Below are 42884 nucleotides of genomic sequence, written 5' to 3'. Positions count from 1 at the left end.
AAAGTAGTTGCATTAATGACAATAAATAACTCAATGGATGGCATTGCATTTGAATTATTTGTTGAGAAGTTTTTAGTGCCAAATTTATGGTCAGGAGCAGTGGTGGTGATGGATAATTTATCCGCACATAAACTAGATTCAATTGTGCCAATGATTGAAGCTGTAGGTGCGAAAGTTATCTGTTTATCCTCATATTCCCCCGATTTTAATCCAATTGAACTATGGTGGTCACAACTTAAATCTTTTTTGCGCAGTTTCGCTCCAACTACAACAGAAATGATTGATAAGCTAATCTCAGTTGCACTCGAATTAATAAATCCTCAACATTTAAGAAACTGGTTTGCTAGTTGCTGCTACTATACCTCATAACAGCCGTAGATGCTGTAACGGCGGCGGGGCGGCTACCCCTCCCACCCCTTGTTCGCCCAGCGTCTCGTAGAGAAGAAGTGGGCTTCCCGCCGCCTTGGTGAGAGAAAAGCCACAGTTAGAAGGACGTAAAGTTATCAATTTTGCTTATCTTCACAAGTTACTCAAATTCTTTGTCTAAGTTGAAAGTGAGGCAATTGCAAAAGAATTTTAGAAGCAATTATGGCAGTTTATTATCGGCAAAGAATCATTGCTCTTTGGACAGTATTTCTACTAGGAACACTGTTTCATACACAACTAAATTTAATACCGCTTTTTCACGGGTTACCTGTCGTCGAATCTCAACCAGCCACAACCATCAATGATATTTCTGGAATTATGTGGTTGATGTTAGGGTTTTTTGTACTACCAATGATAGCAATGATTGCCACCACTTTTACTGATTCAAAGCGTTATCGAATTATTCATTTTGGCTTAACTGTCTTTTACAGCATCATGAACTTACTGCATGTGATTTTAGATTTATTTGTTCAGCCACTTCTCTGGTATCAAATAGCTTTAATGGTCTTTTTATTCCTTGTGGGTTTATTATTAAATATTACTGCTTTTCAATGGATGCATCTGCAAAATAGGGCTAATCAATCACAAGAGCAGCTAGAAACAACACGTTTTTAGCTGTTAATTAAAATTCGGATAAAAATTGTTTTTGGTAATTTATCGAGTGTAGTCAATCAAATACATTCGATCCATTGCTCGTTTCAATACAAAAACTTATTCAAAATATTAATATACATGCTAAATATTTGAAAAAAATCAGTTCTCAACTTGAAGATTATTAAAGTTATTAAAGCCCTATTGCATCAGCTTCATTAAACATTTGGAGAGCATTATGTTGAAAGCATCTGACATTATGACTAAAGATGTTGCTACGATTCGCAGTTCAGCAACGGTGGCTGAAGCAGTCAGACTCTTAAGGGCAAGGGATTGGAAAGCGCTGGTTGTAGATCGTCACTATGAACAGGATGCCTACGGCATGATTACCGAAAAGGATATTGTCTATAAAGTAATTGCTTATGGCAAAGATCCCTGTAAAGTGCGTGTTTATGAAGTCATGACCAAGCCTTGTATTGCCGTCAATCCTGACCTGGGCTTAGAATACGTAGCACGATTATTTGCTGACCATAATTTGCAGAGAGCGCCTGTTATTCAGGGCAAACTACTGGGTATCATTTCTCTGGCTGACATTCTCGCTAATAGTAACTTTCTTGAGCAACCCCATACTATCCTGCTAGAACAACAGCTTCAGGACGAAATTAAAAAAGCTCGTGCCGTTTGCGATCAAAAAGGCATCCGCTCAGAAGAATGTGCTGCTGTTTGGGACGCGATCGAAGAATTACAAGCCGAGATAGCACATCAACGAGCAGAGAAAATCGTGAAAACAGCCCTTGAAGAATACTGCGATGAATATCCAGAAGCAAAGGAAATTTATGACACCTGGTGTAGTGGGTAAGCTCCTCAATTTCCTTAATCAATCCACAGCGATACAAACTTAAAATCCTTACCGCTAAACAAGCCTCGATCGCTCAATTTTAAATCGGGAATTACCAACAGTGCCATAAATGAAAGCGTCATAAATGGTGCTGAAAGTGTAGAACCAACGTGTTTTGCCCAAGCATCCAAGCGAGAATGTTGTTGTGCTACTTCGTAACCATTTTCTGCACTCATCAGTCCAGCTACAGGTTTAGCGGGCTTTATGGTTTAATCAAACATCAATATTTATCTGTTCTATCTGTCTAGCAGCTTTCTCCCAAAGCTTTGCTGAAGCCTCATCTTGCCAATGATTTCTCAGATTTTCAGCTTTTTTGTGACATATTCGCTCTAACATTTCTAAGATTGTAGATAATGTCAATTTATCAATTAATGCTTCTAAAATCTCCATATATTCTTTTTGCATGATAGTTCCCTCCTTAATTAATTCGTGTTATAAGAGCAATATTTTCTAAGAGTTTCTCCGAGCTTTTCAAAATACTTGTTAATCTTCCTCCTTAATCTCTCTGGCTCAGATAACACTCAAAGAGAAAATCCTCTATGTTATAAATCATCTGGAATCTGATACTTTACATAACTTTTCAGGCAAAAAACCTACCCGTAATATTAACTAATCCCAGAATGACAGGTAGGTTATAAACAACTATAAAAATGCATAGATGCAATCCTTAACTAACTGGAACAGGTTGACTACTAGACAAAACTAAAGGAAAATGATGAACATTAGGAGCGTGCATTGCACTTATACCAAGATTGGCACGGTTCAGTATATCAGCATTGGTTCTAATTACTTCACCCTGACTATCTAAGATGGAATGATTAAAGTTCAAGCCATTAATATTAAATGCCATCGAACATACACCCATTGCTGCAAACCAAATACCTACCGTTGGCAATGCTGCTAATAATAAATGAAAAGCACGATGATTTTTGCTAGCAAAGGTAGGAATCAATAAACGTCCCAAGAAGCCATAATGTCCTGCCAAGTAATTGTAGGTAACTTTCGGCTGACCCAGCTTATATCCGGCATTAATTGATTCATTTTCATTGGTATTCCGAACTAGCGTTGAAGTCACCAAAGAACCATGCAAAGAACTCAACAGTGCGCCGCCAAATATACCTGCTACACCCAACATATGGAACGGGTGCATAAGGATATTGTGATCCCCTTGGAAAGCCAACATAAAGTGGAAAGTCCCAGCAATTCCCAAAGGCAAACCATCAGCAAAACTACCTTGACCAATGGGATAAACTAGCAAAACCGAAGTAGCGGCGATGACTGGTGCAGAATAGGCAATTGCTATCCAGGGGCGCATTCCCAAACGATAGCTCAATTCCCAAAGTCGCCCTAAGAAGCACCAAATACCAATCAGAAAATGCAGCACAATCAACTGATATGGCCCACCATTGTAGAGCCATTCATCAATTGATGCAGCTTCCCAAATCGGATAAAAGTGCAAACCAATAGCAGCGGAGGTAGGCACAACTGCGGCTGTAATTAAGTTATTACCATCCATCAGTGAACCCATGATTGGCTCACGGATGCCATCCATATCTACGCTGGGAGCGGCAATAAAAGCCAAAATAAAACAGGTGGTGGCAACCAGCAAGCTGGGGATCATCAACACACCAAACCAGCCGATGTAAATTCGATTTTCTGTGCTAGTAATCCAGCTACAAAAACTATCCCATAAATCAAAAAAATCAAATTCTCTTTGAGGTTGAATAATGGTACTCATGGTTTGTACCTCCTAAGCAATTCCAAACTCCAAATTTCTCAACTACTTTTAACAGATGTCTATCTATTTTGCTTGACCAGTTGAGCATCTTTATCTTGAAGTTAGAAAAAGAATTTGAGGAACTTGTGAAGAAATACGGTGCTTATTAAAACTTAAATTTTGTCAGGATTCAGATTGGAGAAGGGCAAATGCATCTGAAAGTACTAAACAGCTTGGGAAATTCCTGAACTCAGTTGAGGAGAATGGCACGGGCGAACCCTTAATTATGTACCGATGGCTACCAATGCTCCTTTAATCAAATCCAAGAGTTGAACCACATTCGCAGCTTATAACCATCAGGGGAAAGGGGTAAACCTAAATAAACGGGCATCCAGAAAATAAAAGCAAGCAGAATAATAAAAGTAATGGTGATACCTAGCGCCCGGAGTTGTTGATAATAACTGCGAAGACATTGATCTACAAACCAAGCGATCGCTAAAAATATAAATACCACTGCACACATATAGTGGTAGATAAAAACGCACCTTGTTACCTTCACCCAAGGTAATAAGTTAGCAGCATAATTTATAACTAAATATAAGGCAATCCAAGTATCAACACTAAGAGTTGCAGGCATAGAAAAACGCTTTTCTTTCACCCAAGGAATTACGGCTTGTGATACCAGCATTCCTACTAAAAACCACATGGCCGCGACACCAAACCACCACAAAAATGGATTGCCCATTGCATGGACATCATAAATAACTTGTCCAACACCCGCAGGTAAAGGCGGGCCCATCACAGGTAACGGTTCGGTGATGCTTTCAGCCGTTTGATAATAATATGCCATTGGTCGAGTCATCAACGGCCATTTATACCAGGCAGCACAGTAAGGATGCACGTTAGGACTATTGCCACCTAACTGTAAGTGAAACTTCAAAATTTGCTGATGTACTGCAATAAATCCGTATGTTTTATCTAGCTGAAGGTGAGGAATCCAGATGATGCTGTAAATCAAAGCTGGGATAATTCCTAGATAAAACAGCATGTGAAAAATATTTAGCTGAGTTAAGTTTTGTAGTGGTGTCTGAGATGAGGAAGATAAGGGGGATAAGGAAGAATAAGTACTAACTCCTGACTCCTGACTCCTACCTTCTGCCTCCTGCCTCATGCCTTCTGCCTCCTCCTGCCTCATGCCTTCTGCCTCCTCCTGACTCCTGCCTTCTGCCTCCTTTAATAAAGGGGATGTAAAAAAGAGTTTGGAGTTAGAAAAAGAATGGATTGAATGAATTACCCAAGCTGCTATCCAAATGAGATAAGCACCTGACAGGAACCATAAACCATTCCACTTAGTACCAACTGACGCACCAAAACTAATGCCAGCAAAAACTAACCAAAAAGAACGTCGCCGATTTTGGTTATCTAATGCCAATAATAAAAACCAGTGCCCTAACAAACCAAAGATGACGATATAAATATTACTTAAAGCATAGCGAGACTCAACTAAAAATATGCCATCACAAGCTGTGAACAAACCTGCTAGGATTGCAAAGCTACGACGATAACTTAATTGATAAGCGATCGCAGCCACAACTAAAGGGATAAATGAGCCAGTAAGGGCATTGAACCACCGATAAGTCCAAGGCGATCGCAATGAACCTGTCAATCCATTTACCGTATCGTGCCAAAAAGGAATATGACTGCCAATCCAAATGCCGATGCCGACCATATACTGACTCAGCGGCGGATGAGCATTAAAAAATGGCGTATGCGTGAGATAATTATTACCGAATTTTGCAAAGTAAACTTCATCAAATACCAGAGTGTTGAATCGCTCCAGTCCCCAAAACCGTAAGGCAAGTGAGAGAACAAATACACTCACCATCCCAATTCGGAACCACTTTTTATTCATTAGTCAAGAGTTATTAGTCATTAGGCATTGGGCATTAGTCAAGAGTTATTCTCCCCTATTCTCTGCCGCTCTGATCCCTTGTTTTCCCTACACTTTTCAGGTGAATCTAGTTGAAACAGGAGTAGTTCAATACCGTAATACTTGTTTGTTCGCCCTATTGGTTTCATACCCAGTCTTTGAGTTACACGGATTGAAGCATGATTTTCTGGCTTCACTACGGCATAAATCAGTGGCAAGTTCAAAACACTAAAGCCGTAGTTGAGCATAACTTGTCCTGCTTCTGTTGCATACCCTTTACCCCAAGAAGCTCGCCTCAAGTGCCAGCCTACCTCATAATCTTGAGTGGGTAAACCATCTTTGTCGGGCAATTGTTTGAGAAGGATAGTTCCCACAATTGTTGTAGTTTCCTTTTCGACAATTGCCCAAGATCCAGTACCATTGTTGCGTCGGTGGGATCGCTCAATGTTTTCAATCAAGCGCTGACGCTGTGACTCAACACTTATAACCAGAGAAGCTTTACCAAGAAAGTGCGTAACTTTGGGGTCACTGTAAATTACGAAGGCTTGCTCGGCATCGCGTTCGGGTATCCAACTGCGAATAATCAAGCGTTCTGTTTCCAACAGATTTGTCATCTTGCTTTTGGCTAAACTAAATCGCCATTCTGCAAAATACTAAGATACTTATGGTTGAGGAGTCAAAAGTTTTGTAGACAATAACACAAAGAAAATATGGCGATCGCTATGCTATGGGCAGTTATCCAGAAGTTCAACTACCGTTGGTTATGCGATGCCTGCGGCGGTAAACTACGCAAATTCTGAATCTTTCCGCAGTTCCTCAGACCGGAAACCTAACACAATCCGATCTTTTAATATACCTGCCCTCACCAATTCTGTTGCTACCCCCTCTTCAGCACCATCAAGTTGAATCCAAATTTTCCCATCAATAATATCAATTACGAATTACGAATTACAAATTACGAATTACGAATTAGTACCCTCGACTTTTGCAACTTCTAGCATCGTCTTTAAAACCGAATCTGGATTGAGACTAATCGAGTCAATTCCTTGTTCAACCAAAAACTGAGCAAATTCTGGGTAATCACTGGGTGCTTGTCCACAAATGCCGATTTTGCGATCGCATTTTTTCGCCGCTTCTATCGCCATTTTTACCATTCGCTTTACACCTTGACTGCGTTCATCAAATAACTGTGCCACTAATGCCGAATCCCTGTCTAACCCCAGTGTCAACTGAGTTAGGTCATTAGAACCAATGGAGAAGCCATCAAATACCTCAGCAAACTCCTCAGCCATAATCACATTATTAGGCAACTCGCACATTACATAAACCTGCAAGTCGTTAACACCTTGCTTTAAACCATTTTTTGCCATCTCTGCTAAAACTAAACGTCCCTCATCGGGAGTACGGCAAAAGGGAATCATCGGGATAACATTCGTTAAACCCATTTCTTCCCGTACCCGCTTGATAGCATGACATTCTAGGGCAAAAGCTTCTCTGTAGCCTTCATCATAGTAACGTGCCGCCCCCCGCCAACCCAGCATTGGGTTTTCTTCATGGGGTTCAAACTGTCGCCCACCTAACAAGTTGGCATATTCATTACTTTTAAAATCTGATGTTCGGACAATCACTGGTTTGGGATAAAATGCTGCTGCAATTCTACCTATGCCTTGGGCTAATTTATCTACAAAATACTGGGGTTTATCGTCGTAAAGTGCGGTAATGTCAGCAATTTTAGCTTTGACAAATTCATCTTTTAATAAGTCATAGTGAATCAGCGCCATTGGATGAATTTGAATTTGGTTAGCGATGATAAATTCTGTCCGCGCTAAACCTACTCCATCATTGGGAATTGCAGATAAACTCAATGCTTCTTGAGGATTGCCCACATTCATTAAAATTTGAGTGCGGGTGCGGGGTAAATTATCTAAAGGAACTTCTTTCACTTCAAAAGGTAATAAGCCTGCATAAACTTTTCCTTCTTCGCCTTCAGCGCAAGAAATCGTCACTTCTTGACCAGGTTTCAGGATTTCTGTAGCATTGCCGCATCCGACGATCGCAGGTACACCCAATTCTCGCGCAATAATTGCTGCATGGCATGTTCTTCCACCAGAATTGGTAACAATTGCACTGGCGCGTTTCATAATCGGTTCCCAATCTGGGTCAGTTCTCTCTGTTACCAAAACTTCCCCGGCTTGGAACTGTTCGAGTTTTTGAACATCTAAAATTAGGCGGGCTTTCCCTTGACTAATCGCTTCCCCAATCGCACGTCCCGTAATAAGTGGGAGTGGGGAGTGGGAAGATTTTTCCTTATTCCCCAATAGCAATCGATAACTCCGCAACACATTTCCCGTCTTCTGCGACTGGACGGTTTCGGGACGCGCTTGCACAATAAAAAGTTGGTTAGTAATTCCATCTTTTGCCCACTCAATATCCATTGGAGTGAAAATACCGTGGACTTGTGAATAATGGTCTTCAATTAAACATGCCCAATTTGCTAGTTGTAAAATCTCTTCATCATTCAGGGCAAATTTGTTTCTTTCACTGGACGAAACAGAAACATTTTTCGTAAATTTTGAGCCGTCATCATAAATCATTTTCAGTTCTTTACTACCCAATTTTTTATCGATAATTGGGCGAAAGCCTGCTTTTAAAGTTGGTTTAAAAACATAATATTCATCGGGATTTACAGACCCCTGAACAACATTTTCTCCTAAACCGTAGGCGGCTGTAATCAGTGCAGCATCCTTAAATCCGGTTTCTGTGTCAATAGAGAACATCACCCCAGAGGTTGCTAAATCAGAACGCACCATTTTTTGCACGCCCACAGCCAGAGCAATGCTAAAGTGATCAAATCCCTTGGCGTGACGATAAGAAATAGCGCGATCGGTAAATATGGAAGCAAAGCATTTATGACAAGCTGCTAAAACTCCTTCAGCGCCGACAACGTTGAGGTAAGTTTCTTGCTGTCCAGCAAAACTAGCATCGGGAAGGTCTTCGGCGGTGGCGCTGGAACGGACTGCAACATCTGTCTCTGCGTTGTATCGTTCACACAAGCTCTGGTAAGCTTTAGCGATCGCCTCTCGCAATTCTAAAGGAAATGGGGTGTGGATTAATAGCGATCGCGCTTTTTTTCCCCGTTCTCGTAAATTTTTGACATCCTCAACATCCAAGTCAGCAAAGAGTTTGCGTAGCTTTGCTTCTAAGCCGGCTGATTGAATGAAATAACGATAAGCATAAGCAGTGGTGGCAAATCCAGTGGGAACGTTAATCCCTTTGGGCGTTAGCTGTTGAATCATTTCCCCCAGTGAGGCATTTTTACCACCAACTACGGGGATATCAGCAATGCCAACTTCATCAAACCACAAGATGAGCGATCGCTCTTGAGAAGATTGAGATAATGTGCTTTTAGATACTGTAGTCATAAATATTACCTTTTAACTTTATACTCAGTTTGACAGTGGGTAACCGCTAGTATATTTTTCCCATATTCAATTTTAGATATTACAGTTAGTGGCGTGATTTTAGATTGTGCAATTAAATACAAAACCATAGTCCATAAATAACAATTATTCGGGATAATGGCTGTATCGTAATACCGGATGCAATGCACAATGGCACAACTAGAACGACTTCTGAAAATGGCAGAAGATGAGCTAACTGAGTACAGCACTGATGCCCGCAAAATTGAAAAACTACGGCGCAAAATAGGTTTATCAGTATCGGCAGCCGAACAGCGGCAAGTAAAAGAGGCATTACTTGCCACTAAGCAATCTTCTAATATGATTGCTCAAATTGTGGAAGAACAAAGACAAACAGCTGCCTTACCATTTTGGGGAATTGCTGGATTGGGTTTGTTATTCGGAATTTCTTTAAACCAACCCATAGGTTTGTTAGCAGCTATAGTTGGAACTGTATTAGCTTTTAGAATTCAGAAATGGGGTTGGCAATTGCAGGCAAGTCGTCTATTGTTACAAACATTGGAAGATATTGAAGCGCGTATTGCCCAACCGAATAAGTAACAAAACAGATCCACTTTATAGAGAAAACATCTCTATGTACTTGTATTTTAATATACAAAGTAATCGACTAGTCACTTGATTGACACCTCATAAGTACTTAACAATTCCTTTGGGATCACCATAGCAAAAAAAATTAGATATTGGATTTGATTCAAGTATTTATTCACATGGATTGCGTGCAATGAATGATACATGACCCTTTGACAATAGGTATTTACCATAACTACTGGTTGTTTCAACTCCAAAACCAAGGCGCTGGAGTATAACCGCAAGTAGGGGCACGGCAGTGCCCCTACACCTCGTGATGTAATGTTGTACCACATCTGAATGGGAACCGCTATATCCTTATTGCCTCCTCACAGCAATTGTGTAACTAGGTATATGTGAAGCATCTGTTTGAGTTTTCACAAGTCGCCAGTCATTATCTATATATAAATGTTCAAACACTTGAGAAGTTGCTAAGGATGTTTTTTGAAATCCATTAGCATGATTTATGTCTATATTTTCTAATTTGAGAGCTTTAGGCGAAACTCCTTTTGACGCATTCAGTTTGACTTTAGTGTTAACTACATGAGTAAACCACTTGTAGACTGACTCTAAAGTTAGAGGAATTTCTCTATTTGTAAAAGCCTGAAATCTATCAATATTTTGAAGATACCATTTACCATTTTGAACTCCATATTTTTGGATCACCATGAAATCATAAGCTGGTAAATTTGATTGAAAATTCTGAGATTGAGATAAAGACGGTTCTTTTCCCATTATATAGCGAGCTACACTGGCACAGTAACCATCATGCTGGAAGATTTGGAAGGACTGCTCTTGTATTCTTTTGGGTAAACTTTCATGAAACGATATGGTAGACCAGATTGGTGTCCAAACACCCACTAAAAGCCGTAATTGCTCTGTAACGCTAAAAACAGGATTGTGTTGGCTCAACTTGATAAAATAGGGAAGCAATTCAGTTTTATAAAAATTTATTTCGTCATTTAAAGGTTCTGCATTTCGACCTTCAACTCGTGCCAAAATTTCATTTTTAAATTTTACTTTTTTGGGAGCACTTAATTGATTTCTCAGCAATAGGTCGAACATTACTATTTACCTTTTTCTCATTTTTTTAGATTAGATGACTTAGTAAGTATTAAAAACTGGTGAGTTTAGCACTCACAAAGGTATCATCTATTCTTTTATCCTGTAAAAGTTAGAGCCTTTTTGCCCTCTTTTTAACAGTTATTAGATGTCTATCGGCTTGATATTACTTATTTTTATTCCCAAAATGGTGTGATCCAGATCACCATAAACTAAAATATATTGAAGAAGCATTTACAAATCAGAGGATTGCATACATAGATAGATGTGTTGACCGCAGGTTACGAGAAGCGCTATTAATTCACAAAAAATAAAGTGCAAAGGATGAAAATTTTGCTCCTTTGCACTTTATTGTTTATCTGAAATTTCTACGATTCTCTTCCCGATGCCCAAGTATCACGCCATTTGACAGTACCTTCTTTGGCAATTACCCAGCGGCGATTTACCAAGTTTTCGCGCAGAGGCGATCGCCCTTCCCGCCACATGGCATATTTATAAGCAATCAGCTTACCAGTACTCTCGTCAAAAGGAATCTCAGCAGACCAGGTATTCGAGTTGATGTACTCTAAAGGATATGCTTTGCTGATATCCCAGTTACCCAACTCTGGGCAATCTCCTGTTACCACAATGGTTTCGCCGGGTTGGGTATCTACGCCATTGAGTTGCACGCGCACAATTGTCTGCGCTTTGATCCGTTCGCCAACGTGGCTGAAAACGAGCACTCCCCGTTCTTCTAATACTAGGTCATAAATCTTGCCGTCTTTAACTTCATACTTGTTGCGAGTCACTACGCAAGTATGTTCTCCATCGGGCAATTCTGTTTCTACTTCTGGGAGAGTAACTTCTCCTCCCCGGTTTAAAGCTACAAAACACACAGAGTCACGATAGCGGCGTACATAACAGTAAATATCTGGTGTTAAGTATTTTTGCCAGTGGCTACCCATTGACACAGCTGGATTTAGTCGCCGTAAGCCAGACAGTAGCCGGATGCAACGATAAATCTCACTTTCACTATCCCAATTTTCCATCATTGGGCGGTTATACGGGTCGTTACCGCCATCGGTATCGTCATGCAGATATTGTTCTGTACCGTAATAGATGCAGGGAATGCCGCGACAGGTCATAATTAAGGCGATCGCAACCTTCAACATCGCTGGATCGGGGTTCAGCGATTGAAAGCGGGACATATCATGATTATCAATGAAGGTAACTAGTTCTGTTGCCCCGTTGTAGCGATAATCCTGGTCAAAAATGTATTGAATTGTCTGGAATCCCATTTCTGAACCTTGCGCCAGTGCGGCTCGAATTGCCACGCACAACCCAAAGTCTAGAAGTGTCATGCCTGAGTGGTTAACAAATTCCACCGAGCGATCGTCACTAGGATTACTGTAGATCCATTCACCAAAAATAAATACATCTGGTTTGTGATTGGTCATCTCGCCAGTGAATTCTTGCCAAAACCAGATAGGCATGTGCTTGACAGTATCTACCCGTAGTGCGTCCACACCCCGGTCTAGCCATTGTTTAATTGCTGATTTGATATACTGACGATATTCAGTATTGTTTTCATTAAAGGTTGCTAGACCAGCTAACTCACAGTTCTGTACTTGCCAGTCGTCTTCCCAGTTTTGCACTTCGCCATAGTGGTGATACCAATGATTGACATCATCATTAAAATCAGCAATTTTGACTCCATCATCATACAATTCGCCTTTGCTACCGCTGGTGTCAGGGCTGCTATGGTTGCAGACAATATCCAGCACCAGCTTCATATTCCGCTTGTGCAGTTCTGTAATTAACCGATCAAAAGTCGTATTTTTTTCTTCTTGGGTAGCGTTTAATGAAGGGTTCTCTCCATCAGCAATATAGCGAGGATTAATCCGCTTAAAGTCTTTTGTCCAATAGCCATGTAACGCAGCATTACCAACAAATAACTCTTCAACCTGCTCAAACAGTGGAGTTAGCCAAATAGCTGTCACTCCCATGTTTTTGAGATAGTCCAGTTTATCGATGACACCTTGCAAGTCGCCACCCCAGTACTTACCCCAATCTTGTCTAGTTGGATCGTACAGTTCTGAGTTTGCACCTTCACTATTATCTGGATCGCCATCATAAAAGCGATCAACAACAAGAAAATAAATGGTTTCCTGACGAAATTCAATATCTCTGGTGTAAAGAAACTCTAAGTCAATCTCCGTATCTGATGGTGGTGTTTCTATTAGAGCTTCTACTTTTTCTTGTGCAGAATCAACTTTGTATTGATCTGGTGAAAACTGGGATGGAGGGGTTTTTACCATAAAAAAAACTCAAAATTTTATGTAATTCACACTTGTAGAACCAACAGTACAACGTTTCGAGTATTGTGTGTCACTACAGATAACGTCGGTATTGTGACATCCTGCCCACGGTGTAGGTATCTATCGCTAGCTAGTTTATAATTATGCCGATAGATATAATTCATTTGCTAGAGGATAAAAATCAAGAAATATAGTAGTGATTAACGGTAAGTAGCTAGGTGTAAATAAATTAAAGTATGGAGTAAGGACTTTAGTGCTGATAATTTTTGTTTTAAGCGATTAATCGCTGACTACGAACTAGGATTTTATTTTATGTTTAATTATGTCTACTTGTATTAATTGCCTCATCACAAAAATTTACATTACATAGTAAATTTGATCTACGGCAAATACTGAGTTCATCTCGTGTTTAAACGTATATTCGACAACATATTTTATAAAACCTTAACTCCTGCTGTGTGAAACTAGAATTTGCATTGCAAAGTCAATAGCTAGTTAATAACCCAATGGGATGGAAACTCGATCAAATTTGTTGGGTTAATTACTACCATCTGAAAGACTCGAATAGAGGTCATTTGAATTACTATAAAAACCTGGACAACATTGAAATGAAATATCAGGCATCCTGGGAAGACCAAGGACACGAAATTTACTGGTTAGATTCAAGTTTTTACGAAAATATCGCCATCGCTTCGGAGTATGTATCAAATCATGATATGTAAAGTCAGCAGTTTGTAAAGTCGGATTACAGCAAGACTGAATTAGCGCTGGAGATTAGCTGTCAAAAAGGTTTGGTTACACCTGAGAAATACTGAGTAAACCACGTATTAGCCAACTTTTTCTCTAGAAGATTCGCTCCATTGGTAAACTGACCATTGTCACTTTCAATCTGTTATTACTATAAAGCAATTAATTGAGGTAGCATTTATGACCAAGTATGACAAGGTTTTTAACTCACCAAAGACATCAGAGGAATCGTTAAGTCCAGAGGAAGCGGTGGCGGCGATCGCAACTGTCACTGCGATCGCTGATTCATCCATTGAAGATGTTGATGCAGAAAGTTTAGCGGGTATCCTTTGGGAATTCGAGGTTTTTGAGGAATACTCAGAAGATGAAATCGCCGAAATAGTTGATAGACTCATAGGCATTGTAGAAGAAGAGGGAATTGGGCCCCTATTTAATGTCGCCAAAGTATCTCTCTCAGATGAATTAGTGCTGGATGGTTTTGCCGCTGGGGTGATAGTGCTTTTAGACGATGAACTCGCCATCCCCAAATCGAAACAAGCCTACCTCAAAAAGCTACAAGCAGCCTTAGAACTGGAGGATGAAGAGGCAGAGGAAATCATCAAGGAGGTTATTGCAGCCTTTAAAGAAGCAGAAGAAGAATATACAGACGACGAAGATGAGACAGTAGTCATAGAAGATTTTAGTCAACAGACCTATGAATCCCCTTTAGGTAATTTTACCGTGCCGATTCCGGTTGATCCGCAGCAGGGCGGTAGAATTCAAAGCCAGGAAGGAGTAGTTGGCTTTTCCGATGACATCGGTACTTTGCTGAGAATCGATTATTATCCTTTCCCTCTAGAACAGTTAGAGGAACTTGAGTCTGTTGGACAAGAAGAATATTTACAAACAATCTTAGTAGACAAGTATGTACCCCAAGCGATTTTTGTCAATGTACCAGATGCTTCTGTGGAGTATACCGAATATCTGGAAGATACTTTGCGAGGCGCTTACTACGTGTTAATTGATATGCCCAAAGGTTCAACGATTTCTAAGCAAGAAAATAATGGAACTGCTATCAGATTAGACGCTTACCGGGGGCTGCTCACCTTTATCAGTGGTGAATTTTTGTATATAGTTAGTAGTCAGCACAGCTTTATCAACGGCGAAACTCCCGATTCCCTTGAAGAAGAAGCCGAAGACATCAAGGAGAATATTTTAGAGTTTGTTGAGACTATAGAGTTTACTTAGTACAGTCAAAAGAGGCAGGGGAGCGGGGAGCAGGGAGCAGGGGAGGTAGTAACGGATCTTGTACTCCGACCAATCGAGAACGCTCGCTTTTGGGCGGGGCTTGATACCCATGTTCCGCTCCGCTTCACGGCAACTCTTGGAGACGCTGCGCGAACGGGACAGGAATTGCTCTCCCTGCCCCTCCGCCTCTTCGCATAACTCATGAACTTATCTGATGTACATTTGGAAAGGGCGATGTCTGACGACAAGCCCAGAGGCTGAATGTCTCCGGTGTCTACGCTTGTAATTTTTCATGACAATAACCCTGCTAAACAATCGCTATCAAGTTATCCAGGTAATCGGTGCTGGTGGGTTTGGCGAAACCTTTCTGGCAGAAGATGTCCATATGCCTTCTCGCCGCCGCTGTGTAATCAAGCAGCTAAAACCGATAACCAATAATGACCCGCAAAATTACCAACTTATCCAACAAAGGTTTGAACGGGAAGCCGCAACCTTGGAGTATTTGGGTGAAAGTAGTAACCAAATTCCTAAACTCTACGCCTACTTTTCTGAGAATGGGCAATTTTACCTCGTCCAAGAATGGATTCACGGCCAAACCCTGACCAAAATTGTCGAATCTAAAGGATTTGAGAGTGAAACTGCTGTTCGGCAAATTCTCTTGAGTCTGCTTTCAGTTTTAGATTATGTCCATAGCAAAGGCATTATTCACCGGGATATCAAGCCTGAAAACATTATTCTCCGTTCTGTTGATGGCAAACCAGTTTTGATTGATTTTGGCGCAGTCAAAGAAACAATCCGTTCAGTGGTTAATCCTCCAGGATACCCCACGCGATCGCTCGTCATTGGTACACCGGGGTATATGCCTAGTGAACAAGCCGTTGGCCGCCCAGTTTACGGCACTGATATCTACAGCTTAGGTTTAACGGCGATTTATCTGCTGACTGGCAAACACCCGCAAGAACTACTAACTGATCTCAAAACTGGTGAAATACTTTGGCAGCAGCACGCCCCTAATGTCTCTTCCCAATTTGCGGCGATACTCAATCAAGCAATTAAGCCTCATGCTGGCGATCGCTACAGCACTGCCAGTAAAATGCTACATGCCTTGCAATCTTCTAACAATATACCTCCTGAGTTAGGTGCAAATAATTCCACAGTCAGTTTTTCTGCCACTGCTGCATCAACTCGACAAACCCAGCCATTATATTCTCCGCAAAAGAATTCTGCGATTGCATCTCCTGGAAACTGGCAAAAACCTGCTGTGATTGTTGGTAGTTTGCTGATAGGCGGCTTGCTTGGTGCAGTTGCAATTTCTGGCATCACTCGTCAAGAACAACCAGAAACAAACATTGCCACAAGTCCCACGCCATCGCCAGAATTTTCTCCGACTCCTACATCTACCAAACCGCCCATTTCTTCCCAGACTTCTCCAGTTCCAGTTATATCGACCTCACGACGACGACAGCCAGTAATTCCCGATCCTCTGCCAACCTCTAATCCCCCAGTTGTATCCATACCACAGCCAGAAAAAGAGCCTGTAATTTCAGATACTCCACCACCAGTAGCAGTATCCATACCACAGCCAGAACCAGAAAATATTGCATCTCCTGCATCTCCTACACCAGAAGCGCCTTCAGCACCACAAAACAACGATCAGCCTCCTAGTAGCCAAAACGTTCCCGCTTTTCCTACAGGTACACCAAGAAGCGCTGTAGAAGCTACCCTCGGCAAACCAAATCGAGATTTAAGAGGTGCATGGGGCAATACCCGTGCTGTCGTTTACAAACTAGTGCCAAACAAAATTGACCTTGGCTACTTATTTGATCGTAATTCTAAAGTGCTGCGTCAAACTGAAGTATCTTTTGCCCAATCGGTAGACCCACAGGTAATGGAAACTACCTTGAATGGATTGTTAGATGGACAAGCCACTGAAGATATTAAGCAGGGACTCAAACAGGTACAACAGCGCCAATCTGATAATTTTAGTTTTAAGAATGGCTCAGTTAAGGGTCAGATTATCCGCCAAGAATGTAATTTTATTTACATTAGTATTTGGGATGCAAACTTACATGATTTTGTGAGTCCATCTACAGGTAAAAGGTGTTAATTTCCTGTTCAACATTGGTCTCGAAAGTGAAATTTTTTGTATCCTATAAGACAAATGGAGGGTTCAATATAGTCATTAAAAAACTGACTTTATTGGGCTACAATCAAGACAATTTCGGTCTTAACAAGCACAAAAAGCCAGTTTTTAGAATTAGTGGATTTATTTTCTAGGTTTTGCAACTAAACGAATGAAAATATATCCTTCCCATGCCCTGCCCCATGCCGAATACCCATTTTTTAAACTAAGTTTTAAATTCTTAATCTTCATAAAGTTATAAATACCATTATTAAGTTTTTAATAATACTTGTCTCAGCTTCTACATTCATATCGTAAAGTGCGATCGTAATTGTGTAATCTGAAGACAGCGAAGCTAATTATTCAATTGAGGTCTGATGACTCCTACAATCATGCGTCAGCTTTGGTCAGTGGTTGAAACTGCCCAAGCCAAGCTCCTCTTACAACTGGATGATGCTAGCTTGGTGCAGTGGTTAGTAAAACAAACCGAAACGCAAGTGTTGTTAGATTCTAACGAAACTGATTTTCTCTGCCACTACATTCAATCTCGGCTAGCCCTTATACGTGATATGGCTCATGAACGTCAGTGTTTATGAGCAATATCACGATGAATTGATTGATAGTCAAGTGTTATTACTATTGACTATTTGCTTTTTGGGGGAAATAACCTTCCACTAAGCAGTCAGAGCCTACTACACGCCAACGAACCCGTTCTAGAGACAACGCCTCAGTCATGGTAGTAAAACCTAAATCGCCCACCGGTGTGGGAGCAATGCTACCACCAATGATTTTCGGGGCAATAAATGCTAAAACTTTTTGCACTGCTCCTTGAGCGATCGCACTAGCAGCTAAGGTACCACCACATTCCCACAAGACGCTACAAAAACCCCGCTCATACAAGTACGCCATTGCCTTATCTGGTGTAAGTAATGTTAATTCCACCACTTCCACCCCCTGCTTGAGCAACAGTTCTTGGAAGTCGGGATTAGCACCCTTCTCTGTTAACACCAAAGTGGGAGCATCCGCAGTTTGCCAGAGATGGGCACTTTCCGGTAAGTTGAGATGGCGGCTCATCACCACCCGCAGGGGATTATGTGCCTCCACCTGACGGGTGGTTAAGTAAGGATTATCTTGTCGAACTGTATTACCGCCGACAATTATTGCATCGCAAGCCGCCCGCAACTGATGTACTTCATTGCGGGCTTCTTGGCTTGTCACCCAGGCGCTGTGACCGGAGGTGGTAGCAATTTTGCCGTCTAAAGTCATGGCATACTTTAAAATTCCCAAAGGTCGCTTGTAGAGAATGCGATGCACAAAAGCTTCATTTAGCTGATGACAAGCTGCTTCTTCTACTCCGACCAACACCTCGATCCCCGCCGCACGTAAACGGGCAATACCACCTCCAGCTACCAGTGGATTGGGGTCAACCATACCCACTACCACTTTTGCCACTCCTGCTTGGATCAATCCTTCTGAACATGGGGGAGTCCGTCCGTAGTGATTGCAAGGTTCTAGGCTGACATAAATTGTTGCACCACGGGCGCGATTCTCCTGGGGAGAGGCTGCGCCAACGCCTGCTGCCCTCAAGGCAAACACTTCTGCATGAGGCTCACCTGCACGAGGATGAAACCCTTCGCCGACAATCTCGCCATCCTTGACAATCACTGCTCCCACTAGCGGATTTGGCGAAGTACGTCCTAAAGCGCGGCGAGCAAGTTCCAAACACCGCAGCATCATGCGAGAGTCAAAGTCACTTCCTATTTTTTCCTTCGGTGGTGAATTCAATCCAACTGCTGACTCCACTAGATGTATACTTTCCTGAGTGTAATTTGCTAAGGATGCATCTGCTTGAGCGACCACTGGGGAATTATCCATAATTTTAGGCAACACTTGTAAATATTCTGCACGCGATCGCGCAGCCTTTCCACAGGAGAATCGCGCTTTGCTCCTGATAATTAAACAGAGTCAAATCCAGGCGCTATTATTGGCTATCTCAGCTTATGTGATATTATTTCACTCAACTGTAGCGTTAACTATCCCACTTATAGCCAGGAGATATCAACATTCCTGCCTGTGCCGCTTGCTCCACTACCCACCCATTTACAGCTTTGCTACAAGTTTCTGTAAGCGATCGCTTCCATTGCGGAAGACGGTACAATCATCCGCTTTGAAAGCTAACGTTTTTTCACAGACAGAATTAAGCGAACTGAGTGATCGCTAAATAAGTAAGTGTGAAGCCAAGTAAGTAAGACTAGGAAACGACTGCGATCGCCAGGAAGATATACTAAATGAACTCCTAGCCACATCAGCCAAGCAACGTTATTTTGCCAGACCTCTCTCTGCCTTGAACTAAAGTTCAAGTCTGTCCCTCTCCGACTCGGAGAGGGACAGGTTTTGCGTAGTAAAACCAGGGAGAGGTCTTTTGGGTGGACATGATATGACCAATCGCCCCACCCATTTAAAGCGTCGCTACAAGTTCTTGCAAGCGATCGCGTCCATCACGGAAAACAGGCCAACCATCCCCTACCAGCACTGCTTCTACCCGACTTAATTGAGCCAACCTCTGCACAGAAGCAACAGCCTCTTCTCGATTCAGCAGCTTGTCATCTGGTAAAATCGTTAAGCTACCTGCTTTGCGTGCCCTGACTAAATCTCCTGTAATTAAAGTTGTCTCCTCCAGTAACAGAGCTAATTCACCGGGAGTTTTAGAACCGTGGAGTTCAATCACCTCTAGTCCTGGCACAAATTCTTCACCGTCAGACAGCCAGCGATCGCAATGTATAGGAAAATTGTCTTTTTCTGCCAGAGGGCCGGCTATCTTAGCATAGGTTTGATCGGCAATTTCTTTACTTGCCCTGACATGCTCAGAATTTGTCAGCACAATCCAAACCACACCACCGAGGGATTTCAGATGATTCCAATCATGGTTTGATAGGGCTACTGGGTCAATCAAGATGTTGCCATCTGGGCGAATCCAGGCAATCCCATTGAAATCAATATTTCTTGCCGGATTGAAATTAGACCAGCTATACAGATCGGGACGGTGCAAAGATTTCATGATGATTCTGGATCAGTACCTTCAATAATTGACTATTAATCTCAATAATTCAGTATATAGATAATAAGGTTCTATTCCCTCTGGATCTGGAATTTGAGTATACTACGATAAGTCTATCGATATTATGGATTGTATTGGGTTTACAGAAATTTCCGCATAACCGCAATACGGAGGTATAGGGGTGAGTGAGATTGTGCGCCAAAAAATATCAGCGAAGGCAGACCAGTTTACAGAGTCGGTGATTCGAGAAATGACGCGGGTTGCACTGCAATACAGTGCGGTGAATTTGGCGCAGGGGTTCCCTGATTTTCCCTGTCCCTTGGAGTTGAAACAGGCTGCTTATGAGGCAATAGAGGCAGATGTTAATCAGTATGCCATTACTTGGGGCGATGTCTGGCGGGCGACAAGCCGCTTCTCTACGAGAGGCTTCGCCAACGCGTCTACGCCTATTTCGTCATGTGATCGCCAAAAAAGTCCGCTGGTATCTCGGCTTAGATATAGACCCCGAAACCCAAATCACCGTTACCTCTGGTTCCACAGAAGCAATGGCATCTGTGATGCTAGCAACAGTCGATGATCAGGTTTTGTTTTAGCAAAAGACCTGAGACATTACAAACAGCGAGCGATCGCTTACTCAAACTGCAATCAACTCTACAACCAACATTTTAAGATTCATTTATTTTCTTATCTTCCCAAAGAGTAGAACGTGAAGAGAATAAAAAAATTGTTTTAAAAATCATTTAGGACTTCTATATGGCTACTTATGAAAACATTTTGCAAGCAATTGGTAGAACTCCATTAGTCAGACTAAACAAAATTACCGAAGGTATTCACTCAAGTATTTATGCCAAAGTAGAATATCTCAATCCTGGCGGGAGTACCAAAGATAGAATTGCCCTCACGATGATTGAAGCCGCAGAAAAAACAGGTCAACTGCAACCCGGCGGCACAATTATTGAAGCCACCGCAGGTAATACTGGTGTGGGACTAGCATTAATTGCAGCAGTAAAAAAATATCGCTGTATTTTTGTCATGCCTGATAAAATGAGCCAGGATAAAATCAACCTACTTAAAGCTTATGGTGCGGAAGTAGTTGTTACTCCCACATCTGTACCGCCTGACTCGCCAGAAAGTTATAACGGTGTAGCGGAAAGACTTGCCAAAGAAATACCAGGAGCCTATAGACCAAATCAATTTGAAAACCCAAATAATCCGTTAGCTCATTATTTAACTACAGGCCCAGAAATCTGGTCAGATAGTAATGGTAAAGTTGATGTTTTTGTTGCAGGTATGGGCACAGGTGGTACAATTTCAGGAGTTGCCAAATATCTGAAAGAGCAAAATCCAAATATAATAATTGTTGGTGCAGATCCAGAGGGTTCAATTCTTTCTGGTGACACCCCCAAATCTTACAAAGTTGAAGGGATTGGTGAAGACTTTATTCCCAAGACATTTAATCGTCAATTAGTCGATGAAATGGTTCGGGTTAGCGATAAAGAATCTTTTAATATAGCTCGTCGTTTAGCACGAGAAGAAGGTTTATTAGTAGGAGGTTCTTGTGGTACAGCAGTATCCGCAGCGCTCAAGTATGCAGCCAGATTAACAGAGCCGAAGTATATTGTAACCCTATTACCAGATACGGGAAGAAACTACATTAATAAAATCTACTCCGATGCCTGGATGCAGGAAAATGGTTTTTGGGAAGGTACAACAGTAAAAAGTATCAAAGTTGGTGAAATTCTTGCTCAAAAAAAAGATTTTCCTTCTCTAGTTGCTGTCAGTCCCCGTGATACCTTGAGTAAAGCCACAAACTACCTACAAAAGCTGAATATTTCACAGCTTCCTGTGATTGATAATAATCATGTAGTAGGAAGCGTCAATGAAGCCTCTTTAATGAAATTTCTCCATGATGGCATCAACTTTTCTAATCAGGAAGTTTCGGTAGTTATGGGGAAACCACTGCCGATTCTCGATGAAGAAGTAGATATTTCTGAAGCTTATCGAGTGCTGTTATCAGGAAGCACTGGGATTATTATTAAGCGGCATGATGTTCCTATTGGCTTAATTACCAGAGCCGATTTAATCAGATATTGGATTAGCCAAAACCAAGAATAATCAAGGAAAAATTATGGAATTTGAGACTAGAGCAATTCATGAAGGTCAGCAATCAGACCCACAAACGGGTGCTGTTATTGTCCCCATTTATTTGACTTCTACTTATGAACAAGAAGCCATAGGTAAACACAAAGGATATGAATATTCTCGCACGGGAAATCCCACCCGCACAGCTTTAGAAGAGGCTTTAGCTTCTATTGAAAATGGGAAATTTGGTTTGGCATTTGCCTCTGGTTTAGCTGCAACTACAACAGTATTAAGTCTACTCAAAAATGGTGATCATATTGTTGCTGGTGATGATTTATATGGTGGAACTTATCGGTTGCTAGAAAAAGTTGTAAAAAATTGGGGTGTTACAACTAGCTATGTAGATATTGATAACATCGCTGATTTTGAAACTGCCATTCAACCAAATACTAAGCTGATTTGGATTGAAACCCCTACTAACCCTCTGTTAAAAATTATTGATATTGCCGCATTAGCAAATATTGCCCGTAGAAATAATATCATCTTAGTAGTTGATAATACTTTTGCTAGTCCTTATTTTCAAACGCCGTTAGATTTAGGTGCTGACATTGTGGTTCACAGCACTACCAAATATCTAGGGGGACACAGCGATATTATTGGTGGCGCAGTTATCACATCTAACGAGCAACTATACACCGAACTGAAGTTTTATCAAAATGCGATCGGGGCGATTCCTAGTCCTTTTGATAGCTGGTTGGTGCTGCGAGGAATTAAAACTCTGGCTGTGAGAATGCGAGAACATGAAAAAAACGCTTTATTTTTAGCTGAATTTTTAGAAAAGCATCCCAAAATCGAGCGCATTTATTATCCAGGGTTATCCAGTCATGAACAGCATCAATTAGCAAAAGAGCAAATGTCTGGCTTTGGGGGGATGATTAGTTTGGAATTAAAAGGCGGTTTTGCTGAGGTTGAAAGATTCGCTTCCCGACTCAAGTTATTTTTGCTGGCTGAAAGTTTGGGTGGTGTGGAATCGCTGCTTTGCTATCCTACCAAAATGACCCACGGTTCTCTACCAGAAGCGGAACGACTTCAGCGGGGAATAAAGGATAATTTAGTCCGTCTTTCGGTAGGAATTGAACATCAACAAGATTTGCAAGCTGATTTAGAAAATGCTCTAGCTTGAAAATTGGTATTGGTTATTGGGTATGGAGAAAACCGATTTTTATTCCGCGTTGTAAGCTTGATTTCTCTTAATTAAGTATAGGGTTTTTTATCCCTACCTTCAGACATAGCTTTGTAGATGGAGTCTAAATCTTATTAGGAATTACGAATTTTAAGTGTGCCTATCTTCCATTAACATAAGTTAATAAACCCTGGATTAATATAAATTTACAAATGCTTTGTTTAGGCGTTTGTTAAAAAAAATGACATTATTTTTGATCCAGATTTAACTATAACTTTTGATCCCCAATGGAAAGTTGACTTATTTAAGAAAACCCCAGTTTGAAATGGGTGTTTCTAATCCTTAATGCATAGCAATACTCAAAAAAACAACACTAAACTAGTGTAGATTCAGTTTGATTTTCCGGTAATTATATCGGGATAGTAGGCTTATAAAACCTGAATTAAAAACCCCATTGACTCTTTAAAAAAGTAAGACTAATGTTATGAGTAGTCCTTCCAAGGACACTATCTATGCATCAAAAAATCAAGAGGTATTTCCTATGATGATGATGATGATGACTGAAACCATGACTACCGAAATGCAAGCTTGTATGGATGCTTGTATGGACTGTCACAAAATGTGCATGGAAACCATGACTTACTGCATGAGCAAAGGTGGTAAGCAGATGGACAAAAGCATGATGAGCATGATGAGCATGATGCGCGATTGCTCTGAAATGTGCATGATGTGCATGAATATGATGATGAGCGGTTCTGAGTTCATGGAACGCACTTGTATGCTGTGTGCGGAAATGTGCGATCGCACTGCTATGGCCTGTGAGATGATGAGGGATGACGCGAAAATGATGGAATGTGCTGCTGCTTGTCGCAAGTGTGCAGAGTCTTGCAGAAGTATGCAAATGATGGCCGCATAATTCCCCGAACTAGCAGAAGTTTCTCTGCAACCTAATATTCAAGCGCTCAGACTCTTTGGGTCTGGGCGCTTGAAGTAATATTCTTTAAAAAAATTTCCCGCGTCCCATATATCTCTGCGTTCACTCTAGTAATTTAGCTCTTGCAGCCTTTGGTATTCCTCGCTAGTAAGAATCCCCAAATCCTCGCACATCCAGAGATATCTAAGTTCTTCGGTGGCTTCCTCGATCCAACCATCTCCCAGGCAAAAGTCACACTTGACTTCGTTCAGCAGTCCTCTGCCATTACACTTGGGGCAACTAGTTGTATTCGGCTGACTGGTCAAAATCTCCATTTCGTCACTTCAAGCCTTTAACTAATTCTCTAAACAGTAACCTTGCTCCTTTGGCTGCAATCCGATTCCTGACCAGCTTCACAGGACGACCCGCAGCTTTTTCAGTATCTAACTGTTCACCCAAAGCTTTACCAATATCATTCTTGAGCCGCGATCGCTTCGGTTCAATGCGAGTAAAAACCCACTGCCACAAAGACTTGCGACATAAGTCAGATCCGCCAACTACTTTGGCTTTACGGCTATCGCCAGAAGCTTCCATTGAGGGAGCAGCGCCCAAAGCTTTTTGGAATCTTCTCAGTGAAAGGTGGCGTTTGGTAGGCTTTTTAGAGTTTCGCCCCATTCTGATTTTCACCTCTGGTTTACCATCAGCATCCAGGAATCCCTCAATGGGGTAAATCTGGGAAATAATCACCGACGAAAGGCGATCGCCAAATCCAAACATTTTAAAAACTGTGCGGTAATATTCAAATCGTGAATCAGCAAGCAAGTCTCTTAACTCTCCCTCGATGACGTGTTCCTCGCGCTGAAGGTCACAGATCCGTTTTGCGTGTTCTCGCACTGTGTCAGTGATGCCCAACCCCACGGTTTGAGAGTAAAGGCGATCATAGCGGTTGCTTTTGCGAACTCCTGCAAGCCAGCCCCAAAGTAAAGGTGCTTCACCAGCTACACCGCGAAGTGAGCGAACTAGCGCCACTTCTGGAAACTGCCACGCTAAATCTTGCCGCGCACGATTCATGATCGGCGATTGAACGCGGTTGAGATGTGCCAGCCGCAAAACTAATTCTCGAATTCTGACAATAGTGCGATCGCGAATTTGGACAAATCGCCGGGGGTCTTGTTGGTAATCGAAGTAGTAGCAAGCCAACGCGAGAGCATCAGCATCATCATCCTTGTCAGGCAGTGCCAGGTGATTGGCTCGATAATTTCGTAATTCCTTGTGACCGACTAGCCGAACTTCTACCCCGGCGCGGGCTAAGTGAGTGCCCCAAAGTTTGCTGTAATTATTGCCGGTTGGTTCTAGTAGTGCAATGTCCGCATTGAGCGCGAGTAAATCTTGTATGCCTTTTGCATCAGCACTCAATTGAAAAAACGGACATTCATAATAAAATTGACGTGGATCTTCGGGCTTCTCCGTAAGCAAGCAAGCCGAAACTGAGGACTTGCTAACATCAAGTCCTAAAATTCTAATCATTCAGTTCTCCTCTGGGTGGTTTCGTCTTGTCCCTGATGCCATGCCTGCGAATCACCCGAAGGCCAGTAGCCTAGTTCACTCTCAAGGCAAAACCAGAAGTTACCGCTTCTGGTGACATAGGGAGGGAACAGCGCAACCACAGCAGCCGAGCTTACGAACGCAGGAAAGCCAAAAGCTTGATTCACTCCAAAAGCCCTAAGCTGCTGTGTGTATGTGCTGCACGTCGGATTTGGAGTCCGTCCGCGACGTGAGATAAACTCACGTTTCGGCTACTGATCAGGTAGCCCACGCAGTAAGCGCGATCGCAATTGCGATTCATCAGGCGGTTCTAGAATTATCCAGAGTCTCAACTATTTCTTGAATTTTTTCAGCAGATAATTCACGGTATTGTTCGCCAGCTTTTGCCCCTACATATTCTTTCCAATCTTCTATACTTTCCCCAGTTACTTTGGCAAGAATTTGTATAGCTACTCCCATAGCTAAACTGTTTAGTACATACAACTCTTTTGTTAAAGTCACGAAGTCATTATTTGGTTGTTTAGTTATTAAATTTCCATCACTCATAAACTTCATCGTCCTCAAATTCGTCATCATCACGTGGATCGTAGTAGGGGGGCATTTCGCCCCAGGATTTGCGCCAAAAATCATCACCATGCAAATATTCGCGTCCACATAATTCCGGTGGTGTACCTGGCATTAAAATCATTGCGATACCTTGAGCAAATAGTGGGGGATATCCTTGCTCAGGGTCTTTTAAATCAGTCCAGCAATGACAATTATTGATGTATTTTGTGCCTTGATAAATCCATTCCAGCTTGAAAAATTCATAATGCCAGCGGTCTTTATTTCCCCAATCTTGAGGTCGTGAAAGTTGCATGAATCCTGTTTCGGCAATAGAACCGTCTTCCTCTAGTCCATAAACAGTTACGACGTTGTGAACTTCAATTATTTGTATTTGGTCTGAATTGGTTTCAACCATGCTCTTGGTTAGTGATTAAAAATTTTTGTTATGCTCATCAAGTTGAGTTTGAGTCATTTGGTCAAAAGGGATGTCATCCGGGTCAGGCTCCTCCCCAGTCGATACAGTTTCTAGTGCTGATTTAACAGCTTCATATTCCTTGTTGAGTTCACGCAACTCTTTTCTACGCTGTCTAATTTCCTCCTCAACTTTTGTGAAAGTATCTTCTCTAACTTTTCGCTCTACCATTTCCATCAGGCGAGAGATTGCCTCTTCCTCACCTTCTCCCTCCAGAATTTCAGCAGACAGTTCTAGACGCTTGGATTCGTAATTCCCCAGGTTGATTACCCGTTGGTAAGTAATATTTTTGATTGCCATGATTGTGTGATATTTTTTTTACTTGGTAGATGAAATTGCGATCGCACTCCTCACGAAAGCGCGATCGCCTAACTTACCCCCCGAACTGTTTCCGCAACCGCTCCAGGAGCGCTGCACCCTCCCCATAGCGCTTGCCAGTGAAGCCAAGCACCTCAGTCACGATCGCACTATCACTTTTTCCACCTCCCAGGCGTTGAATTACCCGCCAAAGTACCCGGTCGTTATCCGAACAATTTTCCTCTAAATCCGCTCCTAGAGCGGGTTTGAGGTCATTTTCAGGTGATTTTTTGGGGTTGATCGCGTTGTCATAGTAAGGTTGGACTATGGTTGAACCACTGCGACTTATAACAGATTTCATCTCCCTGTATGGCGGGAGTTTTAAAGGCTGATCGTCAAGTAAACAGTGTGACTGGTCTTGTTTCAACCAGTTGATAAGCTGTTCATTTTTCAAGGATTTGGCGTGAGCTAGAGCCTTTTTACCCAAGCGAATGCGGTAGAAAGCATCGGCTAAATCGCTCTTACCTTCCAGTCCCCAGGCGGCTACGCGGTCATACTGCGAGAGTAAGACTGTGAATCGCCGCCCTTTGCGTCCCCTCCTGGCGTGACGTTCTAACCATTCGCCAGAACTAGACACCTTAGAAACCAGTTCCGGGTACTCTTCCGCGATCATGACTCGTTCTGTACCATCCAAAGCAGCATCACCGCGTTCAGTTCTGGTTTGCAACTGGTTGGTTAAATCCTCCAGATCCTCAGCCATGCCGCGTTCAATGGCAGCCCAATTTTCACCCTTACCAATCACCTCAAGCCCTTGCCAGTCTGTGGGTGTGCCCTCGCACTCGTAGACGCGAACCCGTCCGCCCACGGTGTAGGCGAGGTATTGGGCTAGGGTGCTTTTCCCAGTACCCATCTCGCCGATGATCATCACCTGTTTGCCTTCAATAGCGGCGATGATGTCGGTGATGATTTCCAGTGGTTCCTCAACCACGGCAGCGCTAGCTTCAATGACTTGAGACATGGGAACTCCTGCGTATGGCAAAGCATCGTAAACTTTCAACAGTTTTTTAACGGCGTTTTCTGTTGCTTGACAGATGGTAATGCCCAGCTTCAAAGCAGCTGTCACACCGTAAAGGCTGAAAAGCCCAAGGGAAAAGACTACACGACCCAGACCCCAGGCACAATAACGCCCAAGGGTTTTGGCATTGGGTAAATGCATTTCAACCCAGGTGTGGGCATTGGCAGTTTTAGGAGGGGCCGCGACTTTGATATCTATGAGGTCATTTCCCATACTGCACCTCTATTTTCAAGTAAAAAGGGTGTTGGCTTTGCTCTTTACAAAGTGCAATGATGCCGATGATCAGCGCTGCTAAAGTCAGGATGAGAATGAAAATTTGGTTTATCATTTCACCTCAACTTCAGGAATTTCAGGAACTGTTGCAGACGGATCGACTACCCAAGAAAGGTACACCAGCGCGGTACAAGCATCTGCAATATTTAAATCCGGGCTGTACCCCTCATCTACTAAAGCTTGGTAGTCTGGATGATCGCTGATTTGGGTCAACAGTAATGAGGCTTCAGTTATTAGTTCTGAAAGTGTTTTCATCCGCCGATCCTCTTATACATGAAGCTGTTGGTCGCTGAACCCTCACGGGCTACCAACTCTTCTTCTGGAGTGTCGGCGATGATTTCAGCCCAGCCGGTTTTGTCGTTGTTGCGGATGTTGCTTTCTGCGATCGCACCCAGACCAGGGCGGGCCTTTTCAAATTCCTCGACTACTTTTTGTTCTTTGGGTGTTAGTGGTTGGTTGTTAATCATGGTAAGTTTTGGTTAAGCAAGTAGGTATGGTCTTAATCCTTGAAACAAGCTCTAGGGCGAACTAGGGCTTGTTTTAGCTTTTGGATGATTGGACAAGGAAACTCGAAAGCAGCGGCCGCCGCCAACCATCATCGCCTCACGATCTGCAAGGCGAACGGCTTTGCTACGACTGACTTTCATCATGGGAAATGAACCATCCGGCGAAAGGCTGAACATTTCGTAATTCTTCAAAGAAACCCATTCGATTGCTGTTCTGTCAGCTAGTGCCGAATACTCAACTTGATTCATGTCTGCGGCTGAGGCTGCACTAGGCAAAGATGGTAAGGGTCGTCTTGCCACTCTGTCTTTCTTGGGCTTTTCTTCGGTCTTATCCTCAGCCTTTGCTACTGCTTTAGTGCCATTACTAGTGGCTTCTAGTGCTTCCATAGTCATTGCATACTAGGGTCATAGTGGGTCTTAAGTGCCTACATACTGGGGTTATAGCCACGCTTAAGCGGCACTTAAATAGGTCTTAAGTGGCACTTGAAGCTATGTATATAGGTGTTTAACTACTGCGATCGCAGTACAGTCATTTTTGTTAAATGCTTGCTATCAATGGGTTTTAGCGTTTTTTAGTCGGGGTTTCTCTCCGTTACTCTTGGGTTTTAAGTCAGTTTTAGGGTGTTTCCGCGCCGGGGCACTGTGGCAATGGTGCGGGTGCTTGCTCCGGTTGCAACGCGAACGGTCAGGCGTTGGGGAGCACAATAAAAGGATTTCTGGATATCCATTAGTTTATAATATTGCATATCTGGATATTCTAGTCAATAATGGATTTCTAGATATGCAATAATCTAGAGGTCGAGAATGGAAAGCAAAAATGGCAAGAACGGGTCGTCCAAGTTCAGGCAGGGAAGTGAAGGGAGTCAGCTTGAAGGTGAATCCCGAAGCGTGGGAGCTTTTTCAGCAGCTAGCTCAGAGCATGGGTCTTACCAGATCGCAACTCTTGGAGCAGATAGCTACAAATCAGATACCTTTGTCACAGGACAACAGTCAATTGGTGAATTCTCTGGGAAACTCGTCAGCCAGCTAATAGATGAGACTGAAAAACAGCTGGCTTATTATGAACAACAGGCTGAAGTTTTAAGAGACAGACTCAAAGAGCTAAAGCAAATTCCTGAAAGTCTTACAGATGTAAATCACACCGAATAAAACCGTCCTGCCTGCAAAGGTTAGGGCGGTTTTGTTTTGTGAAGAGGGTATGAAGTTTACAAATGCGGGATTTCCCGATGTCTCAATCAGGTTATTTCCCGCATCGTGGAATTGAACATCTACTTTCAATTCCTGTGTACATTCTAATCAGCCTTCTGCTCAACCTTTGGATTATCTATTACTGCATAGTCGCCTTAATAGCACTGTTTAAGTATGTTCGTTGCGAGTTGCAAGCTTTTACATCCAAATTCACCAGCCAACCACGGGGTAAAGTATCCAACTCATACCGCAACGACCCCAAAAACAGATACCTGCAAAGTGATTTACTCATCCTGGTCAAGGGTGACGTGGCAACCGCCAAAAGACTTTTGGTACAGCAGCGGCGAAAAAACCCAGGTCAGTCAGATAACTGGTATTTAGAGAAAGTTATTTATGACCTAGAGCGCGATCGCCGATGACATAAAAAATCAAAAAGCCACCCAGATTTAGAAGTTCGGTGGTGGCTTTCCGAAAACAAACTAACAATATTATGCCAGAAAACTCATCAAAAAACGCACTTCCCTGGACGGAAGAACACGAAGCATTTTGTTATCAACATCATATTTGCCCTGCTGCTAAATCACTTTGGCAATGGCTAATGAGGCAGGGTGTAATTGCTGAAGAAGTCGAGCCAGATTTATCAGAATTTAACGCCACAGTAGCCAAGGCAAGAGGTAAAGGATACTCACATAATTACCTCAAAAAGATATTTGACCAGCTAGTAGAACATAGAGTTATCCAAGTCGTTAAACAGTACTCTTGGAAGATATTTAAGTTACTTGTAAGACCCCTCGAATGGTTGAAGCCACCGAGAAAGAAGCGAGAAAAAAACTTACAAAACCATAATTTAAGTTACACTTCAGACCCCTCAAATGATAAATCTGCCGTGCCGGGTGATATACAGCAGCAGCATTCTAATTCTGATATCAACTTAGAGACTCTGGCAGAAGCGGGTATACATTATGACTCTTCTGAAAAAGAAGTCCTTGAACGTCCAACTAATGAAATTAAGTTGGCACTTTTAATGTTTAATCTCCGTGGTGGTTTAGATAAAATTCTTAACCCTGAAGGATTTATACGCCGATGTTTACGTGAGCGTTGGTGGGAGTTTCCGCGCAACCATAATCTTTTACTTTCCATGTTTGGGAACTCTACAGAGTGGGATGAATTATTCCCCTCTGGTTAATTCATCTGTATAAAAAAAGGCCGCTGTTACGGCCATCAATTTTCTTACTTCAAAAACATTATGAAACATACTTCATCTGAGGTGAGTGAACAATTAACACTGTTCACCATTGCACCAACAAGTTTTAGTAAAGTTGCCGTTCATGATCCTTACTGGGATGAAATCGAAACTGCCCCCCAACATCCCGAACCAGAAAGCAGATGGAATCCTGCACACTTTGGTGAGGTAGCACGCATTGTTGACGATAGCGGACAAGTTTCTATTTTTTACGATGACAGTGACGAGCCACCAGACCCAGACGATTATTTAAACCTGGATGATTACGAGCAAGCTTGGGAGCAGTGGGAATTACGTGTTGGGGGGCAAGTTTTAAAGGCAACAAAACCGCACACCGCAGAATCACTTGTTGGGGAGCAAGTTGCGACTGATACCAAAAAAACTGCCCCCCAACACGATACCCACTGGGTAGAGCGGTACTGGGTTAAAAGGTCTGGTAATAAGTATTGGTATTTTCGGTATTGTTGGATGACTGGCAGGAAGATTAACCGGCTTTACCTGGGTAGTGTGGATAGTGTCATCGCCAAGCGCAAAAAGGCAGATGTGGAAACTGCGATCGCAGATGGTAAATTACCACTGGAGATTAAACAGTTAATCCAAGGCTGGAAGAATGAATCGCCCACCATGCCCAAAGTGCCAGGGAATGCTAGTTTTTAAGCACGGTAGCTATAGCTTGTCTAGCGGCGTTGTTATCCAGCGTTGGTTTTGTCAGCAATGCCGCAAAGGCTTCAATCCCTCAACAGTTCAGGAGATTCCCGCAGCAGCTTTTGAAACTTCCGCAGTTCGTCCCAAGGACGGGTACTAGTGTCCAGAACTCTTGAATTTTGGTTAGGGTGGTAATTCTGCCTTTTAAATTCGATGTAACTCTCAATCAGCCCCAGGGTGAATTCCTGTAAAAAATCCCCTTTCAGCATGGGGATGTTTCGAGATTTATCGTTTATCAGTTTGGAATCTACCGCTCTAGCGTAAGCCAAAATGTCGTTTTCTAGCACAATCGGCACGCGGATCAATTTCGTCTTGCCAGCATTCCACCCAGGTTCCCAAGTTGTCGATTTCCGCCCACCTTTGCCCATGTTTATCGCGTCTATTGCGTGTTACAAGGCAATATTACCAATGCCTAATGACTAATGACTAATGCTCATGAAAAATGCGATCGCAGTAGTTGAAGTGCGATCGCAGTTGTTGCATTATTCTGTGAGTAACATCTACTGGTTTGAGCTTATCCGCCTCAAAGCAGCTTTGTCACAAATTTGGGTAGAGTCGGTCAACTTCATCCCATGCCTGGTTAGCCAAACACTCTAGAGCCATAGCAAGCAAGAGCGGGTGATTGTACTTCCCTTCTTGAAAGCACTCGCAGAATATCTCAATTTGCAGGAATAGGAGTTTGGGTTTCATAGAGTTGCGATCGCGCCGCGGCGTTCGTCCATTTCAATTTCAAAATAAGGGTCAAGACCTTTGTTGTCGCGGTGTCCGGTGAAAGTGCGAATAATTTCTTTAGAAATGCCACTTTTCCGTAATTTATTAACCATGCTCCTCCTGGTGCTATGGGTCGAAATCCCCTTAGCCTCAAATCCCGCGTCATCCGATGCCCGCATGAAAATGTTATAAGCATTTTTCCAACAGATTGGCTTAGTACCGCACCTTGAGGGGAATAACCACTCGCTATCCGTTTCTGGCTGGTATCGCTCTAGGGATTCCTTCAAAATCTGGTGTACTGGAATTTCTGTCGTTTCAGCTGTCCCGTCTGGTCTGTGCTTTCTGATGATGGCGGGGAAAATAATATCTTCCTTGGGCTTGCCAGTGCGATCGTAAACATCACTCACCTTAAGTTGAACCAGGGCCCCCCACCTTTCACCGGTGAACCATGCCAGGTCTAAAAGCAATCTGTACTTCTCAGTTCGGATTTGCCGCCTGATTTTTGAATATTCACCATCTGTTAATACGGCAGCTTTTCCCTTTCTGTTATTCTTTGGCATAGATACAAAAAAATAGACTTCTCTTATTCCGCTTTTACCTGGTTCAGAGGTGAAAGTGGAATTCCCTAAATATTCACTATTAGCAAATATTCGCTCAATCCTAGTACTGGCAATAGATACACGTCCTCAGTAAATGTTCCACTTCTACATAAAACTGGAACATTTACATAATTTTCAATCAGCCATACAACGGATTTATTCACCTCATTAAATAAATCTGAAGTTCATGGCTGAACCATTACTTACTGCTGTATTTGGCGCAAACGTCACCCAGGACGCAACCGACCTAACTATCAAGAAAGCTGATTTAACAGGGGTGGGGTTAACACCCAGTGCCAATAACACTGCTGAATCTTTGTTATTAGCTATTAATTTGAAAGCTCAAGAGGCATTAACAGAAGCTGCGCGAGAAACAAACATTGACCAATCTGTTGCCCTTACAGACGGCTTTAGCCCCAGTATCACTACTCGAAATAACGCCATCTACCTCAGAAATACTATCAGTATTGAGGTAGATAAAGAGTTGACTGGTGCCGATGTCATTGATCCAGACGATTACTAAAAAATGCAGACATTAACATTACAACAATTATTTGGTGTTAATGCTGTCCAAACCGCCGATGAATTAATTATTAAAAAATCAGATTTATCGGCAGTTGGTTTAACTCCTACAGCAAATAATCGGGCTGAACAATTAGTAGTAGCAATTCTCTTGAAAGCGCTTGAGAATTTTCAAGGAGTACTAACCGATGAAAACAATATCCCGATTACAGACGAAAATAATTATCCAATCGAACATGACAATCGAAACCTTTGGGAATTACTAGAGATTTTTCGCTGGGGCCCTTATATCCCAGAAGGCATGGCAGACAGAATACGCAATCAAATAATCATTCATTCTTTCACGCATGAAACTTGACCTTTATCCTGAATTAACGTCACTAACGGATAACGACCTGCTACTAATTTGGGATGCTGAGACTAATAGCACTAAAAAAATCAAAGCTAGCACTTTGAAGACCTATATAAATACTTCTAGTGGCAAAGAATTAGCTATTACTGCTAGTGGGGATAGTAATGGTCTATTTTATTGGATTGGCACTTCTGGCGGTACAACTACCTGGTCAAGCCCAACTGGAAAAGGATTAGTTATTACAGCCAGTAGCATCGGCTCTGGATCTGTATCTTCCTTGGTTGATAGAGCTAATAGTGAATTCTTTACCAATTCAGATACTAATGCATGGGTAAACTTTTATCTCGGTGGTAAAAGCTTAAAGTGCAATTATTATTCAATAAAAACCCGCAGTTCTTCTAGCGGCTATCATCCGAGAAGCTGGAAACTTCAGGGAAGTAACGATAACAGTAATTGGGTTGACTTAGATTCTCAAGTTAATAACACAACACTCACTGCTAACTCCCAATGGCTATCAATACCCGTTGCAAATTCTAGTGTTGCATACACGAATTTTCGGATTTACATGACTGGTAACAACAGCTCTGGATTTGGTCATCTTGTGCTTGGAGAAGTAGAACTTTATGGAACTTACTTTGGATAAAGCATGACTTACTGTACTGGAAAATCAAAAGCTATTGTTGAATATTCATTTGGCGATAGCAAGCCTAAGAAGTTTGAAACTGACTTAGTACCTATCGAAGTAGAAACAGTTCAACCAGGGAATAGTGGTGTTTGCTGGAGATTCGCAGGGCAGGGAGTCAACAATTCAGCTATGTATGAATATTTTGCATGTGGAACATCCCCATCTTATGCCTTCAATGGCACAGGATACAACCTCTACATGGATGGAGTCATATTAGCTGGGAGTAGCTATGAATATAAAGCTGGTACAAATAGTGTGACTCAGGTCGGTGGGATGTCCCCAACTAGTGGGTATATAACATCGGGCAATTGTGATTGTTTGGCTGAATGTGAAATTAAAGTTCTTAAAGATGGACAGATAATTTTTAGTGAGAAAGGTGTTTGCCCATTAACATTTCATGTTACCTGTGATGATGATTGCCCTGAAGGTAGTCATAAATGCACCCATAATAAATACCCAGGATATTGCTGTGTACCATGCAAGGAAGTTGGCGATCGCCTGAAAAATATTGCTAACAAAATCAGGTGATACATGGCAGAAGTTTGCAGAGATATTGACAAGGGTTTAGCTAATTTACAAGCGGCGATAAACAGGTTAAATAATCGGGTTAACGAACTTGATAAACGCCTTAAGAAACTCGAAAACAACGATAAAAGCAACGATGGTAACGACAATAGCGACCTGGAGAAACGGGTTAAAAAGCTGGAAAAAGATTTACCCGAACTCGGTGGCGTTGTTAAAGATTTGATTGAAGATATTAGCGACCTGATCGAAGCTTCAAGGAACCACAGCGCTACAAGCGAGACTAATCAAGAAATATTTAAAACAATCATTGAATTATTTATTAACTAGTGAGGAGACATGACTGTTACGCAACAGATATCGCCTAGCGTACTGCGATCATTGAGAATTTCTAAATACGCAAGCACTCAAAAGATCCCAATGATTTTAGAGGCGCAGCGTGCCAAGCGTGTAACGTCTCAATTCATGTCAAAAAGTGGCGCTAAAGAAGCCGCCAAGAGAATGAAGGCGCTTAAGAGTACTGCTGATAACGCCAAAAAGGTTGCTGAGACTGCAAAAAAAGCAACTGATTTAACTGAAAAAATCCAATCTGCACTTTTTAAAAATATCCCTGGTAGCGCCGTTTTAGATAAAGCATCTCGTGTCGGTGGAATTCTTGGGATTCTTTCGGCAATTGGGTTAGTCCTTCTAGTCAAGCTTCAAGAGTTTGTAACGGGACGGGCTTTTGACGACCTTAGCCAGATAGGAATTGAACTTACAAAAACCAACACAATAGCAGTAAATAATGGATTAAAGATAAAGACAATCCAATCAAAAATTGACAAATTTGATAGAGAGTTAGACGCTAACGCCAAAGACTTTGCCCGTTTAAATAAACAAACAGACACTATTGCTAAAAACGCAGTAGATGCCAAAAAACAAGCTAACGATGCACTGTATGAAACTCGCGAAGGCAGGAAGATTGTCACTGGACTAGCAGAATCCGCCAGAAAACTAGCCAACGATGCTTTGTATGAAGCTAGACAAAATAAACAAAAGCTTGATGGAGAGATAACCGGACTAAGAACAACAATTGAAGCAAAAATTCAATCAACGCTCAGATATCGAAATTCAATAACAACGTTTCAGACACTTTTCAAAAGACTGTTAACGCCACAATATCAAAAATACAATCAGACTTAGCAGCAACACGATCCAAAGTTGATGCAATTCGACCTCCAAACCCAGTAAATACTTCAGAAATTAATAGCAATGCAGTTGCAGCTGCCAGAGCAATTGTTACCCCATTGCAATCTCAAGTGGGGCAATTAGCTGGTGTGGTTAACGGCGTTCAAGGGCAATTAGCTCAAATACCAGTGCTAGCGAATTCCGTAGGAAATCTAGCGCAAAATCTTAATACTGTAAATGGCAAAGCTGATGCGGCGATGAACGAAGCCAGGAATAAAGGCGTACCCAATTTAGCCCCAATTCAGCAGCAGTTAGATGATAAATTTAATCGGTTTGTCGCTGACAATAACAAAGCTCTTGGCATTAGAGATTTACAGCAATCTGACTTAGCCAAAGAATTTGACAAGAAGCTGGCAGACTTTAACCGTCTAAATAATCTGACTTCCGATCAGCGCTTCAATGAATTCAAAAAGGATAACGATAAAGCGCTTGGAGTTATTGGGCTTGAACAGTCAAAATTATCAAAAGATTTTGATGCTAGATTTGCTGACTTTAAACGACAAAACGATTTAACCTCTGACCAACGCTTTGAAGAGTTTGAACGAACAAACAAAGAATCTTTAGGACTAATTAAGAAAAACCTACAACAGACAACAAAAGAGGTTGAAGATAACAAAACAAAAATTACCAATATTGATACTAAATTAGGAGAACAAGCAAAAGTGAACGAGCAGGCACTGCCAAAGCTTGACCAAATACTTGGATTTTTACCCTTAATTCCAGCCCGTGCAGCAGCAGCAATCCGCCCCGATATCCCAACGATTCCACAAATAGAAACTGCGGCGGCTACTGGGACTTGTCGAACCACTCAACCTGGTGGATGCATGAACAAAGCACTAAAAGACAATGCAGCCGACATCACGAACAACAACAACACCAATGCAGCGAACATCCTAGACGCTGTAAATACTGGTGCAAATGCTGCACTACTCCAAGGACAGCAAACAATATTATCAAGATTGGGCGATCAACTTCCGGGTGGTATCGGTGGCAAGCTGTCACGCTTTGCTGATTGGATGCATCTCGATAGAGTGCTTAATATCTTAATTTTTGCAGCCACAGTACACAATGCTTTGATGCTAAGTAATGACATTGGGCAAACTTTGTTAGGTGCAATTAATAACTTGCTTACTTTAATCGGACTAAAAAAAGAAGATGGATCTTCTTTTGATTTAGGTAGCGTTATATCCGGTAGTATTGAAAATTTAATTAAAGGTGCAATCGGAACCGATAATTATACTAATTTAAAAGAAGCCTGGGCTAAGGCTAATAGGATATATCAGGCAACCACCAATCTTCTTAATAGCTTTTTAAACTTATCCCAAACTATTCTACAAGCTTCAGAATTGATAGCAGCTTACACAGGGAAGATAGGAAATGCTTTAAAAAAAGGCGGAGTGATTTTAGAAAATGCTTATGGCTGGATGAACCCACAGCCTAAATTCAATCGCGTCACTCAGGCTTTAGAAAGTTTGCAAAACGGTGCAAGTACCATCCAAATGGTGACGCAAGCACCATTAGATGTGGTAAATGCCGTAACAGAATCAACAACAGCTGCAACCGAGTTTGTAAAAGCCGTAAAAGAAGATGATAAGCCTGCAAACAAAGCTACAGCTATTCCAGAACCTGACGAATTAAAAGCCAAGGAAGCTCAGTCTAAAACTGATTCTCAACCATTAGATTTTGATTTTTCAGACTTATTTGATGGGGAGGATTAAAGAATGTCCTTGCCAGAAGGTTTTGACAATATTGAACATCTCCAGAGAACTTGGAATCAAGAACATAATCGCCGGGTCGATAGATACTTTAAAGATGTTCAAGGTAATGGTGATTTATCCGGGGTAAGACCATCTTTAAAGCTAGCTTGCCGGGCTTTAGACAACGATAATATGTACGCCTCTTGGATGAGGTCAGACCTTTTTTACAACGTTATTGGCTACGGTAAAAAAAATCTAGCAGTTTTCTATGGGAATAGACTTGATGTAGCTCCTCCTGTTGCTGGACATCCACAATTATTTTTTGTTTTCTCTCAAGATGAATCTGCTTCCCCTCCTGAAGAGTCACCCATACAGCATGAAAAATCTGTAAGATTAATGAAATTTTCTTGTTCAACTGGAAACGCCAAACCAGCGATTACCAAGGCGAACATGACAGAAATTGCTAATGAAATTAAAACTAGTTTTTTATCAAGTAGTAGGGGAATAAGTTACACAGCAGGGAATAAATCAGCTAGTTATACTGACCCTGATAATGGATTTCCAAAAGGCAATTATTTGCTTGTCAATTCTCGGACTGACGGAGTAGAAATTTATCAAAAAATTTGTAACGTGATTGATGTACCCTTTCAAGCAGAGAGAGTGATCGTAAACGACCCTGACAAACCCAGTACGACAACGGCAACAGCTGGGAAAGTCACGATCTTAGGCAAACAGGTACAAAATCGGCGGTATAGACCTGTGGCGATTCTCAGATTCAGAAGTGCCTACATATCTTTAGGGAATCTTGTCCCACCAGTCTTTTTACTAGATACAACGCTTCAAAACCAGGGATTAGTCAAATATCCTTGATGTGCAATAGATGTCACGGGCGGACTGTGGCTGAAAATAAAGGTAAAAACCTATTAGGTTTCCATAGAAAATTCTAAGGATTTTAAAGGGCTAGAGTTGGTGAAAGCTGTAACAATTATCACCAGTAAAAAATTATGGGTTTTAGAGACCTGCAACGCTACGAGTCACAAAAGCCACGCTATGACAAATATAAAGCTTGGCTTGCACTCGATCCAGCCGCAAGACAAGCTGCTTATGCCACAGTCACCGACGAAACCAAACGTGTGAAAACAGAAAGAGAAACAGGCTATGTTTCTCCATTTGGCACTGCTGGGGCTACCAAGGTCTACCTACCTGCTCGATTAATCAAGAGCGGACAAACCGGGCAAGGAGCTGGGACGGCTGAGGTGCTACGTGGGCTGCTTGCCAGCTATACGACCACTGGCACTGAATTTGCGGCCTTAACCACGCCAATTTTGATTAACACGGCAAAGTTTAAGTTTGCCAAGCTAACGCTTACCGCTGTTGTACCTGGGACTACTCCAAAAAATAGTCGGATTATTGGTGCTTCCTACAAAAAACCGGATGTAGATTCTGTTACCTGTGCTTTTGGTCAAAATGCTGGTGGACAAGACTACGATGCGGCTGTTTTGGCTATCAAAGGTGAATCAGCTTACACTACCTTCTTGGCAGGAAACGACGGTAAAAACCGGGCTAAATTCACTCCTGAAGGCTAATGAGCAAGATAGCAGAACGCACTGGAATTATTTGGACTCCAAATGATCCGTTAGACCTGCTATCTGTCGATGTTGATGGTAACTGTTCCGAATCTGAATTTCAGGGAATGCTTGCCATCAACCAAGCGGGTAGAGACTGGCTAACCGGGAAAATTGATATTGTTGAATACCTCGATAAACTGGAGTATTACGGCATCCCTAATCCGTTTGAGATTTTAGATGAATTTGCTGACCACGTTGATTTTGTAATTTCTCACGGATAGCAAGAGTGTGAGAGTAGTTGAATTAAATAATAGTGATAACTGGCAAAGCATATACTCTATCAACGTTAATGCTGTCCAGGTTCCAATGCAGAATGGAAAATATTTAATTAATCCTATTCCTGAAATAGCAATACCATTCCTGCTCGATAAATTTATTCTTGCAGTTAGTGTAGAGACTGATGTCCCGGCAGATTCAATATGGAGATTTGCCGGATACATTAACCAAAAAATTAGCACTGGGCTTGTAGTTGGTGGCAGTCAAGATGCAACTACGGTTAAAGGTCAACCATTATTTTTAAGCCAAATCAACCTGATTCTTTTTGAAAAAATTTCTACATCTTACGCTGTCGGTATCAAGGTACCAAGGTGGTTTCCTCGTGCCTCTGTGACAGTGTGGGAGTACACAGGAGTAGATGATACATCCGAGGAAATATTGCTAAATCAAGAGTTCGGTAATATTAATTTTAAACTAGACCAGATACTCAACAATTGAAATGAAACTTGATGTTAAAACTTACTCAACAATAGCTGCTACAAACTCTTCCAGCCCCCCAGGTATAACACTAACTCTTGAAACTACAGGAGTATTTTTAGGGATTCTTGTTAGCGCTTCGGTTTTGGCAGGTGTAGCGGTCAACGTCATTAGTAAAATGAATCGAATTTCGTCTTCGATTTCTCAGATTGAGGAAGCTTTAAAAGTTTATGCCGGTAATGCTGAAAAAATCAGAGATTTAGATAAAAAATTTGATTTACACATCCAAGAATACATAAATCGGAAAGATGTTGTTCAGATGGTTCTTGGTCAGCTAGATCAAAAAATTAACCACAAATTCAAACGGCTTCTTTTCTACACACGCGATGTTCAGCAGTTTTTACAGCGCGATACTGCTTTTAAGATTCGCGAGTATGAAGAGACTACCCAGCAGGACGAATAACTCACTGGGGATTCACTCTAGTAATTTAGCTCTTGCAGCCTTTGGTATTCCTCGCTAGTAAGAATCCCCAAATCCTCGCACATCCAGAGATATCTAAGTTCTTCGGTGGCTTCCTCGATCCAACCATCTCCCAGGCAAAAGTCACACTTGACTTCGTTCAGCAGTCCTCTGCCATTACACTTGGGGCAACTAGTTGTATTCGGCTGACTGGTCAAAATCTCCATTTCGTCACTTCAAGCCTTTAACTAATTCTCTAAACAGTAACCTTGCTCCTTTGGCTGCAATCCGATTCCTGACCAGCTTCACAGGACGACCCGCAGCTTTTTCAGTATCTAACTGTTCACCCAAAGCTTTACCAATATCATTCTTGAGCCGCGATCGCTTCGGTTCAATGCGAGTAAAAACCCACTGCCACAAAGACTTGCGACATAAGTCAGATCCGCCAACTACTTTGGCTTTACGGCTATCGCCAGAAGCTTCCATTGAGGGAGCAGCGCCCAAAGCTTTTTGGAATCTTCTCAGTGAAAGGTGGCGTTTGGTAGGCTTTTTAGAGTTTCGCCCCATTCTGATTTTCACCTCTGGTTTACCATCAGCATCCAGGAATCCCTCAATGGGGTAAATCTGGGAAATAATCACCGACGAAAGGCGATCGCCAAATCCAAACATTTTAAAAACTGTGCGGTAATATTCAAATCGTGAATCAGCAAGCAAGTCTCTTAACTCTCCCTCGATGACGTGTTCCTCGCGCTGAAGGTCACAGATCCGTTTTGCGTGTTCTCGCACTGTGTCAGTGATGCCCAACCCCACGGTTTGAGAGTAAAGGCGATCATAGCGGTTGCTTTTGCGAACTCCTGCAAGCCAGCCCCAAAGTAAAGGTGCTTCACCAGCTACACCGCGAAGTGAGCGAACTAGCGCCACTTCTGGAAACTGCCACGCTAAATCTTGCCGCGCACGATTCATGATCGGCGATTGAACGCGGTTGAGATGTGCCAGCCGCAAAACTAATTCTCGAATTCTGACAATAGTGCGATCGCGAATTTGGACAAATCGCCGGGGGTCTTGTTGGTAATCGAAGTAGTAGCAAGCCAACGCGAGAGCATCAGCATCATCATCCTTGTCAGGCAGTGCCAGGTGATTGGCTCGATAATTTCGTAATTCCTTGTGACCGACTAGCCGAACTTCTACCCCGGCGCGGGCTAAGTGAGTGCCCCAAAGTTTGCTGTAATTATTGCCGGTTGGTTCTAGTAGTGCAATGTCCGCATTGAGCGCGAGTAAATCTTGTATGCCTTTTGCATCAGCACTCAATTGAAAAAACGGACATTCATAATAAAATTGACGTGGATCTTCGGGCTTCTCCGTAAGCAAGCAAGCCGAAACTGAGGACTTGCTAACATCAAGTCCTAAAATTCTAATCATTCAGTTCTCCTCTGGGTGGTTTCGTCTTGTCCCTGATGCCATGCCTGCGAATCACCCGAAGGCCAGTAGCCTAGTTCACTCTCAAGGCAAAACCAGAAGTTACCGCTTCTGGTGACATAGGGAGGGAACAGCGCAACCACAGCAGCCGAGCTTACGAACGCAGGAAAGCCAAAAGCTTGATTCACTCCAAAAGCCCTAAGCTGCTGTGTGTATGTGCTGC

General features: G+C 42.2%; 57 protein-coding genes. 28 read left to right on the top strand and 29 right to left on the bottom strand.

Annotated elements, in window-relative coordinates:
* Nucleotides 1-369: transposase (locus F8R90_RS07335; protein ID WP_196510203.1), on the top strand; the 369-nt coding region annotated here is incomplete at its 5' end.
* Here F8R90_RS07335 and F8R90_RS07330 read toward each other — a convergent pair.
* On the bottom strand, nucleotides 364-507 hold the full coding sequence (locus F8R90_RS07330) for a hypothetical protein (protein WP_196510202.1): 144 nt from the start codon (nucleotides 505-507) through the stop codon (nucleotides 364-366). The genes F8R90_RS07335 and F8R90_RS07330 overlap by 6 nt on opposite strands.
* Before the next feature lie 81 nt (nucleotides 508-588).
* On the opposite strand from F8R90_RS07330, the gene F8R90_RS07325 reads away from it, so the two are divergent.
* Entirely contained in the window at nucleotides 589-1041 is a 453-nt protein-coding gene (locus F8R90_RS07325; protein WP_196510201.1) for a hypothetical protein, read from the top strand.
* Nucleotides 1042-1255: 214 nt separating this feature from the next.
* The gene (locus F8R90_RS07320) at nucleotides 1256-1876 is read left to right on the top strand and encodes a CP12 domain-containing protein (RefSeq protein ID WP_196510200.1); all 621 of its coding nucleotides are present in this window, start codon (nucleotides 1256-1258) and stop codon (nucleotides 1874-1876) included.
* Nucleotides 1877-1890: 14 nt separating this feature from the next.
* Here the strand turns inward: F8R90_RS07320 and F8R90_RS07315 are convergent, their stop codons facing one another.
* From F8R90_RS07315 to ppsA, 7 genes are all read right to left on the bottom strand, one after another.
* Nucleotides 1891-2094 carry an adenine deaminase C-terminal domain-containing protein gene (locus tag F8R90_RS07315; protein WP_269141735.1) on the bottom strand — a complete coding sequence of 68 codons (204 nt, stop codon included), beginning with the start codon at nucleotides 2092-2094 and terminating at the stop codon, nucleotides 1891-1893.
* A 34-nt stretch (nucleotides 2095-2128) separates the two neighbouring features.
* The gene (locus F8R90_RS07310) at nucleotides 2129-2320 is read right to left on the bottom strand and encodes a hypothetical protein (protein WP_190893694.1); all 192 of its coding nucleotides are present in this window, start codon (nucleotides 2318-2320) and stop codon (nucleotides 2129-2131) included.
* Nucleotides 2321-2582: 262 nt separating this feature from the next.
* Nucleotides 2583-3653, bottom strand: coding sequence for a Photosystem Q(B) protein 1 (locus tag F8R90_RS07305; protein WP_196510199.1), 1071 nt, complete (start codon nucleotides 3651-3653; stop codon nucleotides 2583-2585).
* Between the two features lie 295 nt (nucleotides 3654-3948).
* Complete coding sequence (locus tag F8R90_RS07300; protein WP_196510198.1) at nucleotides 3949-5544, bottom strand: phospholipid carrier-dependent glycosyltransferase; 1596 nt, start codon at nucleotides 5542-5544, stop codon at nucleotides 3949-3951.
* Between the two features lie 38 nt (nucleotides 5545-5582).
* A complete protein-coding gene (locus F8R90_RS07295) occupies nucleotides 5583-6176 on the bottom strand; it encodes a GNAT family N-acetyltransferase (protein ID WP_196510197.1) in 594 nt (197 codons plus the stop codon).
* 171 nt (nucleotides 6177-6347) lie between these two features.
* Nucleotides 6348-6470, bottom strand: a complete 123-nt coding sequence (locus F8R90_RS07290; RefSeq protein ID WP_442946741.1) for an element excision factor XisI family protein — start codon at nucleotides 6468-6470, stop codon at nucleotides 6348-6350.
* Between the two features lie 54 nt (nucleotides 6471-6524).
* Nucleotides 6525-8984 carry a phosphoenolpyruvate synthase gene (gene ppsA, locus F8R90_RS07285; RefSeq protein ID WP_196510196.1) on the bottom strand — a complete coding sequence of 820 codons (2460 nt, stop codon included), beginning with the start codon at nucleotides 8982-8984 and terminating at the stop codon, nucleotides 6525-6527.
* Between the two features lie 189 nt (nucleotides 8985-9173).
* On the opposite strand from ppsA, the gene F8R90_RS07280 reads away from it, so the two are divergent.
* The gene (locus F8R90_RS07280) at nucleotides 9174-9581 is read left to right on the top strand and encodes a hypothetical protein (RefSeq protein WP_190893685.1); all 408 of its coding nucleotides are present in this window, start codon (nucleotides 9174-9176) and stop codon (nucleotides 9579-9581) included.
* A 345-nt stretch (nucleotides 9582-9926) separates the two neighbouring features.
* Here the strand turns inward: F8R90_RS07280 and F8R90_RS07275 are convergent, their stop codons facing one another.
* Both F8R90_RS07275 and F8R90_RS07270 read right to left on the bottom strand, forming a co-directional pair.
* Complete coding sequence (locus F8R90_RS07275; RefSeq protein ID WP_196510195.1) at nucleotides 9927-10673, bottom strand: hypothetical protein; 747 nt, start codon at nucleotides 10671-10673, stop codon at nucleotides 9927-9929.
* 365 nt (nucleotides 10674-11038) lie between these two features.
* Complete coding sequence (locus F8R90_RS07270) at nucleotides 11039-12967, bottom strand: alpha-amylase family glycosyl hydrolase (protein ID WP_196510194.1); 1929 nt, start codon at nucleotides 12965-12967, stop codon at nucleotides 11039-11041.
* Between the two features lie 927 nt (nucleotides 12968-13894).
* Here F8R90_RS07270 and F8R90_RS07265 point away from each other — a divergent pair.
* The 3 genes from F8R90_RS07265 to F8R90_RS07255 all read left to right on the top strand — a co-directional run bounded on the left by F8R90_RS07265 (nucleotide 13895) and on the right by F8R90_RS07255 (nucleotide 17659).
* Complete coding sequence (locus tag F8R90_RS07265; RefSeq protein WP_196510193.1) at nucleotides 13895-14941, top strand: hypothetical protein; 1047 nt, start codon at nucleotides 13895-13897, stop codon at nucleotides 14939-14941.
* Between the two features lie 292 nt (nucleotides 14942-15233).
* The gene (locus F8R90_RS07260) at nucleotides 15234-17048 is read left to right on the top strand and encodes a serine/threonine-protein kinase (RefSeq protein WP_196510192.1); all 1815 of its coding nucleotides are present in this window, start codon (nucleotides 15234-15236) and stop codon (nucleotides 17046-17048) included.
* A gap of 392 nt (nucleotides 17049-17440) precedes the next feature.
* Nucleotides 17441-17659 (top strand): hypothetical protein, encoded by a 219-nt coding sequence (locus tag F8R90_RS07255; protein ID WP_190893672.1) that lies wholly within the window; start codon nucleotides 17441-17443, stop codon nucleotides 17657-17659.
* Between the two features lie 40 nt (nucleotides 17660-17699).
* Here the strand turns inward: F8R90_RS07255 and ribD are convergent, their stop codons facing one another.
* From ribD to F8R90_RS07240, 4 genes are all read right to left on the bottom strand, one after another.
* Nucleotides 17700-18938: a bifunctional diaminohydroxyphosphoribosylaminopyrimidine deaminase/5-amino-6-(5-phosphoribosylamino)uracil reductase RibD gene (gene ribD, locus F8R90_RS07250; RefSeq protein ID WP_196510191.1), complete on the bottom strand. Its 1239-nt coding sequence runs from the start codon at nucleotides 18936-18938 to the stop codon at nucleotides 17700-17702.
* 154 nt (nucleotides 18939-19092) lie between these two features.
* Nucleotides 19093-19221: a hypothetical protein gene (locus tag F8R90_RS33340; RefSeq protein ID WP_269141733.1), complete on the bottom strand. Its 129-nt coding sequence runs from the start codon at nucleotides 19219-19221 to the stop codon at nucleotides 19093-19095.
* Nucleotides 19222-19237: 16 nt separating this feature from the next.
* Nucleotides 19238-19423 carry a hypothetical protein gene (locus F8R90_RS07245; protein ID WP_230966177.1) on the bottom strand — a complete coding sequence of 62 codons (186 nt, stop codon included), beginning with the start codon at nucleotides 19421-19423 and terminating at the stop codon, nucleotides 19238-19240.
* Nucleotides 19424-19521: 98 nt separating this feature from the next.
* Nucleotides 19522-20121 carry an MBL fold metallo-hydrolase gene (locus F8R90_RS07240; RefSeq protein ID WP_196510190.1) on the bottom strand — a complete coding sequence of 200 codons (600 nt, stop codon included), beginning with the start codon at nucleotides 20119-20121 and terminating at the stop codon, nucleotides 19522-19524.
* A 371-nt stretch (nucleotides 20122-20492) separates the two neighbouring features.
* Here F8R90_RS07240 and F8R90_RS32740 point away from each other — a divergent pair, with 371 nt between their 5' ends.
* The 4 genes from F8R90_RS32740 (at nucleotide 20493) to F8R90_RS07220 (ending at nucleotide 24302) form a co-directional block, all read left to right on the top strand.
* Nucleotides 20493-20714, top strand: coding sequence for a hypothetical protein (locus tag F8R90_RS32740; protein ID WP_230966176.1), 222 nt, complete (start codon nucleotides 20493-20495; stop codon nucleotides 20712-20714).
* A 160-nt stretch (nucleotides 20715-20874) separates the two neighbouring features.
* Entirely contained in the window at nucleotides 20875-22236 is a 1362-nt protein-coding gene (locus tag F8R90_RS07230; RefSeq protein ID WP_196510189.1) for a cystathionine beta-synthase, read from the top strand.
* Nucleotides 22237-22249: 13 nt separating this feature from the next.
* Nucleotides 22250-23386 (top strand): cystathionine gamma-synthase, encoded by a 1137-nt coding sequence (locus tag F8R90_RS07225; protein ID WP_190899825.1) that lies wholly within the window; start codon nucleotides 22250-22252, stop codon nucleotides 23384-23386.
* A gap of 544 nt (nucleotides 23387-23930) precedes the next feature.
* Nucleotides 23931-24302, top strand: coding sequence for a four-helix bundle copper-binding protein (locus F8R90_RS07220; RefSeq protein ID WP_196510206.1), 372 nt, complete (start codon nucleotides 23931-23933; stop codon nucleotides 24300-24302).
* Nucleotides 24303-24427: 125 nt separating this feature from the next.
* On the opposite strand, the gene F8R90_RS07215 is transcribed toward F8R90_RS07220, so the two are convergent.
* The 10 genes from F8R90_RS07215 to F8R90_RS32735 form a co-directional block, all read right to left on the bottom strand.
* Nucleotides 24428-24634, bottom strand: coding sequence for a hypothetical protein (locus F8R90_RS07215; RefSeq protein ID WP_196510169.1), 207 nt, complete (start codon nucleotides 24632-24634; stop codon nucleotides 24428-24430).
* Nucleotides 24635-24638: 4 nt separating this feature from the next.
* Nucleotides 24639-25826 carry an IS110 family transposase gene (locus F8R90_RS07210; RefSeq protein ID WP_196510168.1) on the bottom strand — a complete coding sequence of 396 codons (1188 nt, stop codon included), beginning with the start codon at nucleotides 25824-25826 and terminating at the stop codon, nucleotides 24639-24641.
* 318 nt (nucleotides 25827-26144) lie between these two features.
* Nucleotides 26145-26390, bottom strand: a complete 246-nt coding sequence (locus F8R90_RS07205; RefSeq protein WP_196510188.1) for a hypothetical protein — start codon at nucleotides 26388-26390, stop codon at nucleotides 26145-26147.
* Nucleotides 26383-26805 (bottom strand): hypothetical protein, encoded by a 423-nt coding sequence (locus tag F8R90_RS07200; RefSeq protein WP_196510187.1) that lies wholly within the window; start codon nucleotides 26803-26805, stop codon nucleotides 26383-26385. Before F8R90_RS07200 ends, F8R90_RS07205 begins: the two co-directional genes overlap by 8 nt.
* A 15-nt stretch (nucleotides 26806-26820) precedes the next feature.
* Entirely contained in the window at nucleotides 26821-27162 is a 342-nt protein-coding gene (locus F8R90_RS07195) for a hypothetical protein (protein ID WP_196510186.1), read from the bottom strand.
* A 73-nt stretch (nucleotides 27163-27235) separates the two neighbouring features.
* Nucleotides 27236-28447, bottom strand: coding sequence for a hypothetical protein (locus tag F8R90_RS07190; protein ID WP_196510185.1), 1212 nt, complete (start codon nucleotides 28445-28447; stop codon nucleotides 27236-27238).
* A gap of 111 nt (nucleotides 28448-28558) precedes the next feature.
* Nucleotides 28559-28762 (bottom strand): hypothetical protein, encoded by a 204-nt coding sequence (locus F8R90_RS07185; RefSeq protein WP_196510184.1) that lies wholly within the window; start codon nucleotides 28760-28762, stop codon nucleotides 28559-28561.
* Nucleotides 28759-28974, bottom strand: a complete 216-nt coding sequence (locus F8R90_RS07180) for a hypothetical protein (RefSeq protein WP_230966175.1) — start codon at nucleotides 28972-28974, stop codon at nucleotides 28759-28761. Before F8R90_RS07180 ends, F8R90_RS07185 begins: the two co-directional genes overlap by 4 nt.
* A gap of 51 nt (nucleotides 28975-29025) precedes the next feature.
* A complete protein-coding gene (locus tag F8R90_RS07175) occupies nucleotides 29026-29400 on the bottom strand; it encodes a hypothetical protein (protein ID WP_196510183.1) in 375 nt (124 codons plus the stop codon).
* A gap of 218 nt (nucleotides 29401-29618) precedes the next feature.
* Nucleotides 29619-29759: a hypothetical protein gene (locus F8R90_RS32735; RefSeq protein ID WP_230966174.1), complete on the bottom strand. Its 141-nt coding sequence runs from the start codon at nucleotides 29757-29759 to the stop codon at nucleotides 29619-29621.
* Nucleotides 29760-29817: 58 nt separating this feature from the next.
* Here F8R90_RS32735 and F8R90_RS07170 point away from each other — a divergent pair, with 58 nt between their 5' ends.
* The 4 genes from F8R90_RS07170 to F8R90_RS07155 all read left to right on the top strand — a co-directional run bounded on the left by F8R90_RS07170 (nucleotide 29818) and on the right by F8R90_RS07155 (nucleotide 32101).
* Nucleotides 29818-30162 (top strand): hypothetical protein, encoded by a 345-nt coding sequence (locus tag F8R90_RS07170; RefSeq protein WP_196510182.1) that lies wholly within the window; start codon nucleotides 29818-29820, stop codon nucleotides 30160-30162.
* Nucleotides 30163-30239: 77 nt separating this feature from the next.
* Nucleotides 30240-30620, top strand: coding sequence for a hypothetical protein (locus F8R90_RS07165; RefSeq protein ID WP_230966173.1), 381 nt, complete (start codon nucleotides 30240-30242; stop codon nucleotides 30618-30620).
* Between the two features lie 41 nt (nucleotides 30621-30661).
* Complete coding sequence (locus F8R90_RS07160; RefSeq protein WP_331000618.1) at nucleotides 30662-31387, top strand: hypothetical protein; 726 nt, start codon at nucleotides 30662-30664, stop codon at nucleotides 31385-31387.
* A gap of 60 nt (nucleotides 31388-31447) precedes the next feature.
* Nucleotides 31448-32101 (top strand): Arm DNA-binding domain-containing protein, encoded by a 654-nt coding sequence (locus tag F8R90_RS07155; protein ID WP_196510180.1) that lies wholly within the window; start codon nucleotides 31448-31450, stop codon nucleotides 32099-32101.
* 71 nt (nucleotides 32102-32172) lie between these two features.
* Here the strand turns inward: F8R90_RS07155 and F8R90_RS07150 are convergent, their stop codons facing one another.
* A complete protein-coding gene (locus F8R90_RS07150; protein ID WP_196510179.1) occupies nucleotides 32173-32517 on the bottom strand; it encodes a hypothetical protein in 345 nt (114 codons plus the stop codon).
* 61 nt (nucleotides 32518-32578) lie between these two features.
* Here F8R90_RS07150 and F8R90_RS07145 point away from each other — a divergent pair, with 61 nt between their 5' ends.
* On the top strand, nucleotides 32579-32746 hold the full coding sequence (locus F8R90_RS07145; RefSeq protein WP_196510178.1) for a hypothetical protein: 168 nt from the start codon (nucleotides 32579-32581) through the stop codon (nucleotides 32744-32746).
* An 89-nt stretch (nucleotides 32747-32835) separates the two neighbouring features.
* On the opposite strand, the gene F8R90_RS07140 is transcribed toward F8R90_RS07145, so the two are convergent.
* On the bottom strand, nucleotides 32836-33420 hold the full coding sequence (locus F8R90_RS07140) for a tyrosine-type recombinase/integrase (protein ID WP_196510177.1): 585 nt from the start codon (nucleotides 33418-33420) through the stop codon (nucleotides 32836-32838).
* A 226-nt stretch (nucleotides 33421-33646) separates the two neighbouring features.
* Between F8R90_RS07140 and F8R90_RS07135 the strand changes: the two genes are divergently transcribed.
* The 12 genes from F8R90_RS07135 to F8R90_RS07080 all read left to right on the top strand — a co-directional run bounded on the left by F8R90_RS07135 (nucleotide 33647) and on the right by F8R90_RS07080 (nucleotide 41248).
* Nucleotides 33647-33982: a hypothetical protein gene (locus tag F8R90_RS07135; RefSeq protein ID WP_196510176.1), complete on the top strand. Its 336-nt coding sequence runs from the start codon at nucleotides 33647-33649 to the stop codon at nucleotides 33980-33982.
* A 3-nt stretch (nucleotides 33983-33985) separates the two neighbouring features.
* Complete coding sequence (locus F8R90_RS07130; RefSeq protein WP_196510175.1) at nucleotides 33986-34339, top strand: hypothetical protein; 354 nt, start codon at nucleotides 33986-33988, stop codon at nucleotides 34337-34339.
* A complete protein-coding gene (locus F8R90_RS07125) occupies nucleotides 34329-34976 on the top strand; it encodes a discoidin domain-containing protein (protein WP_196510174.1) in 648 nt (215 codons plus the stop codon). The genes F8R90_RS07130 and F8R90_RS07125 overlap by 11 nt, the downstream gene beginning before the upstream one ends.
* 3 nt (nucleotides 34977-34979) lie before the next feature.
* Nucleotides 34980-35546: a hypothetical protein gene (locus F8R90_RS07120; protein ID WP_196510173.1), complete on the top strand. Its 567-nt coding sequence runs from the start codon at nucleotides 34980-34982 to the stop codon at nucleotides 35544-35546.
* 3 nt (nucleotides 35547-35549) lie between these two features.
* Nucleotides 35550-35870, top strand: coding sequence for a hypothetical protein (locus F8R90_RS07115; protein ID WP_196510172.1), 321 nt, complete (start codon nucleotides 35550-35552; stop codon nucleotides 35868-35870).
* Nucleotides 35871-35960: 90 nt separating this feature from the next.
* A complete protein-coding gene (locus F8R90_RS07110) occupies nucleotides 35961-36722 on the top strand; it encodes a hypothetical protein (protein WP_196510171.1) in 762 nt (253 codons plus the stop codon).
* 104 nt (nucleotides 36723-36826) lie between these two features.
* Complete coding sequence (locus F8R90_RS07105; protein WP_196510170.1) at nucleotides 36827-38485, top strand: hypothetical protein; 1659 nt, start codon at nucleotides 36827-36829, stop codon at nucleotides 38483-38485.
* Between the two features lie 3 nt (nucleotides 38486-38488).
* Nucleotides 38489-39334, top strand: a complete 846-nt coding sequence (locus tag F8R90_RS07100; RefSeq protein WP_196509953.1) for a hypothetical protein — start codon at nucleotides 38489-38491, stop codon at nucleotides 39332-39334.
* A 134-nt stretch (nucleotides 39335-39468) separates the two neighbouring features.
* Nucleotides 39469-40050: a hypothetical protein gene (locus F8R90_RS07095; protein ID WP_196509952.1), complete on the top strand. Its 582-nt coding sequence runs from the start codon at nucleotides 39469-39471 to the stop codon at nucleotides 40048-40050.
* On the top strand, nucleotides 40050-40313 hold the full coding sequence (locus F8R90_RS07090) for a hypothetical protein (protein ID WP_196509951.1): 264 nt from the start codon (nucleotides 40050-40052) through the stop codon (nucleotides 40311-40313). Before F8R90_RS07095 ends, F8R90_RS07090 begins: the two co-directional genes overlap by 1 nt.
* Before the next feature lie 85 nt (nucleotides 40314-40398).
* Complete coding sequence (locus F8R90_RS07085; RefSeq protein ID WP_196509950.1) at nucleotides 40399-40806, top strand: hypothetical protein; 408 nt, start codon at nucleotides 40399-40401, stop codon at nucleotides 40804-40806.
* Between the two features lies 1 nt (nucleotide 40807).
* The gene (locus F8R90_RS07080) at nucleotides 40808-41248 is read left to right on the top strand and encodes a hypothetical protein (protein ID WP_196509949.1); all 441 of its coding nucleotides are present in this window, start codon (nucleotides 40808-40810) and stop codon (nucleotides 41246-41248) included.
* Between the two features lie 17 nt (nucleotides 41249-41265).
* On the opposite strand, the gene F8R90_RS07075 is transcribed toward F8R90_RS07080, so the two are convergent.
* The 3 genes from F8R90_RS07075 to F8R90_RS32730 form a co-directional block, all read right to left on the bottom strand.
* A complete protein-coding gene (locus F8R90_RS07075; RefSeq protein ID WP_196510169.1) occupies nucleotides 41266-41472 on the bottom strand; it encodes a hypothetical protein in 207 nt (68 codons plus the stop codon).
* A 4-nt stretch (nucleotides 41473-41476) separates the two neighbouring features.
* Entirely contained in the window at nucleotides 41477-42664 is a 1188-nt protein-coding gene (locus F8R90_RS07070) for an IS110 family transposase (protein WP_196510168.1), read from the bottom strand.
* A partial coding sequence (locus tag F8R90_RS32730; RefSeq protein WP_230966172.1) for a hypothetical protein occupies nucleotides 42661-42884 on the bottom strand: 224 nt, incomplete at its 5' end. The genes F8R90_RS32730 and F8R90_RS07070, both read right to left, overlap by 4 nt.

The sequence above is a fragment of the Nostoc sp. NZL genome, assembly GCF_015714705.1.
Classification (GTDB): Bacteria; Cyanobacteriota; Cyanobacteriia; order Cyanobacteriales; family Nostocaceae; genus Nostoc; species Nostoc foliaceum_A.
The sequence above is the reverse complement of the archived record's forward strand: the minus strand, read 5'-3'. Positions and strand labels throughout refer to the sequence as shown.

What these genes read in the sequence shown, in the direction of transcription:
- F8R90_RS07210 (WP_196510168.1), bottom strand. Translation starts at nt 25,826, where the DNA reads ATGATTAGAATTTTAGGACTTGATGTTAGCAAGTCCTCAGTTTCGGCT.
- F8R90_RS07085 (WP_196509950.1), top strand. Translation starts at nt 40,399, where the DNA reads ATGCAGAATGGAAAATATTTAATTAATCCTATTCCTGAAATAGCAATA.
- F8R90_RS07200 (WP_196510187.1), bottom strand. Translation starts at nt 26,805, where the DNA reads ATGGTTGAAACCAATTCAGACCAAATACAAATAATTGAAGTTCACAAC.
- F8R90_RS07260 (WP_196510192.1), top strand. Translation starts at nt 15,234, where the DNA reads ATGACAATAACCCTGCTAAACAATCGCTATCAAGTTATCCAGGTAATC.
- F8R90_RS07205 (WP_196510188.1), bottom strand. Translation starts at nt 26,390, where the DNA reads ATGAGTGATGGAAATTTAATAACTAAACAACCAAATAATGACTTCGTG.
- F8R90_RS07230 (WP_196510189.1), top strand. Translation starts at nt 20,875, where the DNA reads ATGGCTACTTATGAAAACATTTTGCAAGCAATTGGTAGAACTCCATTA.
- F8R90_RS07090 (WP_196509951.1), top strand. Translation starts at nt 40,050, where the DNA reads ATGAGCAAGATAGCAGAACGCACTGGAATTATTTGGACTCCAAATGAT.
- F8R90_RS07305 (WP_196510199.1), bottom strand. Translation starts at nt 3,653, where the DNA reads ATGAGTACCATTATTCAACCTCAAAGAGAATTTGATTTTTTTGATTTA.
- F8R90_RS07265 (WP_196510193.1), top strand. Translation starts at nt 13,895, where the DNA reads ATGACCAAGTATGACAAGGTTTTTAACTCACCAAAGACATCAGAGGAA.
- F8R90_RS07170 (WP_196510182.1), top strand. Translation starts at nt 29,818, where the DNA reads ATGGAAAGCAAAAATGGCAAGAACGGGTCGTCCAAGTTCAGGCAGGGA.
- F8R90_RS07155 (WP_196510180.1), top strand. Translation starts at nt 31,448, where the DNA reads ATGAAACATACTTCATCTGAGGTGAGTGAACAATTAACACTGTTCACC.
- F8R90_RS07325 (WP_196510201.1), top strand. Translation starts at nt 589, where the DNA reads ATGGCAGTTTATTATCGGCAAAGAATCATTGCTCTTTGGACAGTATTT.
- F8R90_RS07115 (WP_196510172.1), top strand. Translation starts at nt 35,550, where the DNA reads ATGGCAGAAGTTTGCAGAGATATTGACAAGGGTTTAGCTAATTTACAA.
- F8R90_RS07300 (WP_196510198.1), bottom strand. Translation starts at nt 5,544, where the DNA reads ATGAATAAAAAGTGGTTCCGAATTGGGATGGTGAGTGTATTTGTTCTC.
- F8R90_RS07110 (WP_196510171.1), top strand. Translation starts at nt 35,961, where the DNA reads ATGATTTTAGAGGCGCAGCGTGCCAAGCGTGTAACGTCTCAATTCATG.
- F8R90_RS07165 (WP_230966173.1), top strand. Translation starts at nt 30,240, where the DNA reads ATGTCTCAATCAGGTTATTTCCCGCATCGTGGAATTGAACATCTACTT.
- F8R90_RS07130 (WP_196510175.1), top strand. Translation starts at nt 33,986, where the DNA reads ATGCAGACATTAACATTACAACAATTATTTGGTGTTAATGCTGTCCAA.
- F8R90_RS07175 (WP_196510183.1), bottom strand. Translation starts at nt 29,400, where the DNA reads ATGGAAGCACTAGAAGCCACTAGTAATGGCACTAAAGCAGTAGCAAAG.
- F8R90_RS07190 (WP_196510185.1), bottom strand. Translation starts at nt 28,447, where the DNA reads ATGGGAAATGACCTCATAGATATCAAAGTCGCGGCCCCTCCTAAAACT.
- F8R90_RS32735 (WP_230966174.1), bottom strand. Translation starts at nt 29,759, where the DNA reads ATGCAATATTATAAACTAATGGATATCCAGAAATCCTTTTATTGTGCT.
- F8R90_RS07240 (WP_196510190.1), bottom strand. Translation starts at nt 20,121, where the DNA reads ATGAAATCTTTGCACCGTCCCGATCTGTATAGCTGGTCTAATTTCAAT.
- F8R90_RS07215 (WP_196510169.1), bottom strand. Translation starts at nt 24,634, where the DNA reads ATGGAGATTTTGACCAGTCAGCCGAATACAACTAGTTGCCCCAAGTGT.
- F8R90_RS07295 (WP_196510197.1), bottom strand. Translation starts at nt 6,176, where the DNA reads ATGACAAATCTGTTGGAAACAGAACGCTTGATTATTCGCAGTTGGATA.
- F8R90_RS07220 (WP_196510206.1), top strand. Translation starts at nt 23,931, where the DNA reads ATGATGATGATGATGACTGAAACCATGACTACCGAAATGCAAGCTTGT.
- F8R90_RS07140 (WP_196510177.1), bottom strand. Translation starts at nt 33,420, where the DNA reads ATGCCAAAGAATAACAGAAAGGGAAAAGCTGCCGTATTAACAGATGGT.
- F8R90_RS07310 (WP_190893694.1), bottom strand. Translation starts at nt 2,320, where the DNA reads ATGCAAAAAGAATATATGGAGATTTTAGAAGCATTAATTGATAAATTG.
- F8R90_RS07270 (WP_196510194.1), bottom strand. Translation starts at nt 12,967, where the DNA reads ATGGTAAAAACCCCTCCATCCCAGTTTTCACCAGATCAATACAAAGTT.
- F8R90_RS07150 (WP_196510179.1), bottom strand. Translation starts at nt 32,517, where the DNA reads ATGGGCAAAGGTGGGCGGAAATCGACAACTTGGGAACCTGGGTGGAAT.
- F8R90_RS07255 (WP_190893672.1), top strand. Translation starts at nt 17,441, where the DNA reads ATGACTCCTACAATCATGCGTCAGCTTTGGTCAGTGGTTGAAACTGCC.
- ppsA (WP_196510196.1), bottom strand. Translation starts at nt 8,984, where the DNA reads ATGACTACAGTATCTAAAAGCACATTATCTCAATCTTCTCAAGAGCGA.
- F8R90_RS07120 (WP_196510173.1), top strand. Translation starts at nt 34,980, where the DNA reads ATGACTTACTGTACTGGAAAATCAAAAGCTATTGTTGAATATTCATTT.
- F8R90_RS07185 (WP_196510184.1), bottom strand. Translation starts at nt 28,762, where the DNA reads ATGAAAACACTTTCAGAACTAATAACTGAAGCCTCATTACTGTTGACC.
- F8R90_RS07275 (WP_196510195.1), bottom strand. Translation starts at nt 10,673, where the DNA reads ATGTTCGACCTATTGCTGAGAAATCAATTAAGTGCTCCCAAAAAAGTA.
- F8R90_RS07095 (WP_196509952.1), top strand. Translation starts at nt 39,469, where the DNA reads ATGGGTTTTAGAGACCTGCAACGCTACGAGTCACAAAAGCCACGCTAT.
- F8R90_RS07145 (WP_196510178.1), top strand. Translation starts at nt 32,579, where the DNA reads ATGCTCATGAAAAATGCGATCGCAGTAGTTGAAGTGCGATCGCAGTTG.
- F8R90_RS07125 (WP_196510174.1), top strand. Translation starts at nt 34,329, where the DNA reads ATGAAACTTGACCTTTATCCTGAATTAACGTCACTAACGGATAACGAC.
- F8R90_RS07080 (WP_196509949.1), top strand. Translation starts at nt 40,808, where the DNA reads ATGAAACTTGATGTTAAAACTTACTCAACAATAGCTGCTACAAACTCT.
- F8R90_RS07075 (WP_196510169.1), bottom strand. Translation starts at nt 41,472, where the DNA reads ATGGAGATTTTGACCAGTCAGCCGAATACAACTAGTTGCCCCAAGTGT.
- F8R90_RS32740 (WP_230966176.1), top strand. Translation starts at nt 20,493, where the DNA reads ATGCCATTACTTGGGGCGATGTCTGGCGGGCGACAAGCCGCTTCTCTA.
- F8R90_RS07225 (WP_190899825.1), top strand. Translation starts at nt 22,250, where the DNA reads ATGGAATTTGAGACTAGAGCAATTCATGAAGGTCAGCAATCAGACCCA.
- F8R90_RS07195 (WP_196510186.1), bottom strand. Translation starts at nt 27,162, where the DNA reads ATGGCAATCAAAAATATTACTTACCAACGGGTAATCAACCTGGGGAAT.
- F8R90_RS07280 (WP_190893685.1), top strand. Translation starts at nt 9,174, where the DNA reads ATGGCACAACTAGAACGACTTCTGAAAATGGCAGAAGATGAGCTAACT.
- F8R90_RS07135 (WP_196510176.1), top strand. Translation starts at nt 33,647, where the DNA reads ATGGCTGAACCATTACTTACTGCTGTATTTGGCGCAAACGTCACCCAG.
- F8R90_RS07070 (WP_196510168.1), bottom strand. Translation starts at nt 42,664, where the DNA reads ATGATTAGAATTTTAGGACTTGATGTTAGCAAGTCCTCAGTTTCGGCT.
- ribD (WP_196510191.1), bottom strand. Translation starts at nt 18,938, where the DNA reads ATGGATAATTCCCCAGTGGTCGCTCAAGCAGATGCATCCTTAGCAAAT.
- F8R90_RS07100 (WP_196509953.1), top strand. Translation starts at nt 38,489, where the DNA reads ATGTCCTTGCCAGAAGGTTTTGACAATATTGAACATCTCCAGAGAACT.
- F8R90_RS07180 (WP_230966175.1), bottom strand. Translation starts at nt 28,974, where the DNA reads ATGATTAACAACCAACCACTAACACCCAAAGAACAAAAAGTAGTCGAG.
- F8R90_RS07320 (WP_196510200.1), top strand. Translation starts at nt 1,256, where the DNA reads ATGTTGAAAGCATCTGACATTATGACTAAAGATGTTGCTACGATTCGC.